Source organism: Pseudomonas sp. IPO3749, from assembly GCF_013386605.1.
In the GTDB taxonomy this organism is placed as follows: Bacteria; Pseudomonadota; Gammaproteobacteria; order Pseudomonadales; family Pseudomonadaceae; genus Aquipseudomonas; species Aquipseudomonas azotoformans_A.
In genome coordinates, this window is record NZ_JACARN010000008.1 from 221,150 (window position 1) to 278,820 (window position 57,671).

Annotated in this window: 48 protein-coding genes (1 of these 48 cut by a window edge); 21 read left to right on the plus strand and 27 right to left on the minus strand. The window is 61.5% G+C overall.

What is annotated here, in order from left to right:
* Positions 1-4: 4 nt before the first annotated feature.
* Together cysS and HX812_RS03320 are read right to left on the minus strand one after the other, a co-directional pair.
* On the minus strand, positions 5-1,393 hold the full coding sequence (cysS, locus tag HX812_RS03315; RefSeq protein WP_038849483.1) for a cysteine--tRNA ligase: 1,389 nt from the start codon (positions 1,391-1,393) through the stop codon (positions 5-7).
* A gap of 18 nt (positions 1,394-1,411) precedes the next feature.
* Entirely contained in the window at positions 1,412-3,112 is a 1,701-nt protein-coding gene (locus HX812_RS03320) for a glutamine--tRNA ligase/YqeY domain fusion protein (RefSeq protein ID WP_038849486.1), read from the minus strand.
* A gap of 248 nt (positions 3,113-3,360) precedes the next feature.
* On the opposite strand from HX812_RS03320, the gene HX812_RS03325 reads away from it, so the two are divergent.
* Positions 3,361-3,864, plus strand: a complete 504-nt coding sequence (locus tag HX812_RS03325) for a peptidylprolyl isomerase (RefSeq protein WP_016977438.1) — start codon at positions 3,361-3,363, stop codon at positions 3,862-3,864.
* Positions 3,861-4,610 carry a UDP-2,3-diacylglucosamine diphosphatase gene (gene lpxH, locus HX812_RS03330; protein ID WP_016977437.1) on the plus strand — a complete coding sequence of 250 codons (750 nt, stop codon included), beginning with the start codon at positions 3,861-3,863 and terminating at the stop codon, positions 4,608-4,610. The genes HX812_RS03325 and lpxH overlap by 4 nt, the downstream gene beginning before the upstream one ends.
* Positions 4,611-4,703: 93 nt before the next feature.
* On the opposite strand, the gene HX812_RS03335 is transcribed toward lpxH, so the two are convergent.
* The 7 genes from HX812_RS03335 to HX812_RS03365 form a co-directional block, all read right to left on the minus strand.
* A complete protein-coding gene (locus tag HX812_RS03335; RefSeq protein WP_038849489.1) occupies positions 4,704-6,233 on the minus strand; it encodes a DHA2 family efflux MFS transporter permease subunit in 1,530 nt (509 codons plus the stop codon).
* Positions 6,233-7,432, minus strand: coding sequence for an efflux RND transporter periplasmic adaptor subunit (locus HX812_RS03340; protein WP_038849492.1), 1,200 nt, complete (start codon positions 7,430-7,432; stop codon positions 6,233-6,235). Before HX812_RS03340 ends, HX812_RS03335 begins: the two co-directional genes overlap by 1 nt.
* A 15-nt stretch (positions 7,433-7,447) precedes the next feature.
* A complete protein-coding gene (locus HX812_RS03345; RefSeq protein ID WP_038849494.1) occupies positions 7,448-8,896 on the minus strand; it encodes an efflux transporter outer membrane subunit in 1,449 nt (482 codons plus the stop codon).
* Positions 8,893-9,366: a MarR family winged helix-turn-helix transcriptional regulator gene (locus HX812_RS03350; RefSeq protein WP_016977433.1), complete on the minus strand. Its 474-nt coding sequence runs from the start codon at positions 9,364-9,366 to the stop codon at positions 8,893-8,895. Before HX812_RS03350 ends, HX812_RS03345 begins: the two co-directional genes overlap by 4 nt.
* Before the next feature lie 236 nt (positions 9,367-9,602).
* On the minus strand, positions 9,603-13,274 hold the full coding sequence (locus HX812_RS03355) for a translocation/assembly module TamB domain-containing protein (protein ID WP_038844110.1): 3,672 nt from the start codon (positions 13,272-13,274) through the stop codon (positions 9,603-9,605).
* Positions 13,274-15,001 carry an autotransporter assembly complex family protein gene (locus tag HX812_RS03360; RefSeq protein ID WP_038844108.1) on the minus strand — a complete coding sequence of 576 codons (1,728 nt, stop codon included), beginning with the start codon at positions 14,999-15,001 and terminating at the stop codon, positions 13,274-13,276. The genes HX812_RS03355 and HX812_RS03360 overlap by 1 nt, the downstream gene beginning before the upstream one ends.
* 64 nt (positions 15,002-15,065) lie before the next feature.
* Positions 15,066-15,716, minus strand: coding sequence for an N-acetyltransferase (locus HX812_RS03365; protein ID WP_016977423.1), 651 nt, complete (start codon positions 15,714-15,716; stop codon positions 15,066-15,068).
* A 169-nt stretch (positions 15,717-15,885) separates the two neighbouring features.
* Here HX812_RS03365 and xthA point away from each other — a divergent pair, with 169 nt between their 5' ends.
* Both xthA and HX812_RS03375 read left to right on the plus strand, forming a co-directional pair.
* Positions 15,886-16,698, plus strand: coding sequence for an exodeoxyribonuclease III (gene xthA, locus HX812_RS03370; protein WP_016977422.1), 813 nt, complete (start codon positions 15,886-15,888; stop codon positions 16,696-16,698).
* A 95-nt stretch (positions 16,699-16,793) separates the two neighbouring features.
* Entirely contained in the window at positions 16,794-18,125 is a 1,332-nt protein-coding gene (locus HX812_RS03375) for a substrate-binding domain-containing protein (RefSeq protein WP_038844106.1), read from the plus strand.
* A gap of 27 nt (positions 18,126-18,152) precedes the next feature.
* Here HX812_RS03375 and HX812_RS03380 read toward each other — a convergent pair whose 3' ends face one another.
* Positions 18,153-19,382: an acyl-CoA dehydrogenase gene (locus HX812_RS03380; protein WP_033903227.1), complete on the minus strand. Its 1,230-nt coding sequence runs from the start codon at positions 19,380-19,382 to the stop codon at positions 18,153-18,155.
* A gap of 151 nt (positions 19,383-19,533) precedes the next feature.
* On the opposite strand from HX812_RS03380, the gene HX812_RS03385 reads away from it, so the two are divergent.
* Genes HX812_RS03385 through HX812_RS03395 form a run of 3 tightly spaced genes read left to right on the plus strand, consistent with a single transcriptional unit; the run spans position 19,534 to position 21,832 of the window.
* Positions 19,534-20,469: a LysR family transcriptional regulator gene (locus tag HX812_RS03385; RefSeq protein ID WP_016974062.1), complete on the plus strand. Its 936-nt coding sequence runs from the start codon at positions 19,534-19,536 to the stop codon at positions 20,467-20,469.
* A 54-nt stretch (positions 20,470-20,523) separates the two neighbouring features.
* On the plus strand, positions 20,524-20,916 hold the full coding sequence (locus HX812_RS03390; protein ID WP_038844104.1) for a MerR family DNA-binding transcriptional regulator: 393 nt from the start codon (positions 20,524-20,526) through the stop codon (positions 20,914-20,916).
* 16 nt (positions 20,917-20,932) lie between these two features.
* The gene (locus HX812_RS03395; RefSeq protein WP_038844102.1) at positions 20,933-21,832 is read left to right on the plus strand and encodes a hydroxymethylglutaryl-CoA lyase; all 900 of its coding nucleotides are present in this window, start codon (positions 20,933-20,935) and stop codon (positions 21,830-21,832) included.
* Positions 21,833-22,380: 548 nt separating this feature from the next.
* On the opposite strand, the gene HX812_RS03400 is transcribed toward HX812_RS03395, so the two are convergent.
* Positions 22,381-27,477 (minus strand): NEL-type E3 ubiquitin ligase domain-containing protein, encoded by a 5,097-nt coding sequence (locus HX812_RS03400; protein ID WP_161630230.1) that lies wholly within the window; start codon positions 27,475-27,477, stop codon positions 22,381-22,383.
* A gap of 147 nt (positions 27,478-27,624) precedes the next feature.
* Complete coding sequence (locus HX812_RS03405) at positions 27,625-29,259, minus strand: AMP-binding protein (RefSeq protein ID WP_038844100.1); 1,635 nt, start codon at positions 29,257-29,259, stop codon at positions 27,625-27,627.
* A 150-nt stretch (positions 29,260-29,409) separates the two neighbouring features.
* On the opposite strand from HX812_RS03405, the gene HX812_RS03410 reads away from it, so the two are divergent.
* The 4 genes from HX812_RS03410 to HX812_RS03425 are packed head-to-tail and all read left to right on the plus strand — an operon-like array spanning position 29,410 to position 34,936.
* Positions 29,410-30,573, plus strand: a complete 1,164-nt coding sequence (locus HX812_RS03410; RefSeq protein ID WP_038844098.1) for an isovaleryl-CoA dehydrogenase — start codon at positions 29,410-29,412, stop codon at positions 30,571-30,573.
* An 11-nt stretch (positions 30,574-30,584) separates the two neighbouring features.
* Complete coding sequence (locus HX812_RS03415) at positions 30,585-32,192, plus strand: carboxyl transferase domain-containing protein (RefSeq protein WP_038844095.1); 1,608 nt, start codon at positions 30,585-30,587, stop codon at positions 32,190-32,192.
* 15 nt (positions 32,193-32,207) lie between these two features.
* A complete protein-coding gene (locus HX812_RS03420) occupies positions 32,208-33,014 on the plus strand; it encodes a gamma-carboxygeranoyl-CoA hydratase (protein ID WP_038844094.1) in 807 nt (268 codons plus the stop codon).
* Positions 33,011-34,936, plus strand: a complete 1,926-nt coding sequence (locus HX812_RS03425) for an acetyl/propionyl/methylcrotonyl-CoA carboxylase subunit alpha (protein ID WP_038844093.1) — start codon at positions 33,011-33,013, stop codon at positions 34,934-34,936. Before HX812_RS03420 ends, HX812_RS03425 begins: the two co-directional genes overlap by 4 nt.
* On the opposite strand, the gene HX812_RS03430 is transcribed toward HX812_RS03425, so the two are convergent.
* Positions 34,933-35,565 (minus strand): LexA family transcriptional regulator, encoded by a 633-nt coding sequence (locus HX812_RS03430; RefSeq protein ID WP_038844091.1) that lies wholly within the window; start codon positions 35,563-35,565, stop codon positions 34,933-34,935. The two genes, HX812_RS03425 and HX812_RS03430, sit on opposite strands and share 4 nt — an antisense overlap.
* A gap of 132 nt (positions 35,566-35,697) precedes the next feature.
* Here HX812_RS03430 and HX812_RS03435 point away from each other — a divergent pair, with 132 nt between their 5' ends.
* Complete coding sequence (locus tag HX812_RS03435) at positions 35,698-36,048, plus strand: DUF6124 family protein (RefSeq protein WP_038844090.1); 351 nt, start codon at positions 35,698-35,700, stop codon at positions 36,046-36,048.
* Between the two features lie 466 nt (positions 36,049-36,514).
* Positions 36,515-37,666 carry a M14-type cytosolic carboxypeptidase gene (locus HX812_RS03440; RefSeq protein ID WP_038844089.1) on the plus strand — a complete coding sequence of 384 codons (1,152 nt, stop codon included), beginning with the start codon at positions 36,515-36,517 and terminating at the stop codon, positions 37,664-37,666.
* Here the strand turns inward: HX812_RS03440 and HX812_RS03445 are convergent.
* Positions 37,663-38,115: a helix-turn-helix domain-containing protein gene (locus HX812_RS03445; protein WP_038844087.1), complete on the minus strand. Its 453-nt coding sequence runs from the start codon at positions 38,113-38,115 to the stop codon at positions 37,663-37,665. The genes HX812_RS03440 and HX812_RS03445 overlap by 4 nt on opposite strands.
* A 98-nt stretch (positions 38,116-38,213) precedes the next feature.
* Between HX812_RS03445 and HX812_RS03450 the strand changes: the two genes are divergently transcribed.
* On the plus strand, positions 38,214-39,485 hold the full coding sequence (locus tag HX812_RS03450; protein WP_038844086.1) for an MFS transporter: 1,272 nt from the start codon (positions 38,214-38,216) through the stop codon (positions 39,483-39,485).
* Here HX812_RS03450 and HX812_RS03455 read toward each other — a convergent pair.
* Both HX812_RS03455 and HX812_RS03460 read right to left on the minus strand, forming a co-directional pair.
* On the minus strand, positions 39,387-39,926 hold the full coding sequence (locus tag HX812_RS03455; protein ID WP_038844085.1) for a cytochrome b: 540 nt from the start codon (positions 39,924-39,926) through the stop codon (positions 39,387-39,389). The two genes, HX812_RS03450 and HX812_RS03455, sit on opposite strands and share 99 nt — an antisense overlap.
* Positions 39,923-41,005, minus strand: coding sequence for a catalase family peroxidase (locus HX812_RS03460; protein WP_038844084.1), 1,083 nt, complete (start codon positions 41,003-41,005; stop codon positions 39,923-39,925). Before HX812_RS03460 ends, HX812_RS03455 begins: the two co-directional genes overlap by 4 nt.
* A 168-nt stretch (positions 41,006-41,173) precedes the next feature.
* Here HX812_RS03460 and HX812_RS03465 point away from each other — a divergent pair, with 168 nt between their 5' ends.
* The gene (locus HX812_RS03465; RefSeq protein ID WP_038844083.1) at positions 41,174-41,680 is read left to right on the plus strand and encodes a sigma-70 family RNA polymerase sigma factor; all 507 of its coding nucleotides are present in this window, start codon (positions 41,174-41,176) and stop codon (positions 41,678-41,680) included.
* Positions 41,677-42,414: an anti-sigma factor gene (locus HX812_RS03470; RefSeq protein WP_038844081.1), complete on the plus strand. Its 738-nt coding sequence runs from the start codon at positions 41,677-41,679 to the stop codon at positions 42,412-42,414. The genes HX812_RS03465 and HX812_RS03470 overlap by 4 nt, the downstream gene beginning before the upstream one ends.
* On the opposite strand, the gene HX812_RS03475 is transcribed toward HX812_RS03470, so the two are convergent.
* From HX812_RS03475 to HX812_RS03505, 7 genes are all read right to left on the minus strand, one after another.
* Positions 42,411-43,388 (minus strand): spore coat U domain-containing protein, encoded by a 978-nt coding sequence (locus tag HX812_RS03475; RefSeq protein ID WP_038844079.1) that lies wholly within the window; start codon positions 43,386-43,388, stop codon positions 42,411-42,413. The two genes, HX812_RS03470 and HX812_RS03475, sit on opposite strands and share 4 nt — an antisense overlap.
* Positions 43,385-45,679: a fimbria/pilus outer membrane usher protein gene (locus HX812_RS03480; RefSeq protein WP_152514698.1), complete on the minus strand. Its 2,295-nt coding sequence runs from the start codon at positions 45,677-45,679 to the stop codon at positions 43,385-43,387. The genes HX812_RS03475 and HX812_RS03480 overlap by 4 nt, the downstream gene beginning before the upstream one ends.
* 139 nt (positions 45,680-45,818) lie before the next feature.
* Complete coding sequence (locus HX812_RS03485; protein WP_038844075.1) at positions 45,819-46,607, minus strand: molecular chaperone; 789 nt, start codon at positions 46,605-46,607, stop codon at positions 45,819-45,821.
* Positions 46,608-46,632: 25 nt separating this feature from the next.
* Positions 46,633-47,121, minus strand: coding sequence for a spore coat U domain-containing protein (locus tag HX812_RS03490; RefSeq protein WP_038844073.1), 489 nt, complete (start codon positions 47,119-47,121; stop codon positions 46,633-46,635).
* Between the two features lie 2 nt (positions 47,122-47,123).
* Entirely contained in the window at positions 47,124-47,666 is a 543-nt protein-coding gene (locus tag HX812_RS03495) for a spore coat protein U domain-containing protein (protein WP_025999725.1), read from the minus strand.
* 18 nt (positions 47,667-47,684) lie between these two features.
* Positions 47,685-48,227 (minus strand): spore coat protein U domain-containing protein, encoded by a 543-nt coding sequence (locus HX812_RS03500; protein WP_038844070.1) that lies wholly within the window; start codon positions 48,225-48,227, stop codon positions 47,685-47,687.
* The gene (locus HX812_RS03505; RefSeq protein WP_177128219.1) at positions 48,221-48,709 is read right to left on the minus strand and encodes a spore coat U domain-containing protein; all 489 of its coding nucleotides are present in this window, start codon (positions 48,707-48,709) and stop codon (positions 48,221-48,223) included. Before HX812_RS03505 ends, HX812_RS03500 begins: the two co-directional genes overlap by 7 nt.
* A gap of 224 nt (positions 48,710-48,933) precedes the next feature.
* Here HX812_RS03505 and zapE point away from each other — a divergent pair, with 224 nt between their 5' ends.
* Together zapE and HX812_RS03515 are read left to right on the plus strand one after the other, a co-directional pair.
* Positions 48,934-50,028 carry a cell division protein ZapE gene (zapE, locus tag HX812_RS03510; protein WP_038844066.1) on the plus strand — a complete coding sequence of 365 codons (1,095 nt, stop codon included), beginning with the start codon at positions 48,934-48,936 and terminating at the stop codon, positions 50,026-50,028.
* 39 nt (positions 50,029-50,067) lie between these two features.
* Entirely contained in the window at positions 50,068-51,351 is a 1,284-nt protein-coding gene (locus HX812_RS03515) for a protein kinase (RefSeq protein ID WP_038844112.1), read from the plus strand.
* A gap of 33 nt (positions 51,352-51,384) precedes the next feature.
* On the opposite strand, the gene HX812_RS03520 is transcribed toward HX812_RS03515, so the two are convergent.
* Entirely contained in the window at positions 51,385-52,092 is a 708-nt protein-coding gene (locus HX812_RS03520) for a YebC/PmpR family DNA-binding transcriptional regulator (RefSeq protein ID WP_038844064.1), read from the minus strand.
* 99 nt (positions 52,093-52,191) lie between these two features.
* On the minus strand, positions 52,192-53,049 hold the full coding sequence (locus tag HX812_RS03525) for a LysR substrate-binding domain-containing protein (RefSeq protein ID WP_038844063.1): 858 nt from the start codon (positions 53,047-53,049) through the stop codon (positions 52,192-52,194).
* A gap of 110 nt (positions 53,050-53,159) precedes the next feature.
* On the opposite strand from HX812_RS03525, the gene HX812_RS03530 reads away from it, so the two are divergent.
* The 3 genes from HX812_RS03530 (at position 53,160) to HX812_RS03540 (ending at position 55,777) form a co-directional block, all read left to right on the plus strand.
* Positions 53,160-54,281, plus strand: coding sequence for a 2-aminoethylphosphonate--pyruvate transaminase (locus HX812_RS03530; protein WP_038844061.1), 1,122 nt, complete (start codon positions 53,160-53,162; stop codon positions 54,279-54,281).
* Entirely contained in the window at positions 54,278-55,105 is an 828-nt protein-coding gene (gene phnX, locus HX812_RS03535) for a phosphonoacetaldehyde hydrolase (protein WP_038844059.1), read from the plus strand. The genes HX812_RS03530 and phnX overlap by 4 nt, the downstream gene beginning before the upstream one ends.
* A gap of 114 nt (positions 55,106-55,219) precedes the next feature.
* Entirely contained in the window at positions 55,220-55,777 is a 558-nt protein-coding gene (locus HX812_RS03540; protein ID WP_016976132.1) for a cytochrome b, read from the plus strand.
* Here the strand turns inward: HX812_RS03540 and HX812_RS03545 are convergent.
* Together HX812_RS03545 and HX812_RS03550 are read right to left on the minus strand one after the other, a co-directional pair.
* Positions 55,767-56,651 (minus strand): 1-aminocyclopropane-1-carboxylate deaminase/D-cysteine desulfhydrase, encoded by an 885-nt coding sequence (locus HX812_RS03545; protein WP_038844057.1) that lies wholly within the window; start codon positions 56,649-56,651, stop codon positions 55,767-55,769. The genes HX812_RS03540 and HX812_RS03545 overlap by 11 nt on opposite strands.
* Before the next feature lie 57 nt (positions 56,652-56,708).
* Positions 56,709-57,671: the 3' portion of an NADPH-dependent 2,4-dienoyl-CoA reductase gene (locus HX812_RS03550; RefSeq protein WP_038844056.1), read on the minus strand. 1,077 nt of this gene lie beyond the right edge of the window; 963 of the gene's 2,040 nt are visible here — the last part of the coding sequence; the start codon falls outside the window, past its right edge — the gene reads right to left on this strand; its stop codon occupies positions 56,709-56,711.

Genomic DNA, 57,671 nt, shown 5'->3' on the forward strand with positions numbered 1-57,671 from the left:
CCGATCAAGCCTGATCGGCCAACCGCCACGTCGTCCCACCCTTCCCGTCTTCCAACACCACACCCATGGCGGTCAGTTGGTCACGGATACGGTCGGATTCCGCCCAGTCTTTGTTAGCGCGAGCAGCCAGACGCGCCTGAATCAACGCATCCACTTCAGCCGCATCCACACGCCCTTCAGCGCCGGCTTGCAGGAAGTCCTCAGGCTTCATTTGCAGAACCCCAAGCACGCTAGCCAGCTCTTTCAAGCGCGCTGCCAGACCCGCCGCCGCATCAAGATCACTCTCACGCAAACGGTTGATCTCACGCACCATCTCGAACAGCACCGCGCAGGCTTCCGGCGTACCAAAGTCGTCGTTCATGACTTCGGTAAACCGTGCGACGAAGGCTTCACCGCCGGTCGGCGCCACGGCTGGCAGGCCTTTCAACGCGTGGTAAAAGCGCTCCAGGGCGCCCTTGGCGTCCTTGAGGTTGTCTTCCGAGTAGTTGATGGCGCTGCGGTAGTGGCTCGACACCAGCAGGTAACGCACAACCTCTGGATGATACTTTTCCAGCACGTCGCGAATGGTGAAGAAGTTGTTCAAGGACTTGGACATCTTCTCGCCATTGATGCGGATCATGCCGCAGTGCATCCAGGCGTTGGCGTAGGTCTTGCCGGTGGCGGCTTCGCTCTGGGCGATTTCGTTTTCGTGGTGCGGGAACTCGAGGTCGCTGCCGCCTCCATGAATGTCGAAGGTCTCGCCCAGGCAGCAGGTGGACATCACCGAGCATTCGATGTGCCAGCCCGGACGCCCGGCGCCCCATGGCGATTCCCAGCTCGGCTCGCCCGGCTTGGTGGCTTTCCACAGCACGAAGTCGAGCGGATCCTGCTTGGCTTCGTCGACTTCGATGCGGGCACCGATACGCAGGTCTTCGATTTTCTTGCGCGACAGCTTGCCGTAGCCCATGAACTTGGCGACGCGGTAGTACACGTCGCCATTGCCTGGGGCGTAGGCGTAACCCTTGTCGATCAGGATCTGGATCATCGCGTGCATGCCAGGGATGTGGTCCGTGGCACGCGGCTCCATGTCCGGCTTGAGGATGTTGAGGCGGGCCTCGTCCTCGTGCATCGCGGCGATCATGCGCTCGGTCAGCGCGTCGAACGACTCGCCGTTTTCGTTGGCGCGGTTGATGATCTTGTCGTCGATGTCGGTGATGTTGCGCACGTAGGTCAAGTCATAGCCGCTGAAACGCAACCAGCGGGTCACCAGGTCGAAGGCCACCATGCTGCGGCCGTGGCCGATGTGGCAGTAGTCGTACACGGTCATGCCGCACACGTACATGCGCACCTTGTTGCCATCCAGCGGCTTGAAGACTTCTTTGGTCTTGCTGAGTGTGTTGTAGATCGTTAGCACAACGGCTTCCTTAGAGAATCACTGGCCCCACGAATCACGCAAGGTCACGGTACGGTTGAATACCGGAGCACCAGGTTTCGAGTCCTTGATATCCGCGCAGAAGTAACCTTCGCGCTCGAACTGGAAACGGTCTTCCGGCTGTGCTTCGCCCAACGAGGGTTCGGCACGACAACCAGTGAGTACTTGCAGGGAGTCAGGGTTGATGTTGTCGAGGAAGCTGGCGCTGTCTTCGGCCTTTTCCGGGTTCGGCGAGCGGAACAGACGATCGTACAGGCGCACTTCGCACTCGATGCTGGCAGCCGCCGGCACCCAGTGGATCACGCCCTTGACCTTGCGGCCTTCAGGGTTCTTGCCCAGGGTGTCCGGATCGTAGGAGCAACGCAGTTCGACGATGTTGCCATCGGCGTCCTTGATCGCTTCGTCGGCACGGATCACGTAGCTGCCGCGCAGGCGCACTTCGCCGTTCGGCTCCAGGCGCTTGTAGCCTTTTGGCGGCTCCTCCATGAAGTCATCGCGGTCGATGTAGATTTCACGGGCGAACGGCAGCTTGCGCACGCCGAGTTCTTCTTTCTGCGGATGACGCGGCAACTCAAGGTTGTCGACCTTGTCTTCCGGGTAGTTGGTGATCACGACTTTCAACGGACGCAGCACGCACATGGCGCGCGGGGCGTTGGCGTCGAGGTCCTGGCGGATGCTGAATTCGAGCATGCCGAAATCGACCACGCCGTCGGAACGGTTGGTGCCGACCATGTCGCAGAAGTTGCGGATCGACGCCGGTGTGTAGCCACGGCGGCGGAAGCCCGACAGGGTGGACATGCGTGGGTCATCCCAACCGTGGACGTGCTTCTCGTCCACCAGTTGCTTGAGCTTGCGCTTGCTGGTGATGGTGTAGTTCAGGTTCAGGCGGCTGAACTCATACTGGCGCGGGTGCGCTGGCACCGGCAGGCTGTCCAGGAACCATTCGTACAGCGGACGATGGCTCTCGAACTCCAGGGTGCAGATAGAGTGGGTGATGCCTTCGATGGCGTCCGACTGACCGTGGGTGAAGTCGTAGTTCGGGTAGATGCACCACTTGTCACCGGTCTGGTGGTGATGGGCATGGCGGATGCGGTACATGATCGGGTCGCGCAGGTTCATGTTCGGCGAGGCCATGTCGATCTTGGCCCGCAGCACGCGGGCGCCGTCCGGGAACTCACCGGCGCGCATGCGGGCGAACCAGTCCAGGTTCTCTTCCACCGAACGGTCGCGGAACGGGCTGTTCTTGCCCGGTTCGGTCAGGGTACCACGGTATTCCTTGGCCTGTTCCGGGCTCAGGTCGTCGACATAGGCCTTGCCGGCCTTGATCAGTTCGACGGCCCAGTCGAACAGCTGGTCGAAGTATTTGGAGGCATAGCGCACTTCACCGGACCATTCGAAGCCCAGCCACTTGATGTCGCTTTCGATGGCGTCGATGTATTCCTGGTCTTCCTTGGCCGGGTTGGTGTCGTCGAAACGCAGGTGCGTGACGCCACCGAATTCCTGGGCCAGGCCGAAGTTCACACAGATCGACTTGGCGTGACCGATGTGCAGGTAGCCGTTGGGCTCTGGCGGGAAGCGGGTGACGATCTGCGTGTGCTTGCCCGAATCCAGGTCCGCCTGGATGATCGGGCGCAGGAAATTGACCGGGACGGCAGGTCCGGCCTTGGAATTCGAGGTAGGGTCGACAGTGGGCTTGCTCATAGGATCCTTGAACAGACAAGTACGTGGCCGGGCTAGGCCGACAAAACAAAGGCGATATCATAGCCGATGCTGTCAAGTACCTGACAGAGCGCGGCCAAAAACTGCTGCATTTATTGCACCGGCGGTAAAAAACCACCTCGAAATTCCTGCAGGGCACGCTAAACTGCGCGCCTTGGCCGCAGTTTCGCCATACCGGTCGTGGTGCCCAGGCACCCAAACCCACGAATTCCCTGAAAAGAGTAGTGAACATGACTCAAGTCAAACTGACCACCAACCACGGTGACATCGTCATCGAGCTGAACGCCGAGAAAGCGCCGATCACCGTCGCCAACTTCATCGAGTACGTGAACGCCGGCCACTACGAAAACACTGTTTTCCACCGTGTCATCGGCAACTTCATGGTCCAGGGCGGCGGTTTCGAGCCTGGCATGAAAGAAAAGAAAGACAAGCGCCCAAGCATCCAGAACGAAGCGGACAACGGCCTTTCCAACGACAAGTACACTGTCGCCATGGCCCGTACCATGGAGCCGCATTCGGCCTCCGCGCAGTTCTTCATCAACGTCGCCGACAACGCCTTCCTGAACCACAGCGGCAAGAACGTGCAGGGTTGGGGTTACGCGGTATTCGGTAAAGTCACCGAAGGCCAGGACGTCGTTGACAAGATCAAAGGCGTGCAGACCACCGGTAAAGCCGGTCACCAGGACGTTCCGGTAGAAGACGTTATCGTCGAGAAAGCCGAGATCGTTGGGTGATATTGCTGATTTCAGATTTGCATCTGGAAGAGGAGCGCCCGGATATCACCCGGGCGTTTCTGGATCTGCTCCACACCCGCGCCCGTGGCGCCCAGGCGTTGTACATTCTGGGGGACTTCTTTGAAGCCTGGATTGGCGACGATGGGATGACGCCCTTCCAGCGCTCCATCTGCGAGGCTCTGCGCGAGCTGAGCGACAGCGGCACCCCGATTTTCATCATGCACGGCAACCGTGACTTCCTGATCGGCAAGGCGTTCTGCAAAGCAGCAGGTGCCACCTTGCTCAAGGACCCGAGTGTCGTGCAGCTCCATGGCGAGCCCGTGCTGTTGATGCACGGCGACAGCCTCTGTACCCGCGACGTCGGCTATATGAAGCTGCGGCGCATCCTGCGCAATCCGATTGTGCTGTTTATCCTGCGCCACCTTCCTTTGAGCACCCGCCACAAGTTGGCGCGCAAGCTGCGCAGCGAAAGCCGGGCGCAAACGCGCATGAAGGCTAACGACATTGTTGATGTCACCCCCGAGGAAGTGCCACGGGTGATGCAGCAGTTCGGCGTGCGCACCCTGGTCCACGGCCACACCCACCGCCCCGCCATTCATAAGTTGCAGATTGGTGACCAGGCGGCCAAGCGCATTGTGCTGGGGGATTGGGACAAGCAGGGCTGGGCGTTGCAGGTGGATGAGCAAGGGTTTCAGTTGGCGGCGTTTGATTTTGTGAACCCGCAGTTGGCGCTACCCGGCGCCTGATACACCGCGTGCCGGTTCGCTCTTTTGTGGTGAGCGAGCTTGCCTCGCGCGGGCAAGCCCGCTCACCACAAAAAAGCAGGGTTAACCTCCCAGTTAGTGGCCGGAAGCTGCTGGCCCCGCTTTCGCGGTAAACGGCGGCTTCGCCAACCACACCAGCAACATCAACCCCATGAACATCCACCCCAGCAACGTGAAGTAGTCCACGGTGGACATCATGTACGCCTGGCTGGTGAGAATCTGATCCAACTGCGTGTAGGCCTTCTGCCCTGCCCCGCCCAGTGCCTGCAAGGCATCGCGGGTGGCGGAGTCGTAGGTGGTCATGTTTTCGCTCATGTACGCATGGTGCTGGTCCGCCCGGCGGATCCAGATCCAGGTGGTCAGCGACGCCGCAAAACTGCCGCCCAATGTCCGCAGGAAGGTGGCCAGGCCAGCGCCATCGGCAATCTGGTGCGGCGGCAGGTCGGACATCAGGATGCTCAGGGTCGGCATGAAGAACAGCGCCACGCCAATGCCCATGAACAGCTGCACCAGGGCGATGTGCTGGAAGTCCACTTCATTGGTGAAGCCGGCGCGCATGAAGCAGCTCAGGCCAATCGCCAGGAACGCCAGGCCCGCCAGCAGGCGCAGGTCGAACTTGTGCGCGTACTTGCCCACGAACGGCGACATCAACACCGGCAGAATCCCGATCGGCGCTACCGCCAAGCCAGCCCAAGTGGCGGTGTAGCCCATCTGGGTCTGCAGCCATTGCGGCAGGATCAGGTTGATACCGAAGAAGCCCGCATACCCCAGGATCAACACAATGGTGCCGATGCGGAAGTTACGGTAGGCGAACAGCTTCAGGTTGACCACCGGGTGTTTGTCAGTGAGTTCCCAGATGATGAACACCGCCAGGGCAATCACCGAAATCGCTGCACCGATGATGATGAAGTTGGATTCGAACCAGTCCAGGTCATTGCCTTTGTCGAGGATGATCTGCAAGGCGCCGACGCCGACGATGAGGCTCAACAGCCCCACGTAGTCCATCGGCTGATGGCTGGTGACCACGGGGCGCTTCTTCAGTTGGGAACGCACCACCATCACCGCAAAAATGCCGATCGGTACGTTGATGAAGAAGATCCACGGCCAGCTGTAGCTGTCCGTAATCCAGCCGCCGAGGATCGGCCCGGCAATCGGCGCCACCACCGTAACCATCGCAAGCAACGCCAGGGCCATGCCGCGCCTCGCTGGGGGATAGACCGCGATCAGCAGGGTTTGGGTCATCGGGTACAACGGCCCGGCGACTAAGCCTTGCAGCACCCGAAAGCCGATCAGCTCGGGCATCGAGGTGGAAATACCGCAGAGGAACGACGCCAGCACAAACAGGATGGTCGCCCACAGGAACAGCTTCACCTCGCCAAAGCGGCGGCTCAGCCAGCCGGTCAGCGGCAAGGCAATCGCGTTGCTCACCGCAAACGAGGTGATGACCCAGGTGCCCTGCTCCGAACTCACGCCAAGGTTGCCGGAAATGGTCGGCAACGCCACGTTGGCGATGGTGGTGTCGAGCACCTGCATAAAGGTCGCCAGCGACAGGCCAATAGTGGCCATCAACAGGCTGGGTGGCGTGAAGGAGGCGTTATTGCTCATCAGCGTTGCACAGCCTTGGGCGCGGCGAGGCTGTTGTCATGGATCAACTGGGTGATCATGGCGTCGGCTTCAGCGAGTTGGCGGTCATACACGTTGGTGGTGAACGACGCTTTCTGCGGCGCCTGTTGCGCCAGGACCGGGCCGCTCTGGTCGTGCAGGTCCACGTTGACCAGGGTGCTCAAGCCCACGCGCAGCGGGTGCTTGGCCAGCTCATCGGCGTTGATATGGATGCGCACCGGCACCCGTTGCACGATCTTGATCCAGTTACCGGTGGCGTTCTGTGCCGGCAGCAGGGCAAATGCGCTGCCCGTGCCCGCACCGAGGCTGTCGATGGTGCCGCTGAATTTCACGTCGCTGCCGTAGATGTCCGACTCAATGTCCACCGGCTGGCCGATACGCATGTCGCGCAGCTGGGTTTCCTTGAAGTTGGCGTCGATCCACAGCTGGTTCAGCGGGATCACCGCCATCAACGCGGTGCCCGGTTGCACACGCTGGCCCAGTTGCACGGTGCGCTTGGCCACGTACCCGGTGACCGGTGCAATCAAGGTGCTGCGCGCATTGGTCAGGTAGGCCTGGCGCAATTGCGCGGCGGCGGCCTGCACGTCCGGATGGGACGAGATCACGGTGTCATCCACCAATGCGTTGGTGGTTTTCAGTTGCTGCTCAAGGTTGGTCAGCGCGTTTTTCGCCGCGGTCAGGCTGTCACGGGCGTGGGACAGTTCTTCCTGGGAAATCGCCCCGCCCTGGGCCAGGGTTTTACGACGGTTGAAGTTGTCCTGGGCGGTTTGCACATCGGCTTTCTGTGCGTTGACCTGGGCTTTCATACCGTCGACGTTGCTGTACAGGCCGCGTACCTGGCGCACGGTGCGGGCCAGGTTGGCCTGGGCACTTTGCAGGCCGACGGCGGCGTCGTTCGGGTCGAAGTTGACCAGCACCTGGCCTTCGTGGACCAAGTCACCATCGTCGGCGCCGATGCTGACCACGGTGCCGGTGACCAGCGGGGTGATTTCCACCACGTTGCCATTCACATAGGCATCGTCGGTGCTCTCGTTGAAGCGGCCGTAGAGTTCGTACCAGCCCCACACGCCCACCACCGCCAGGATGACGATCAGCGCCAGGCCGATCAGCATCACTTTGCGTTTGCGTGGGTTGTTGTCCTGGGGTTGTTCAGTTGCGTGGGTGTTTTCGGCAGTGGCCATGACAAATACCTCAAATTATTCCGAGCGGACGGGGGTGGTCGCGGCCATGTTCCTGGCGTCGTATCCGCCACCCAGGGCCTGCATCAATTGAATCGACAGATCGATCTGCGCGGCATTCAGCGTCGCCAGCTGACGCTGGGCCTGCAGCAATTGCTGCTCAATGCTGAGCACATCCAGGTAGTTGCCGATGCCGGAGCTGTAGCGCTGCAAACCGGTGTCGTAGGACTGCTGGGCAATGTTCGCGGCATGTTGCTGGGCTTGGATCTGCCGGCCGGTGTCGCGCAGTTGTGAAAGGGTGTTGCCGATATCGCCCAGGGCTTGCACCAGGGTCTTGTTGTACTGCGCCACCGCCAGGTCGTAGTCGGCGTCACGGGCATCGAGGTCGGCGCGCAGGCGACCGCCGTCAAAGATCGGCAGCGAGATCGTCGGCGCAATATTGAAGAAGCGGCTGGCCGAACCGAACATCGCATCCCCCAGCAACGACTCGGCCCCGGCGCTCGCGCTCAGGTTGAGGTTGGGGTAGAAGCGGGTCTTGCTCGCATCGATATTCTTGCCGGCTGCTTCGACGCGCCAGCGCGCGGCGATCAGGTCTGGGCGACGGCCCAGCAGCTCGGCGGGCAGCACCGAGGGCACGGCGACAGCGCTGGGTTTCAGCACATTGGGCCGAGCCAGTTCACTGCCACGGTCCGGGCCTTTGCCGAGCAACACTGCCAGGGCGATCTTGGCGCTTTGCAGCTGTTTTTCCGCGTCGATCAGTTGCGACTGCGAGCTGGCTTCCAGGCTTTCGGTCTGCTGGTACTGATAGTGGCTGTCGATGCCCGAGTTCAGGCGGCGCTGGCCCAGGTCGAGCATCTGCCGGGTGCGCTTGAGGTCGTCGTTGGCCAAGTCCCGCACGATATGGGCCTGGCCCAGATCGCTGTAGGCCTTGGCCACGTTGGCGGCCAGGGTCAGGCGCGCGGCCTGTTGATCGACCTGGGCGGCACGCGCTTCGCCCAACGCCGCTTCCCAGGCGGCCCGCTGGCCACCCCAGAGGTCGAAGTTGTAGTTGAAGCTGGCGCCGATGTTGCGCACGGTGGAATAGGCATCGCCTTCGCCCCGTGGGTCCTGGTCTTTGGCCAGGCGCGAGCGTGTCACACCGGCGCTGGCATCCAGGGTCGGCATGCGCTCGGCGTTGGCGGCATAGGCAGCGGCTTCAGCCTGATGGGCACGCGCGCTGGCGACTTGCATGTCAGGGCTGTTTTGCAGGGCTTCCTGGATCAGGCCGTCGAGCTGTGGGTCGCCCAGGCTTTTCCACCAATCGGCGCTGGGCCAGGCCGCGCTCGACAGGGTCACGCCGCTCAACGTCTTGCCGGTTTGCAGGGTGCCAGCGTCGAGCCGTTTGCCTTGGGTATCGAGGCCGCTGTAGTTGGCGCAACCGGCCATGCTCATGGCCACCAGCACCAGGCTAAGTGCGCGTCTGTTCATTCATTACCTACCCGCTGGATGACGATGGCGTCACCGGCAGCTACCAGAATTTTCTTGAGGATCCGTTCCAGGGTCTGCAACTCGCCGGGCTCCAGGGCGCCGGCCAGTTCGTTCATCGACTGCGCGCCGATATGTGGCAGCATGTCCGCCAGGCGCTGGCCGTCTTCGGTGAGCACCAGCCGCACCTGGCGCCGGTCCTGCTCGGAACGCTGGCGCGCCAGCAGACCCTTCTGTTCCAGGCGGTCGAGCATGCGGGTCATGGAGCCGCTGTCCAGGGACAGGTTGCGGCACAGCTCCGCCGGGGTATCGACGTCGAACTGGGCAATGATGATCAACACCTTGAACTGCGCGGCGGTTACACCGTGCGGCTCCATATGGGTGTCGATAATGCGGTCCTTGAGCAGCGCCGCCCGGCCCAGAAGCAAGCCAAGATGGCAGTTGCGAAAACTGTCAGGAGTGAAGTGAGACATCGGAAGTCACCTTATTACTGCCTAGGCAGTGAATGTATGACAAGATGTTACTGCTTAGGCAGCGAATGTCAAATGGAATTATTAGCTTGCTTGGTAATTGCGCGATGAGCGGTTTTGAATCCAAGCAAATGTGGGAGCGGGCTTGCTCGCAAATGCGGTGTGTCAGTCAAGGAATTTATGACTGATGTACCGCATTCGCGAGCAAGCCCGCTCCTACATTTTTTACCGAGTAAGGTTTAGAAATCGCGTTTGTAGAAGATATCCAGGGAACTGGCCACCCCACTGGCCACTTCCAGATACACCTTCTTGCTCAACAAATAGCGCAAGGCGATCGTACTGGCCGGTTCGAACACCCCTACCCCATACCGCAGGCTGAGTTTCTCGGTGATCTTGCCGCTGGCCACCACGGCGGTGTTATTCCCGCTGCCTTGCGTATCGAGCTCAAAATCCTGGATACCCAGGTTCTTCGCCAGGTCCGACGTCACCCCGGCGCTGCCCATCAAACCCAAGCCCAACGCGGCCTGGGCCAACATGTTGTTATCTTCACCGGTGGTGCTCAGCGGACGCCCCAGCACCAGGTACGACAGCGCCTGCTCCTGGCTCATGGCCGGCTCCGAGAAGATCTGCGTAGTGGGCTGTTCGGCGCTGCCGCTCAGGCGGATACCGGCGATCACATCGTCGGTCTTGCGGATCGCTTCAATGTCCAGGTACGGCTGGTCCAACGGCCCGGCAAACAGCAACCGCGCACGGCGCACATCCAGCTTCTGGCCGTAGGCGCGGTAACGCCCATCGTTGAGCCACAGCTCGCCACGGGTGTCCATGTTGTCACCGACATGCACCTGGCCCTGCACCTTGGCGGTGAGGCCGAAGCCTGAGAAGTTGAGCTTGTCTTCACCCACCACCACGTCGATGTCCATGGCCATCGCCATCGGCGGCTTGCCCTCTTCGGTCTGGCTGCCGATGATCACGGTGTCATCCGAGACCTTGACGGTGGACGGCGGCAGTTCACGTACGGTGATATCGCCGCGCGGAATGTGCACTTTGCCGGCGATGGCCAGCTTGTCGTTCTTCAGGCTGATTTTCAGGTCGGGCGCCACTTCCAGCACGGCGTAGGGTTCCACCGTGACCGGCAGTTGCGAGCCTTGCAGGCTGAGGTCCACCACCAGCGCCTGGCCCCAGTCGATCTGGCCCTTAAGGCTGCCCTGCCCGGCCTTGCCACTGCGCCAGCCACCGTTGAGTTGCACGCTTTCACCGGCGATCAGCGCCTGCACGTTCAAACCTTCCAGGCTGATGGGCAGTTCCGGACCGGAAATCTCGCCGCCCACCAGGTTCACGTTGCCGTTGACCTGGGGTGCCAACAGGCCACCGGAGATGCGCCCGTTGCCATTGAGCTTGCCGCTGAGGGTTTCCACCATCGGCACAAACGGCCGCGCCACGGCGAGATCGAGGCCGACCAGGCTGAAGTTGCCGGTGATCGGCTTGTTCTTCGGCAGCGGGTTGATCTGCGCCTGCACCATCAATTCGCCAAGCTTGCCGCCACGGAAATTCAGCTGCGTGTCGATACGCTTGGGATTGAGGGTGGTTTCCAACTTGAGCGTGTCGTAGGGGAAGTCCAGCCATTGGTCCTTGTCCTTCACGCGCAAAGTGCCACCACTGGCATCCACCGCGACCACGCCTTTAGGGCCGCTGTCGGGCAGGTCCAATTGCAAGTCGGCGTTGAGCTTGCCCTGCCAGGCGAAATCCTTGGGCAAAAACGCCGCCAGGCTGTCGATGGGGAATTGCTTGAGGTGGTAACGCAGCTTTGGCTCAGGCATCAGGCGCTGGTCTTCGCCGCACAGGCTGGCCGGGCCGGACACCCAGCAGTGCGCAGCAAATGTCAGCTTGCCATCGGCCATGCGTTCGATCTTCGCCGGGGCTTGCAGCTTCCAGTCCTGGCCACCGGCTTGGACATCGCCACTGGCCAGGCGCCCGCGCCAGTTACCTTTGTCGAGGTTGCCGTCCAACGCCAGGGCGAGCTTGACCAGCGGCCCGGCCAGGTCCAGTTGGACCTTCTGGTTCTTGATATCGCCCTGGGCGCTGGCGGTCAGGGTACCGACCTGGGTGTCGCCGGATTGGATGCCGCTGCCTTTCAGGTCGATCTTGGCGCGCTGGGCACTGTCCAGGCTGGCGTCGAGGGTAAGGTTTTGCAGGCGGTTATCGGCAAATGCCAGTTGTTGGCCCTTGAGAGCGAGCTTGCCCTGGGGGGCGTTGAGGCTGCCGGCCACGTCGAGTCGACCGTTGACCTGCCCGCGCAATTGCGGCCAGAGCTGGGCCAGGCGTGCCAGCTTGATATCAATCTGCCCGGCCAGGCGCTGTTGCAGGCTGCCGCTGCCGTTGATGCGGTTGTCACCCAGGCGGATATCCAGGTTGGCCAGCGTCCACTGCTCGCCCGCGCCTTCCGCCTTGACCGCCAACACAGCGGTTTGCCCACGCAGGCGGCCCTTGAGGTCGAGGTCGGCGTTCAGCTTGAGTTGCTCGTGCTTGAACTCGCCCTTGCTACGTAGTGGCCCGGCCAGGGTGCCCGGCAGTTCTGCGACCCAATACGCCGGGTTCAGTGCCGACAGGTCCAGCGCGGTGTCCCAGGCAATGCCGTCGGCGAATTGCAGGTTCAGGTGGCCTTCGGCCTTGCCTTGGCCGGCAGTGAGTTTGAGTTCTGGCAGGAAGATTTGCTTGAGGTCGCCACTGAAGGGCGTGACCACATTGAACTTGCCCGCCGGGCCGTCGAGGTCGGCCTTGAGGTTGCCCAAGTAGTTGCCGTCCTTGTAGGAAATCTCACCATTGAAAGTACGCAGCGCGACTTGCGGCTCGTCGATCACTGGGTAGAGGCGATGCCAAGGGAAGTCCAGCCAGTCGATCTTGGCGTCGGCGCTGAAGCCCTGTTGCCAATCCAATTGGGCCGTCAGCTTGAGGCTCTGTTTGTCACCGGCATTCAGGTCCAGACCGGCGATCTGCGCGCCCTTGGCGTCGACCCGACCTTGCAGCAGCAAGTCCACCGGACTTTTTTCCGCAGGCAGCACGGCCTTGCCCAGCAGTTGGTAGCCGCGGCTCAGGTCGCCTTTGGCGGTGAGGTCGAGTTGATTGAGTTGCAGGGTGTCGGGCAGGTCGGCGCTGGGTTTGAATCCGTCTGCGGTGATGTGCACCTGGGCTGGAAGGTTTTCCGCAAGGGGTTGCAGTTCGCCGGTGAGCTTGGCTGGTAGGTAGCCCGTACTGTCGGCGTCGAGTTTGAGGGTTTTGAGCAGGTCGCCATCAACCTTGAGTGCCACCTTCCACGCTGCGCCGCCCGGTGCGTAAGGCAGGCTCAGGTTACCGGTGACGCTCAATGGCCAGTCGCCGGTGGGTTGCAGCAGGCCGGAGAGGTCCAGCACCAGGTCATCCCGTTGCAGGTGTACCGAGTCGATCTGCATGCCGGCCGCCGTCCAATGCGCCGCGAGTTGAAGCCCCTTGAGTTCTTCGCTGCCATTAAACAGAAGGCTGCCAACGCGAACGTCGCCCAGCTGGATGGCTAGCGGCAGTTTCAAATCCGGCAGTTGGATCGGACCGCTGCTTTCTTCGGTGCTCGGTGGAAATTGCAGGCTGACCTGTTCCACATCCAGTTGATTGATGCACAGTGTCATGCGCAACAGGCATGCTGGCGACCAATCAAAGGTGGGGGACTTGAGTTCGACGCGGCTGCTGTCCTGCTGCCACAGCAAATGGTCGGCGCTCCATTGGCCACCCAGATGCCCCTGGAAATTTTCTACCGTCAAACCCGGTACACGGCTCAACGCCCAGCGGCTGCCCGCCTGGGTGCCGAGCACCGTCCACGGTGCCAACAACAGCACGGCAAGGATGGCCACCACGGCCAGCCCCGCTATTTTCACACCACGCATCACAGCTCAGGCCCCATGGAAAAGTGCAATCGAATGCCGCCCGGATCTTCGAGGGCATGGGCCAGGTCGAGGCGGATCGGGCCGACCGGCGAAACCCAGCGGATACCCACACCGACGCCGGTTTTGAGGCTGGGCATTTCCAGGGTATTGAATGAGTTGCCCTGGTCGATAAAGGTTGCGATCCGCCATTTCTCGGCGATGGAGTATTGATACTCAGCGCTCAGGGCCACCATGTAACGGCCACCAATGCGATCACCGCGGTCGTTCTCGGGCGACAGCGTCTGGTACTCGTAGCCCCGCACACTCTGATCACCACCGGCAAAGAAGCGCAGCGACGGCGGCACCGATTTGTAACCGTTGGTGGCACTGCCGCCCACCTGGGCGCGGGCCAGGAAACGGTGGTTGTCCCACAAGGTGGTCAGGCCTTTGACCATGGCCGTGCCATAAAGCAGGTTGGTATCGGAACCCAGGCCTTCTTTGGCGACCTTGGTGTCGAATTGCAGGCGGTAGCCGTTGTGGGGGTCGATGCGGTTATCACTGCGCAGGTAGGAATAGCTGACGCCCGGCATCACCAGGTTACTCAGGCCGGAGTCATTGCCCAGACGGTATTCTTCGCGCTGGTACTTGAGCGAAATCACCCGGGTCCAGCCGCTGGGCAACTTGCTGTGCCATTCAGGGCCGAGAGTCAGCAATTTACTGACCGTATCAGTGTTGGCGATTTCTTCGTTCTGGTAGCCACCCGCAAAACGTAGCTTATCGGTGAGCGGCGGATCGAGCGGGATGTCGTACCACAGGCCGACGTTCTGTCGGGGCGCCGACAGCTCGGCTTCCCAGCCATAACTGTGGCCCTGGGGGTTGACCCAGTGACGGGTCCAGTTGGCTTTGCCGCGCGGGCCGACGTCGGTTGAAAACCCCAGGCCCAGGCCCATGGTGCGCGGCTTGCGGGTCTCCAGGCGCACGGCCACGGGAATGATGTCATTGGTCGAAGCGGCCGGTGCTGCGTCCACGCGCACACCTTCGAAAAAACCACTGCCTTGCAGGTTCTGGTTGAGTTCGGCGATCAGTTCGGAGTCGTAGGGCGTGCCGCTTTTGAACGGCACCATGCGTTGCAGCAGGTCTTCGTCAAATGGCGTATCGCCAGCAAAGCTGACTTTGCCAAGGGTGTAGCGCGGGCCGCTGTCGTAGATGAGTTCGATATCGGCGACGCCAGCTTGCGGGTCGACCGCGAGTTTCTGGCTGGTGAAGCGCCCGCTGAAAAAGCCGTAGCGTGAGGCCTGGTTCTGGATCAGACGCTTGGCGTCTTCGTAATGGCCGTGATTGAGCACGGCGCCGGATTTGAGGTCGTTGCTGACGGGCACGCGAAAGGCCTTGAGGTCGGCGGCCTGGCCGTCGACCCGAATGGTCACGTTACGCAAATGCACCGGCTCGCCGGGGTCGATGGTGAGGATCAGGCGCGGGTTCTTGCCGCCCTTCACGTCACTCTCGATCTGTGGTTGATAGAAGCCTAGGGCCTGGGCAGCTTTGCGCGCCTGCTCCTCGGCGCCACGGCTGAACCGCAGCAAGGCCTCTTCATCACGATCGCCCACCCCGCCGATATAGCCTTCGATGTTGGCTTTCAACGCGTCGTTTGAGGGTTTGATCCGCACGTCCAGTTCGCTTTGCGCCAAGGCGCCGCAGCTTGTGAACAGCAGAATCAAGCCGCTGGTAAATCTTCCTGGAAACTTCATAGGCGCGGATGCTACACGACCTGGGGAGCCTCTTTGAACTCGGAAATGTCTGAATAATTCTGTACTAAGCCGTTGCAGCATGTAACGACTGGGGATTGGGGTGAAAAAACACATGCTCCAGGACAGGTCCTACAGCGACTTCACCGATTTCCTCATAGCCCTGACGCTTATAGAACTCCAGATAGCGTGAGTTGCCCGTGTCCAGCACCACGCCAGACGAATGCGGGTCTTCGGCGCACCAGTTGTGCACGGCCTCCAGCAACTGCTCGCCGTAGTGTTTGCCCTGGAATTGCGGATGAATGCCCAGCAACGGCAGCACATGCACCGACTCACTGGGCAGGCACGCCAGCACGGCGTGATGGTAGTCGAGGTAACGTCGCGTACCGCGCACGCCCGTGCTCAACCACATGCGCAGTTGCCAGGCCCAGCTTTCGGTAATCCCCAGGCGCCGCTGCGGTGGTGCGATCAGGGCGATGCCGATCAGCCGGTCGTTGACGAACAGACCAATGGCCGGCAGTTTCTGAAAGAAGTGCTGCTTGACCAGCTCACGTACGGTGGCGCGTACCCGCTGTTCATAACCAGGACGCTCGGCTTCGAAGATGTAGGCGAACGTCGGCTCATGCCGATAAGCCTGGTACAGCAAGGAACGGGCTTCGCGGGAATAGCCGCTGTTGAGCAGGCGAATTTCAGCAGTTGCAGTTGAAGTGTCCGGCATACCGTCAATCTCCCTGGGCGCGGCTCAAAAGGCCGCGTTCTTATGGGTACGAACCTGTGCAGCATCAGTCGTTCCCAGACATTAGCAGTGCAACTGCCCTACCGCCACGCTGGCCCCCGTCCGACTTGTCCGCTAGCATCGCCCTTTTGCCAGGACTGGACTGCCGACCATGAAAATCGTCTCCTTCAATATCAACGGGCTGCGCGCCCGCCCTCATCAGCTGGCGGCGCTGATTGAAAAGCACCAGCCCGACGTGATCGGCCTGCAAGAAACCAAGGTCCACGATGACCAGTTCCCACTGGCCGAAGTACAGGCCCTTGGCTATCACGTGTACTACCACGGCCAAAAAGGTCACTACGGTGTGGCCCTGCTCTCGCGCCAGCCGGCGTTGAGCCTGCACAAAGGCTTCGCCAGCGACGAAGAAGACGCCCAGCGCCGGTTTATCTGGGGCACCTTCGCCGATGAGAACGGCCAACCGGTCACCATCATGAACGGTTACTTCCCCCAGGGCGAAAGCCGCGACCACCCCACCAAGTTTCCGGCCAAACAGCGCTTCTACGAAGACCTGCAACAGTTGCTGGAAAGCCAGTTCAGCAATGACCAGGCGCTGGTGGTGATGGGCGACATCAACATTTCCCCGGAAGACATCGATATCGGCATCGGTGCCGACAACGCCAAGCGCTGGCTCAAGACCGGCAAATGCAGCTTCCTGCCGGAAGAACGCGAGTGGATGGCCCGCCTGAAGAACTGGGGTCTGGTGGACAGCTTCCGTCACCTCAACCCAGAGGTTGCAGACCGCTTCAGCTGGTTCGACTACCGCAGCCGTGGCTTTGAGGACGAACCCAAGCGCGGCCTGCGCATCGACGTGATCCTGGCCTCCAACGGCCTGCTGTCGCGGGTCAAGGATGCCGGGGTGGACTACGAATTGCGCGGCCTGGAAAAGCCGTCGGACCATGCGCCGATCTGGCTGGAACTGAGCTGATCCCCTGACGGGGCCGAACCCTCGGCCCCGTCATATTTATGCAACCTGCCTGACTTATTCTCGCGGCACTCCCTTTGGCTTGAGAAGGTGCCGGCATGAGGCTGCGCGTTCTGTTCCTGCTGGTGCTTTTTCCCCTCGTCGCTGTGTCCGCTTCCCTCCCGGTTCCTGATCAAGGTCCTGCCTTGCGCATCCAAGGCTCCAATACCATTGGCGCAGCGCTTGGCCCGGCATTGGTCAAGGGCTTGATGGAGCATCAGGGGTTGCAGGCGGTGCACAGCGAACCGGCGGAAGGTGCCAATGAACAGCGTGTGATCGGCAAGACGCGTCAGGGCAAGACGGTGATCATCGAAGTCGCCGCGCATGGCTCCAGCACGGGGTTCAGTGCACTGAAAAAAACCACAGCCGACCTGGCGGCCTCGTCACGTCCGATCAAGGACAGCGAACTGGTCGACCTCGAACCCCTTGGCGACCTGAAAAGCCCCGAAGCCGAACAGGTGATCGCCATCGATGGCCTGGCCATCATCCTCCACCCGCAAAATCCGCTGAACACCCTGAATACCGAGCAACTGGCGCAGATCTTCAATGGCGAAGTCAGCACCTGGGAGGCGCTGGGTGGCGTCGGCGGGCCGATTCATCTGTATGCGCGAGATGACCAATCCGGCACCTACGACACCTTCAAGGAACTGGTACTGCGCCTGCGTGGCAAGCCGCTCGCGCCGGGCGCCAAGCGTTTCGAGTCCAGCGAGCAATTGTCCGACGCGGTGAGCCAGGATCCCCAGGGCATTGGCTTTATCGGCCTGCCCTACGTCCGCCAGGCCAAGGCGGTGGCAATTGTGGATGGCGACTCGCAACCCATGTTGCCGTTGAACAGCCTGATTGCGACCGAGGATTATCCACTGTCACGTCGGCTGTTCTTTTACTGGCCGCCATCGAGTCGCAATCCCTGGGCCAAGGCGTTGGTGGACTTCAGCCAGAGCAGCAAAGGCCAGGCAATCGTGGCCGCCAATGGCTTTATCGCCCAGCAGGTGCAGGCGATGGCCGTGGAGCCACGTACGTCGATGCCTGCGGACTATCAAGCGATTGCGCGGGATGCCCAGCGCCTGACGGTGAATTTTCGTTTCGAGGAAGGCAGCGCGAGCCTGGACAACAAGGCCCGCCAGGATTTGCAGCGGGTGGTGGTGTACCTCAAAAGCCACAACAAGCTGGACAAGCAGGTGACGCTGGTGGGCTTTGGTGATGCCAAGAACGATCCGCAGCGGGCAGCGTTGCTGTCAAAGTTGCGGGCAATGGCGGTGCGCCGGGAATTGGTCAAGAACGGCGTGGTGCTGCGCGATATCCGCGGGTTTGGCGCGCAGATGCCGGTGGCGGCGAATACGGCGGATGAAGGGCGGATCAAGAATCGGCGAGTGGAGGTTTGGGTATATTGAATACCCAACCTCCCCACCTATTGCTGTTTATTGCCCGCTGCGCATCAGTTCTTTAGGCACATATTTGCCAATCTCGAACTTGCCGATCGCCGCCCGGTGCACTTCATCCGGCCCATCGGCCAGGCGCAAGGTACGTTGCATGGCGTACATATAGGCCAGCGGGAAGTCATTGGAAACACCCGCACCGCCATGGATCTGGATCGCACGGTCGATCACCTTCAAGGCCACATTCGGCGCGACCACCTTGATCTGGGCGATTTCGCTTTTCGCGACTTTGTTACCCACGGTGTCCATCATGTACGCCGCCTTCAAGGTCAGCAGGCGCGCCATGTCGATTTCCATGCGCGAGTCAGCGATCTTGTCGATATTGCCGCCCAGCCGCGCCAACGGCTTGCCGAATGCAGTCCGGCTGACGGAACGTTTGCACATCAATTCCAGCGCGCGCTCGGCCATGCCGACAGAGCGCATGCAGTGGTGGATACGGCCAGGGCCAAGGCGCCCTTGGGCGATTTCAAAGCCACGACCCTCACCCAGCAGCACGTTTTCATACGGTACGCGCACATTGTCGAATAGCACTTCGGCATGGCCGTGGGGCGCATCGTCATAGCCGAACACCGGCAGTGGGCGCACGATCTTCACGCCGGGGGTGTCCACCGGCACCAGGATCATCGAGTGCTGCTGGTGGCGCGGTGCGTCCGGGTTGCTCAGGCCCATGAAGATCAAGATCTTGCAGCGCGGGTCGCAGGCGCCGGAGGTCCACCACTTCTTGCCATTGATCACCCACTCGTCACCCTGGCGCTCGGCGCGGGCGGCCATGTTGGTAGCGTCCGAAGACGCCACATCCGGCTCGGTCATGGCGAACGCGGAGCGGATCTCGCCGCGCAGCAGCGGCTGCAACCAGCGTTGTTTCTGTTCTTCGTTGGCGTAGCGCACCAGCACTTCCATGTTGCCGGTGTCGGGGGCGGAGCAGTTGAACGGCTCCGGGCCCAACAGCGAACGGCCCATGATTTCAGCCAGCGGCGCGTATTCAAGGTTGGTCAGGCCGGCGCCCAGCTCGGATTCCGGCAGGAACAGGTTCCACAGGCCTTCGGCTTTAGCCTTGGCCTTCAGCTCTTCCATGATTGCGGTGGGCTGCCAGCGGTCGCCTTCGCTGACCTGGCGTTCGAACACCGGCTCGGCCGGGTAAACGTAAGCGTCCATGAACGCAGTGACGCGTTCACGCAGTTCCTGAACCTTGGGCGAATAGGCGAAATCCATGAGCAGCTCCCTTCTCTGAGAGGTTGTTTAGGTCATGCAATCGATGCTAGAACAGCGTTGATAATTTACCTAGCCTATTCTCGGCGTGTATTAACATTCATCACCGATATATGATCGACGTATGGCCACCTAACAATAAGAGCGCTACGAAATGAATCTGAGCAAGGTCGACCTCAACCTGTTTATCGTCTTTGACGCGATCTACACCGAAGCCAACCTGACCCGCGCCGGGCAGATTGTCGGCATCACCCAGCCGGCGGTGTCCAACGCTCTGGCACGTCTTCGGGAAACCTTCAACGACCCGCTGTTCGTGCGCACCGCCCAAGGCATGGTGCCCACGCCGATGGCGCAGAACATCATCGGGCCGGTGCGCAATGCGTTGTCGTTGCTGCGGGTGTCGGTGCAAGAGAGCCGCATCTTCAACCCGCAGCAGGCGGCCAAGACCTACCGCATCAGCATGACCGACCTCACCGAAGCGGTGATCCTGCCGCTGCTGTTCCAGCGCCTGCGCCGCTTGGCGCCCACGGTGGTGATCGAGAGTTTCCTGTCCAAACGCCGCGAAACCACCAAGGAGCTGGCCGCCGGGCGCCTGGACTTTGCCGTGGATGCACCACTTAACACCGACCCGCAGGTGCGCCACGTCAAGCTGATGGAAGACCGCTACGTGTGCGCCATGCGCAAGGGCCACCCGCTGGCAGGCAAGGACAAGCTGACTCTGGATGATTACCTGGGGCTGACCCACATCCATATCTCCAGCCGCCGTAACGGCCTGGGCCATGTGGACCTGGCGCTGGGCAAGATGGGCCTGCAGCGCAAGATCGCCCTGCGTTCCCAGCATTATTTGATGGCGTCGCAGGTTTTGCAGCAGACCGACATGGTCATGACCGTGCCCGAGCGCTTCGCCCGCCGCCACGAATTGCATTGGTTCAACCTGCCGGTCAACGACGTGCCGCCGGTGGAAACCCACCTGTACTGGCACGAAAGCACCGACCAGGACCCGGCGAACCGCTGGATGCGCGAGCAGATGATCGAGTTGTGCCAGCAGGTGACGGCTCATGAGAAGAAACTGGATGGCAAGCAGGCTTGACGTTAACGTCAACCTGCCATTAGCTTAACGCCAAGACTTTCTTGAGCGCCATCCATGAGCACCACCTACAGCATCTCCGACCTCGCCCGCGAGCTCGACATCACCACCCGCGCCATTCGCTTCTACGAAGAACAAGGCCTGCTGGCCCCGGAACGTCGGGGCCAGGAGCGCATCTACTCGGCGCGGGACAAGGTCAGCCTCAAGCTGATCCTGCGGGGCAAGCGCATCGGTTTCTCCCTGGCCGAATGCCGTGAACTCATCGAACTCTACGACCCCACCAGCGGCAACCACGTGCAACTCAATAGCATGCTGGCAAAAATCGCCGAGCGCCGTGAGCAGCTGGAACAGCAACTGCTGGATATCGAACAGATGAAGCTGGAACTGGACACCGCCGAAGAGCGCTGCACCCAGGCCCTGGCCCACACCCTGCGCCAGGCTGGCCATTGATCAGAAGGTAACCGCCATGTCCCTCCCCACACACGTGCGCCTGGTGGAAGTCGGCCCGCGCGACGGTTTGCAGAATGAAGCCCAACCCATCAGCGTGGCCGACAAGGTCCGGTTGGTGGACGCCCTCAGCGCGGCGGGCTTGAGCTATATCGAAGTCGGCAGTTTTGTATCGCCCAAGTGGGTGCCGCAGATGGCCGGCTCCGCCGAGGTGTTTGCGCAGATCCAGCGCACACCCGGCGTCACCTATGGCGCGCTGGCGCCGAACCTGCGTGGTTTTGAGGACGCGCTGGCGGCGGGCGTAAAGGAAGTGGCGGTGTTTGCGGCGTCTTCCGAGGCGTTTTCCCAGCGCAACATAAACTGCTCCATCAGCGAAAGCCTGGAGCGATTCGCACCGATCATGGCGGCGGCCAAGCAACATGGGATCAGCGTGCGAGGTTATGTGTCGTGCGTGTTGGGTTGCCCGTACGAAGGCCAGATCGCACCGGAACAAGTGGCAACAGTCGCGCGGGAGTTGTACGCCATGGGCTGCTACGAGGTGTCCCTGGGTGACACCATCGGCACCGGTACGGCGGGCGCCACGCGGCGGCTGTTCGAGGTGGTCGGCGCGCAGGTGCCTCGGGAGAAATTGGCCGGGCACTTCCATGACACCTATGGCCAGGCCATCGCAAACATCTACGCCAGCCTGCTGGAAGGAATCACGGTGTTCGACAGCTCTATCGCGGGCCTCGGCGGCTGCCCTTACGCCAAGGGCGCCAGCGGTAACGTCGCCACAGAAGATGTGCTGTACCTGCTCAACGGCCTGGGTATCGAGACGGGTATCGACCTGGAGGCATTGATTGGCGCGGGCCAGCAAATCAGCAAGGTGCTGGGCCGGCCGACAGGGTCACGCGTAGCCAAGGCGCGTAACGCCGGTTGAGTCGCTTAGCCGTGACAATGTGTTACCGCACGCCTACACATCGAGTAACACGGGAACATATTTTGTCGTATTTTCTGCAGGCCGAATCCTACACAAAAATCAAACCATTGATTTTAAAGGATTTTTAAAAGTTGGCACGGCTTCTGCTATCTCTATGGCATAACAAGAATAAAAAGCGCCAAACCTAATAAAAATAAGACGAAACGACTCTGACATAACAAAAACAACACGGCAGAGACGCAGCTAACAGATTTTTTTGGAGAAGATGTGCTTCGCAGGGTACGGCGTGCCGAAACCCGCAACCGGTTAGAGAAAAATAAAACTACCTCAGGTAGCTACCCACTGGTTGGATCGTTAACGAAGAAGCAGATCAGCGCTCAAAAAAATACGTTTGCTCTTGACCCCGGATGGGGGTCGCCAAAAACAGCGGTAAAGGGTAACGGTTGCCAAAAACAACAATAGACCGCCCCTCAATAATAAAAAAAGAGCACGCAACGACAAATTAAAGGGGACCCTCGGGTCCCCTTTGTGCTGTCTGCACTAACCGTTTAGAGCGATGTTCCGTCTGTTGCCGCGAAGTTGTTCAGTACCCTTCGCGTCAACACTTTCAGGGATCTTTGCTCCAGCGCATACCGTTCGGCCACCCCCTGATCGAGCTCTCGCCGGTAGAACGCACTTTGCATCGAGCCATTCACCAGGATTTCATCCCTGCGCTTGCCCAACAGGCCCGCCAGGCGGTCGGCCGCCTCGTCGTGGGTGGTCTGCCACTCAGGGCTTGCGTCCTGCTGACGTTCCAGCTCTGAGAGTTCGAACAATGCATCAACTTTCTCATTGATCGGCTCAAGCTCCGGCCCCATCAGCGCGTTGAGCGCCTGAAGGTAGCGTGCACGAAGGTGTTTCTCCCAGAATGGGCGTCCGACAAAAAAGGCTTCCTCATCAGCGGGGTTGCGTTCGTCCCTGAGCACCTGTTCGTAAGCCGCATTGAGCGTTGTCTCGGCCACATCAGCCTGCTGGGGAAACAACATCTCGCGGGATTTGACCGGTAACGCCAGTCGGTCTGCAAGTCGCGTCCGATAGGCCAGTACGACTTCAACCTGCTCGGTGAACCCTGGCCCTCTCGCCGCAACATCCCGTAGCGCAATGGCGTCTAACAGCATTAAACGAAACAATTTCCTAGCCGTGCCAATCAATGCCCCCTCGGCATTTTCCGTGCCTGCCAGCGCAAGTGCCCTTGCTCCCATCAACTCACTCTCAAGGTTCATGAACTCGACCGACGTGCCGTCCCCACAGGTCACCCGATCATCGGCGGCTGTAAACAACGCCTCACGAATGTCCTGGCTTTCGCTCGCGGCCTCCAGCATGTCCCACACCCGCTCGGCCAATACCGGACGGGCCACTTGGCTGGCGTACTCGGCACTGCGGGTGATATCGGCCACGACAGTAAAAAACGCCGCAGACTCAGGGCTGCCTTTCAGTTCATCCCAGACATCTCCACGCCGCGCCAACTCCTCGGGTGGCATTCCCTCCAGCCACAAGCCACGTGCCTCGTCCACAGTGATGTGCTCACCCCACTGCACCGGATTGAAAGGCTCACCCAGTCGGGCAACCGTAGCGGCCGACAAGGGATTGTCATGCACATTGATGCGCTCAAGATGCTGGTAGGCGTACTCGGGTAAGCTAGTGATCCGGTTTGAATGCAGATCGATGCGGGCCAGGTTGGGCAGTTGCTCGGCGCCGACGGGAAAGGTGGTGGTGTCGGTGCCCGCCAGATAAAGCTGGTTCAAATGGCGCAGGCGGCGCAGGTCGGCCTGCCAACCCAGGCGACGATTGTCTGCCAGGTTGAGAATCTTCAAACTCTGCATACCTTCAAGGCGCAGACGGCTCGGTTCGGTCAGCTGGATATCATTTCTACTCAAGTTGAGCTTCGTCAGCCCTGCCCCGCCATTGGCGAATTCCGGTAGTTGCGTGAGGTGGTTGTCGCTCATGTTCAGCCAGCGCAAACCACCGAATGCCTTCAGAAACGGCAGTGAACTGTCCGACAGTGCCATTCGTCGTAACACCAGGCTGCCCACGTGATCCATATTTGCGGTAATCGCTGGCAGCTCACCGATCGCCTCATCCGACAGGTCAAGTGCATAGCCGATTGGCGTACCGTCCCCCGCCAACGCCTGAGCCCCCGTTCGGCGCCAGGCGGCTTTGAGGGTGCCCGACACTCTGCGCCTGGCGCTTGCGTAGCCCACCCCACCTTCCCGCTGCCAAGTGATCAGCGCCTTGTCCAGTTCGACAAACTCCGCTTCAAGCTGGGTCAGTTTCTCCAGCAGTACAGCATCGCTTGCGTCCCCCAACCCCAGCATTGCCTCGACTTCTTCCATGGATTTGGAGGGATAGGCTGACATCGCCGCCCGCTTACAGGCCAATGGTCGCTCAGCCGCGCCACCCAACGGGCTTAGCGGATACCCGACTCGCCCGTCAGCCAAACGCATGGGTGACTTGAAGCCAGGCTTGATCGCTTGCAAGCCCAGTGCACGCCGGCTCGCCGGCTCACTCAACGGCTGTTGCGCTAGCCGCACCTTTAAATGTTGCGCAGCCCTATTGAACTCAGCCCACCGTGTGAACTTGCCACTGCTCGCCATCCAGAGCGCATTAAAGAAAGCATCCTTGTCACTGCGCCAATACTCTGTTTTTTCCGGACCGTTGTAGAGTCTCCACTCCTTCAGGTCAGAGTGGACAAGACGCAGTTGCCGGGGGGCGTCCAAATCGCCTACGCGGTCCAGTAATGGGCCGTCGTAAGTCCCGCTGCGCAGCTCCAGGGCGACCCCCTCCATAAGTTCGGGCAGGGAAGCCATCTTGTGCAGGGCCAGGCGTACGCCGTCCACCGTGAGTGGGGTGTCGAATAAAAGATCGGCATGTGCCCGCATGACACGTGCTTTCTGCACGTAAACACGCGCCTCCTCGGCCAGGCGCAACGGCAAACGTGAGTGGGACTGCAGGCTGGCCAACTCCTGACTGTTGGCATGGCTGACTATTTCTTCGGCGACCAGTTTGGGCAGACTGGGAAAGTCACGCTGAATCAATTGAACATTGGCGTCACTGGATACATCACCGGCGGCTATCTCGCGATTGAACAGCTCGCCTTTGGTGCTGTACGCCGCTTCCAGCAAGCAGTCCCGGTAGCGCATCACCCTAGCGAAGGGAGTACGCAAATAATGCATCAGCGAATCAGCCTCTTCATCGTCACCTTCAAGTGTTTCGCCAGAAGATGCAGGTGGGTCGGACGAAACGTCTCGTGTCCTTACGAACAGGTTTGATATTGCCTCTTGTGTCATCGCCTTCTCGCCCAACAGGTGGCGAATCTCAGGTTCCGTCAACTGCTCCCTGAATGATGGAAAAAGGCGACCATTGGCCAGCTCTTCATGTCCGAGCGTGACCGTCGAGGTTGAATCACTCGGGTCGGCTGAACACCACACTTGATTACCCTCTTCATCGAGCGCCACCAACACACGCGACTCGGGCCACATCCCACACTCGACCAACAACTGTACTTGTGTGTACCAATCGACCTGGCTGAAAACCTCAGGATTAGGGTGCGTTAATTGGTCGATAAATGCTTGATACCTGTTCGCGCATTCGAACCGCCGGAGCATGTCCTTGAACAGCGGCGCAGGCGCTCGATGCTCGATAAATACCCGACGCAACTCATCATCTGTCACACCACTGATCGCCCTGGCTTGCTCAAGCTGGCTATCGCTCAGGCGATCGACGGTATGCCCCATGCGGCGCAACAGGGTCTTGCGATCCCACCTCAAAGGGTCTTCGAACTCATGCACCCAGGCGCCCTCGCCGTTGTGGCGCAGGCGTGGCGCATATCGGGAATCGCCTTCAGGGTGCAGCAGCCTGAACTCATTATCAGTGCCGCTGGCCTGGACCTTGTAGTGACCACCGTCCTGCGTCGGCAGGTACAGGCCAGTTTCATGGGCGTACAGGCCTTGCGCGTTCGGCCGCTGCCCTTCGGGCAACGCGATTCGGTGCACATAGCGGCTTGGGTTGAAATCATACAAACGCGGGTGCCCGCCGAGTTCTATATGCGCCAGGCGCTTGATGAACGCCGTGTCTTTGGCGGCCACCAGCACTTTGGGCACCGCCAGACCTGCCAGATTCAAGCCCACTGCTGAAAAGTGTGCCCAGACCGCTTGGGCGTCGTCGTGGGACCAGGCATCAATGCCTTCGCCTATTTCATACACCACCTGCACAGCGGCGACGACCAGCATCACCTCGCCCAGGAACGGCACCACAAAAGCGGCAAGGTTGAGAATATCCAGGGCTGCACTGCCAAACGACCAGAGCCAGGCGTTGAACACACGATCGTCGACATCCTGGGTTGCCACCACGCTGGTGCTGGCATTGCTCATGATCAATTTTATCCGCTGCATCGCGCAGTCCATCCAGGCATCGTGCCACGGTGGCGCGTAGGTGCCCTGGCGGTGGATGCGGCTTTTCTGTGCCGGGGCAAAATCCTGGTCGTGGGCATACAGCGCGCCGGGGTCCAGCAACGCCTTCAGTTGCGTGAAGAATGCATCCTGATCGGCAAGCGGCACGAACTGGCTGAAGAACTTGCGGTATTCGAGCCGACACAGTCGCGTCGTCAGGTGGTCGGTAAAGGCCGCGATATGGTCATAGACCTTGAGCGGATGAAGTGGATCGCCAGGGATATAGATCAAGCACGGCAAGGGCACGAGCTCTGCATTCCTCACATTTGCCCGCCACACAACCGGACCGATGATCAGGATGTTCTCGATCACAACGTTGAGTAATCGCAACGGCGAACACTTGACCGCCTCTCCTTGCCACTTGCTCTTCACCTGGTCAATCAGCAGATCATTGATCACCTGATGGTGATCAGTTCCGATGTCGCCCTTCATCAAGGCGATCTCGGCGGCCAGTTTCAACTGGTTCCGATGGCTGGTGATCAGGGTACTGTAGAGCTTGCCAATTCCCGCCGGTGTGGTGGTTATGCGAATCTGGTTGTTGATAAAGGTGCGCACGTACTCGTAGTAGGAACTCCCGAGGTCCAGATCCCGACACAGTTTTGCAAACTCGTGCGCCTTGATACGCAGCGGAAGTGACTGGACGTTGCCGGGGGCGTGCAGCTTGGTAGCGGGATACTGATAAAAATTGTAATAAGTAATCAGGTGGCAATCCGCGCAAACCGGCTCGCTGGCTTCGTCCGAGGTAAAGTTGTTCAGCGCCGCTTCCAGCAGGCTGATACCTCGGTAGAAGTAGAATTGCGGGGCCAAGGTGCTGGCGTGGGTGGTCGGGAGTTCCCTGGGGCCAGGTTCACACTCTTTCTGTTCCATCTTGCGGGCATAGAATACGGTTCTGGTGTCCAGCCGCTGCCCGAACTGTTTTTCGATCGCTGCCGTCAGCAACGGCTCGGCGTATTCTGCCGGCCCCTTGAGGTCACTGAACATCTGATCGAGTTGGTTCAATGACGTCCGGCTGCGCAGGTGGACCGCCCTCATGCGGTCGCGCGCAGTGGTCGACGCCTTTTTGTACCAATCGGGGATGCGCAGGGCCAACGCCCCCAGTTCGGTTTTGCGCGAGTCCAGCGCATCGGTGTACCAGTCCGGTGTGTTGTCGCTGATCACCCGCGCATGGGGGCTCTGCTCAGCCTGAACAGGCCGCGTCGCAACATCTATCGTGGGACTTGTCATCGGTATAGCCTTCAAGTGGCGAAATAATCCGCCACTTTAGGCATCGCGTTTCAGCATGGAGCCGTAGACATGCACCGCGTGTCAGGCGTCGTCGCGCAGCTCCTCGATACTGATCTCACGCATGCGGAATTTCTGGATCTTGCCGGTGACCGTCATCGGAAACTCTTCCACGAACTTGAAGTGCTTGGGCGTCTTGAAGTGCGCGATGCGGCCCTTGCACCAGGTTTGCAGTTCAAGCTCATTGGCCACATGGCCGGGGTGGAACTTGACCCAGGCGACAATGGCTTCACCGTAGCGCTCATCCGGAATGCCGATCACCTGCACATCCGCCACTGCCGGGTGGGTGAAGAAAAATTCTTCCAGCTCACGCGGGTACACGTTCTCACCGCCACGGATGATCATGTCTTTGTTGCGCCCGGCAATGCACACGTAACCATGGGCGTCCATGCTCGCCAGGTCGCCGGTGTGCATCCAGCCCGCGGCGTCGATGGCCTCGCGGGTGGCGTCGGGGTTGTTCCAGTAGCCGAGCATCACGCTGTAGCCACGGGTGCAGAGTTCACCGATCTCGCCGCGTGCAACGGTGTTGCCGTCGGTGTCGATGATCTTGCTTTCCAACTGTGGCTGAGTCCGACCCACCGTGGTCACGCGGCGTTCCAGGTCGTCATCCGCGCCGGTCTGCAAGGACACCGGGCTGGTTTCCGTCATGCCATAGGCAATCTGCACCTCGCTCATGTGCATCTCGTTGATGACCCGGCGCATCACCTCGATCGGGCACGTGGCGCCGGCCATGATGCCGGTGCGCAGGGTGGACAGGTCGAACTCGCCGAGGCGCGGGTGATCGAGCATGGCGATGAACATGGTGGGTACGCCATACAGGCCAGTGGCGCGTTCTTCGGCGACGGCGCTGAGGGTCAGCAGCGGGTCAAAACCGTCATTGGGATAGATCATGGTGGTGCCATGGGTGATGCAACCCAGGTTGCCCATGACCATGCCGAAGCAGTGATACAGCGGCACCGGGATCACCAGGCGGTCTTGCGCCGTGAGGCCCAGGCTCTCACCGACCATGTAGCCGTTATTGAGAATGTTGTGATGACTGAGGGTGGCGCCCTTGGGGAAGCCGGTGGTGCCGGAGGTGTACTGAATGTTCACGGGCTGGTCGAAATGCAGGCTGGCCTGACGGGTGTGCAGCTGTTCGGGCGGTATGCCTGCGCCGAGGGCCGATAGCTGCGACCAGGGCATGAATCCTGTGGGTGGGCTGGGGTCGAGGCTGATCATGCCGCGCAGGTCGGGCTTCAATTCCAGCAGCATCGCATGGTAATCGGAGGTCTTGAACGACCCGGCGCACACCAGCCACTGACAGCCGGATTGCTTGAGCACGTAGTCCAATTCACTGCTGCGGTAGGCCGGGTTGATGTTCACCAGGATCACGCCGAGCTTGGCGCTGGCGATCTGGCTGATGCACCACTCGGCGCAATTGGGTGCCCAGATGCCCAGGCGATCGCCGGCCTGCATGCCCAGGGCAAGAAACGCACGGGCGTGCAAATCCACCGTTTCGGCCAGTTGCCGCCAGGTGTAGCGGCGCTGTTGATGGCGCACCACCAAGGCCTCGCCCTCCGGGAATTGCGCGACGGTTCGGTCAAAGGCTTGGCCAATGGTCATGGCCAGCAAGGTCTTGTCCTGGGAGCCACGGCTGTAGCTCTGGTTCGGTTGATCCATAACGACCCCTGTTGTCTTTTTTGTAGGTTGACGTAAACGTAAACTACGATTGACAGCGCCGCAACGCAAGCTTACGTTAACGTAAAGGTGAGCGCCCTCCCCTGGCGCGTCCTCCACACAAAAACAACGCTCACATTAAGGTGCCTGTCCATGAGTTACCCGTCCCTGAACTTCGCCCTCGGTGAAACCATCGACATGCTGCGCGACCAGGTGCAGTCCTTCGTGAGCAAGGAAATCGCGCCGCGCGCGGCGCAGATCGACAGCGACAACCTGTTCCCCGCCGACCTGTGGCAGAAATTCGGCGACATGGGCCTGCTGGGCATCACCGTCCCGGAGGAATACGGCGGCGCCGGCCTGGGTTACCTGGCCCATGTGGTGGCGATGGAAGAGATCAGCCGCGGCTCGGCCTCGGTGGCGTTGTCCTACGGCGCGCACTCCAACCTGTGCGTGAACCAGATCAACCGCAACGGCAACCACGCACAGAAACTCAAGTACCTGCCCAAACTCCTCAGCGGCGAACACGTCGGCGCCCTGGCCATGAGCGAGCCGAACGCCGGTTCCGATGTGGTCTCGATGAAGTTGCGTGCCGACAAACGCGGCGATCATTACGTGCTCAACGGCAGCAAGACATGGATCACCAACGGTCCCGACGCCAGCACTTATGTGATCTACGCCAAGACCGACCTGGAGAAAGGCCCCCACGGCATCACTGCCTTCATCGTCGAGCGTGACTGGAAAGGCTTCAGCCGCAGCAACAAGTTCGACAAGCTGGGCATGCGCGGCTCCAACACCTGCGAGCTGTTCTTCGATGACGTGGAAGTGCCCGAAGAAAACATCCTCGGCGTGCTCAACGGCGGCGTGAAAGTACTGATGAGCGGCCTGGACTACGAACGCGTGGTGCTGTCCGGCGGCCCCACCGGGATCATGCAGGCCTGCATGGACCTGATCGTGCCCTACATCCACGACCGCAAGCAGTTCGGCCAGAGCATCGGCGAATTCCAGCTGATCCAGGGCAAAGTTGCGGACATGTACACCCAGCTCAATGCCAGCCGCGCCTATCTGTACGCGGTGGCCCAGGCCTGTGAGCGTGGCGAAACCACGCGCAAGGATGCGGCTGGGGTGATCCTTTACAGCGCCGAGCGCGCCACGCAGATGGCACTCGACGCGATCCAGATCCTGGGCGGTAACGGCTATATCAATGAATTCCCCGCCGGTCGGCTGCTGCGCGACGCCAAGCTGTATGAAATCGGCGCCGGCACCAGTGAGATCCGCCGGATGTTGATCGGTCGCGAACTCTTCAACGAAACCCGCTGAAGGAGCGCACCATGGCCACCCTGCACACCCAACTCAATCCGCGTTCGGCAGAGTTTGCCACCAACAGCGCGGCGATGCGCCAACAGGTCGACGCCCTGCACAGCCTGCTCGCCCACGTGCAGCAAGGCGGCGGCGCCAAGGCCCAGGAGCGGCACACCTCACGAGGCAAACTGTTGCCCCGCGAGCGTATCAACCGTTTGCTCGACCCCGGTTCGCCGTTCCTCGAACTCAGCCAATTGGCCGCCCATCAGGTGTACGGCGAAGACGTGCCTGCCGCTGGCGTGATTGCCGGGATCGGCCGGGTGGAAGGCGTCGAATGCATGATCGTCGCCAACGATGCCACGGTGAAAGGCGGCTCCTACTACCCGCTCACCGTGAAAAAACACCTGCGCGCGCAGACCATCGCCGAGCAGAACCGCTTGCCGTGCATCTACCTGGTGGATTCGGGCGGCGCCAACCTGCCGCGTCAGGACGAAGTGTTCCCCGACCGCGAGCACTTCGGGCGGATCTTTTTCAACCAGGCCAACATGAGCGCCCAGGGCATCCCGCAGATCGCGGTGGTGATGGGCTCGTGCACCGCCGGTGGCGCCTATGTGCCGGCCATGGCCGACGAAGCGATCATGGTGCGCAACCAGGCCACCATCTTCCTCGCCGGCCCGCCGCTGGTGAAGGCCGCGACCGGTGAAGTGGTGAGTGCCGAAGACCTCGGCGGTGCCGATGTGCACTGCAAGATCTCTGGCGTGGCCGACCACTATGCCGACAACGATGAACATGCGCTGGCGCTGGCTCGGCGCAGCGTGGCCAACCTTAACTGGCGCAAACAGGGCGAGTTGTTGCAACGCACGCCGGTCGCGCCGCTGTACAGCAGTGAAGAGTTGTATGGCGTGATCCCGGCCGATGCCAAGCAGCCCTTTGATGTGCGTGAAGTGATCGCACGGCTGGTGGACGGTTCAGTGTTCGATGAGTTCAAGGCGCTGTTCGGGACCACGCTGGTGTGCGGCTTTGCACACCTGCATGGCTACCCGATTGCGATCCTGGCCAACAACGGCATCCTGTTTGCCGAGGCCGCGCAAAAAGGCGCGCACTTTATCGAACTGGCCTGCCAGCGCGGCATTCCGCTGTTGTTCCTGCAGAACATCACCGGGTTCATGGTCGGCCAGAAATACGAAGCCGGTGGCATCGCCAAGCACGGTGCCAAGCTGGTCACCGCAGTGGCCTGCGCCAAGGTGCCGAAGTTCACGGTGATCATTGGCGGCAGCTTTGGCGCCGGCAACTACGGCATGTGTGGCCGCGCCTATGATCCGCGCTTCCTGTGGATGTGGCCAAACGCGCGCATTGGCGTGATGGGTGCCGAGCAGGCGGCCGGCGTGCTGGTGCAGGTCAAGCGCGAGCAGGCTGAGCGCGCAGGCACAGGGTTCAGCGCCGAAGAAGAGGCTGCCATCAAGCAGCCGATCCTCGACCAATACGAAACCCAGGGCCACCCCTACTACTCCAGCGCGCGCCTGTGGGACGACGGTGTGATTGATCCGTTGCAGACCCGAGACGTGCTGGCGCTGGCCTTGTCCGCTTCGCTGAATGCCCCCATCGAGCCGAGCCGCTTCGGCGTGTTCCGCATGTAAATGGAGCTGTATCCCATGAGCGATTTCAACACCCTCGAACTGATCACCGACAGCCGTGGTTTTGCCACGCTGTGGCTCAGTCGTGAAGCCAAGAACAACGCGTTCAACGCCGAGATGATCCGCGAACTGATCATCGCCCTCGACCACGTACAGGGCGATCCGTCCCTGCGTTTTCTGGTGCTGCGTGGGCGCGGCAAGCATTTCAGCGCCGGGGCCGACCTGGCCTGGATGCAGCAATCGGCCGAGCTGGATTACCACACCAACCTGGACGATGCCCGCGAACTGGCAGAGTTGATGTACAACCTGGCCAAGCTGAAAATCCCGACCCTGGCGGTGGTGCAGGGCGCGGCCTACGGCGGAGCGCTGGGGTTGATCAGTTGCTGTGACATGGCGATTGGCGCGGACGATGCGCAGTTCTGTCTGTCGGAAGTACGTATTGGCCTGGCGCCGGCGGTGATCAGTCCGTTCGTGGTGCAAGCCATCGGCGAGCGTGCGGCACGGCGCTATGCGCTGACCGCCGAGCGCTTTGGTGGCCAGCGTGCGCGGGAGATAGGCCTGTTGGCGGAAAGCTATCCGATCAGCGAGTTGGATCAGCAGGTCGAACAGTGGATCGCCAACCTGCTGCAAAACAGCCCGGCGGCCATGCGCGCCAGCAAGGACTTGCTGCGCGAAGTGGGCCACGGCGCCCTCACCCCGGCCCTGCGCCGCTATTGCGAAAATGCCATCGCGCGCATTCGTGTCAGCGCCGAAGGCCAGGAAGGCCTGCGCGCCTTCCTCCAAAAACGTCCACCCAGCTGGCAATCGCAGGAGCCGCGTTCATGAGTACGTTGACGACCCTGCTGGTGGCCAACCGTGGCGAAATTGCTTGCCGGGTGATGCGCACCGCCAAGGCCATGGGCCTGACCACCGTGGCGGTGCACAGCGCCACTGACCGCGATGCACGCCACAGCCGTGAGGCGGATATCCGCGTCGACCTGGGCGGCAGCAAGGCCACGGACAGCTACCTGCAAATTGACAAACTGATCGCGGCGGCCCAGGCCAGCGGCGCCCAGGCGATTCATCCGGGTTACGGTTTTTTGTCGGAGAACGCCGGTTTTGCCCGTGCGATTGAAGCAGCAGGTTTAATCTTCCTCGGCCCGCCCGCCTCGGCCATCGATGCCATGGGTAGCAAATCGGCCGCCAAGGCCTTGATGGAAACCGCCGGAGTCCCCTTGGTGCCGGGTTATCACGGCGAAGCCCAGGACCTGGAAACCTTCCGCGCCGCCTGCGAGCGCATCGGCTATCCCGTGCTGCTCAAGGCTACGGCGGGTGGTGGCGGCAAGGGCATGAAGGTAGTCGAGGATGTCAGCCAGTTGGCCGAAGCCCTGGCCTCGGCACAGCGCGAGGCGCTGTCGTCCTTCGGCAACGGGCAGATGCTGGTGGAAAAGTACCTGCTCAAGCCACGTCACGTGGAGATCCAGGTGTTTGCCGACCAGCACGGGCATTGCCTGTACCTCAATGAACGTGACTGCTCGATCCAGCGTCGCCACCAGAAGGTCGTCGAAGAAGCGCCAGCACCAGGCCTGAGTGTTGAACAACGCAAGGCCATGGGCGAAGCCGCCGTGCGGGCGGCCCAGGCCATCGGCTATGTCGGCGCAGGCACCGTGGAATTCTTGCTGGACGCCCGTGGCGAGTTCTTCTTCATGGAGATGAACACGCGGCTGCAAGTGGAACACCCGGTGACCGAAGCGATCACCGGCCTGGACCTGGTGGCCTGGCAGATCCGTGTCGCCCAAGGCGAAGCGCTGCCGATCACCCAGGAGCAGGTGCCGCTGATCGGCCATGCCATCGAAGTGCGGCTGTATGCCGAAGACCCCGCCAATGACTTCCTGCCCGCCACCGGGCACCTGGCGCTGTACCGTGAGTCCGCACCGGGTCCTGGGCGCCGCGTGGACAGCGGTGTGGAGCAAGGCGACAGTGTGTCGCCGTTCTACGACCCCATGCTCGGCAAGCTGATTGCCTGGGGTGAAGACCGTGAACAGGCGCGATTGCGGTTGCTGACCATGCTGGACGAGTTTGCCATCGGCGGGCTGAAGACCAACCTGGGATTTTTGCGGCGCATCATCGGGCACCCGGCGTTTGCAGCGGCTGAGTTGGATACCGGGTTTATTCCGCGCTATCAGGAGCAGCTGCTGCCAGCACCTGGGGAATTGTGTAATGAATTTTGGCAAGCGGCAGGCGCGGCCTTCATTCAGAGCGTGCCGAAGAGTGATGGGCCTTGGGCGGATACGCGAGGGTTTCGCGCCGGGTTGCCTGCCGAAGTTTCGCTGCATTTGAGCTGCAATGGCCAGGATCGGTTGGTGACGCTGGCGGCTGAGGCGCCACAGCTGCGTGGCGAACATCTGCTGATCGAGCAACACGGCGTGCGTCACAGCCATCTGGCGATCCGCAGCGACGGCAGTCTGTTTTTGCGCTGGGACGGCGAGATGCAGGCCGTCACATTGTTCGACCCGATTGCGGCGGTTGAGGCCAACCAGTCTCACCAAGGCGGCCTCATGGCGCCGATGAACGGCAGCATCGTGCGGGTGCTGGTGGAGGTCGGGCAGCCTGTCGAAGCCGGCACGCAACTGGTAGTGCTGGAGGCCATGAAGATGGAGCACAGCATCCGTGCGCCTCACGCCGGGGTGGTCAAGGCGCTGTTCTGCCAGGAAGGTGAAATGGTTGCAGAAGGCTGCGCGTTGGTGGCGCTCGAAACGGTCGACTAGAACTTCGCCGTGGCTTGAACAACAACTCCCAGGATCTGGCAATCGTCGGTGAATGGCTGCTTGGGGTAGGTGGGATTGAGCGGTACCAGGTAAAGCTGGCCGCTTTCTTCCAGCAACTGGCGGAAGGTCGCCTGAGGGCTCCCGGCTCGTTGGGCGACCACCAGCTTGCCAGGCTCGGCCTTGATGGCCGGGTCGACCAGGATCATCATGCCCGCACTGACGCTCAAGCCGCTAGGCGCGGTCATGGCGTCGCCTGTGACTGGCAGCCAGAACGCGTCCCCCTGAGCAGGGTAATCCGTGAGTTCGAAGCGCACAGCGCCATAGGTCGCACGCTCTTCGCGAACCTCGCACAACCCTTTCCAATCGCTGACCGGGTAGCGGAAATACGGGTTGTAGTTCTTCTGCGCAGGCGCCTCATCGGGCCGTTCGCGAATGTCCAGCGCGACTTCCAGGTACCCCAACCCCAGCGCCGCCAACACCCGGTTCATGTCCACCACGCTGGGTGCACGGCGTTTGTTTAGCCAGTGGCCAACGCCGCCTTGGGACATGCCCAGGCGCTCAGCCAATTCACCCTGCGTGACCTTGCGGTCTTCCATGTTGGTCTTGACCAACGCAATCCAGTTATCCATGGGAGCTGACAATACGTCACGTAGTTTTCAGGGCAATAAACAGTTTGTAGTAATCCATAAAACGACATAAATACGATACGTACTATCATCGAACATAAGGTTTTCGACACCCACAACAGAGTACCGCCCCTTATGACGACCAACCCGTATCTCCTGCCTGAACTCCCTGAAGACACCGAAATGCACGACCTGCGCAGCAGCGGTGCCGCCCAGCGCGCGTTGGACTTTTACTTGAAAGAAGAAATGTCGGCAGCAGCCCCTGACGGCGCGCTGTTCGCCATCAAGCCGGGCATCAGCCAGGAGGAAGCCCTCGTACACGCCTCAGACCTGTTGCGAAGTGCCGCAGCCACGGCCTATGAATCCGCGAGCAGCCATCAAGGCAATCATCGCGACCTGGCGTTTTCGGTGGTGTATTTGATTGATATGGCGAAGGCGATGGTAGAGCGGTCGTTGCAGGCGCCAGCGGCTCAAGCGAACGGATAACAGACGCAGAAGAAAAATATTTCTATCTGACGGATAAAAACATTTGACTTGCAAATGATAATGATTATTATTGGACCCAGCTGATCGCGAGATCAGTCGATAGACCAAGGGACCTTAGGTCGGACTCTTGGAATATCTCCTCATCAGGCTAATCACGGTTTTTGACCCGGCTCTTTGGCCGGGTCTTTTTTTTGCCAGTTTCCCTGGCATGGCTTCAGGCTAATGAAGACTGTGTGTTGCTCGATGGCGCGCATGGTAGCAAAAGACCATCGCCAAAAGAAAGCCAGTCGAACGCTCTAGTCCAAACCTTTGCGAAATAGCGCTTGAGAATCAATCTCATAGATTCTAAGCTGGTGCGGCGTCAAGGATGACGCCCCCTCCCCCATGCAACAATTTTTGCATCCAGTCTTTACCAGACTCCTGTGTACTATAGCCGCCACAACACTCATATTCAGGCAAACAGACTATGACCGTGGCCTTGACCTCCATCAGGATCAGCACCGACTTCGACAGTGGCAATATCCAGGTTCTGGATGCCCACGATTCCCATCAGTTGTTGCTCGCTATCAAACCCGACACCCGTAGCCAACACTTCCAGTGGTTCCACTTCAAGGCCGAAGGCATGCACGTGGGCCACACCCATGTCTTTCGCCTGAGCAACGCGAGCAAATCGTCCTACCCACACGCGTGGAGCGGCTACAACGCCGTGGCGTCCTACGACCATATCAACTGGTTCCGTGTGCCTTCGCGCTTTGATGGTGAAATCCTGCATATCAGCCTTGAGACCCGCGAGAAGCACGCCTGGATTGCCTACTTCGAACCCTACAGCCGTGAGCGCCACGACTGGCTGATCGAGCAAGCCTTGACCCGCGCCGGGACTCAACTGCTGGCCACCGGTAAAAGTGTCGAAGGACGTGATATCCAACTGCTGCGTCGCGGCAAAGGTGGCGAAGGCCGCCGCAAGGTCTGGATCATCGCCCAACAGCATCCCGGCGAGCACATGGCCGAATGGTTTATGGAAGGCATCATTGAACGCCTGCAACAGGACGGTGACGCCGAGCTGAAAAAACTGCTGAAAGCCGCCGATTTGTACCTGGTGCCCAACATGAACCCGGACGGCGCGTTCCACGGCCACCTGCGCACCAACGCCGCGGGCCAGGACCTCAACCGCGCCTGGCAGAGCGCCAGCCAGGCGATCAGCCCGGAAGTGTTGTTCGTGCAGCAACAGATGGAACAATACGGCGTCGACCTGTTCCTCGATATCCACGGCGACGAGGAAATCCCCTACGTCTTCACCGCCGGCTGCGAAGGCAACCCCGGCTACACGCCGCGCATCGAGGCCCTGGAAAAACACTTCCGCAGCCACTTGAGCGGCCTGACCCGCGATTTCCAGACCACCTATGGCTACACCCGCGACCTGCCGGGCGAAGCCAACATGACCCTGGCGTGCAATGCCGTCGGCCAGCAGTTCGACTGCCTGTCCCTGACCCTGGAAATGCCCTTCAAGGACAACGACGACGCCCCCAACCCGCTCACCGGTTGGTCAGGTAAACGCTCGATGCAACTGGGCAAGGATGTGTTGAGCAGCGTGGCCGATATCGTCGACGTCTTGCGCTAAACCGAGTCGGTGGGCACCCGCCGACAATCCTCAGGCCCCAGCAACCGCCCATCCGCCGAGCGCAACTCCAGCGCTCGCAGCGGCTCGCCGTTGGCGCTGTCCACCATCACCGAGTGCGCCTCGCCTGCCCCATAGAAAAACCCCTCGCCCCACTGCCGCAATCCGATGATCACGTTGAACAGGCCCAGCCCCTTTTCCGTCAGTACGTACTCCTGGTACGCACTGCCATCCGACGCCGGCACGATTTCCAATACCCCATGGGCCACCAAACTGCGCAAGCGCGTGGACAAGATGTTCTTGGCCATTCCCAGGCTGCGCTGAAACTCACCAAAACGGCGAATCCCATCAAACGCATCGCGAATGATCAGCAGCGACCAGCCATCGCCAATCGCATCCAGTGAGCGCGCCACCGGGCATTCGGCGCTTTCAAAGCGGGTGAGCTTGACCATCGGGGCTGCCTGTCGTCGAACAAAAAAGTAGTTGCAATATAAAACCGGAATCCTTACGGTACAACTGGTTTCATTTTAAAACCACAAAGGTTATCCCCATGCCTTCCTCCCCCTTGAGTAACAAAGTGGTGATGCTGTTCGCCATCGCCTGTGGCCTGTCAGTGGCCAATGTCTACTACGCCCAGCCGTTGCTCGACGCCATGGCGCAAACCTTTGCCATGGACCACGCCACTGTCGGCATCATCATCGCCCTCACCCAGGTCGGTTATGGCGTGGGCCTGTTATTGCTGGTGCCGCTCGGGGACTTGCTCAACTGGCGCAAGCTGATCGTCAGCCAACTGCTGCTCTCCACGCTGGCCGTGCTGATGGTGGGATTGTCCTCAAACAGTTTCTGGCTGTTGGCCGGCATGGCACTGACCGGCCTGTTGGCGGTGGTCGCCCAAGTGCTAGTGGCTCTGGCCGCACATCTGGCGTCGCCCGAACAGCGCGGGCAGGTGGTGGGGTTGGTCACCAGCGGTATCGTGGTCGGTTTGCTACTGGCTCGCTCGGTGTCCGGCGTGATGGCCGACCTGGCGGGATGGCGCTCGGTTTACCTGCTGTCAGCGGGCATGACGCTATTGATGGCCGTCTTGCTGTGGCGCGTATTGCCAAGCACCGAACAACCGCGCGCCGCCGGCACTTATGGCGCGTTGATCCGCTCGGTCTTCAGCCTGTTCAAGGAGGAAAAGGTCCTGCGTGACCGCGCTGTGCTGGCGATGTTGATTTTCGCCGCCGGCACCGTCTTGTGGACGCCACTGGTACTGCCCTTGAGCGCCCCGCCGCTGTCGCTTTCCCACACAGAAATCGGCCTGTTCGGACTTGCTGGCGCCGCCGGAGCGCTCGGTGCTGCACGCGCCGGTCGCTTGGCCGACAAAGGCTTTGCCCAGTGGACCAGCGGCACGGCATTGCTGCTGATGCTGCTGTCCTGGGTTGCCATCGGCTTTACCCAATCGTCGCTGTGGGCATTGGTGCTCGGCGTGATTGTGTTCGACTTGGGCCTGCAAGCCGTGCATGTCACCAGCCAAAGCCTGATCTACGCCGTGCGCCCTGATGCCCAGAGTCGATTGGTGGCCGGCTACATGCTGTTTTACTCGGTGGGCAGTGCGCTGGGCTCCATCAGCGCAACCGCACTGTATGCCTGGGGCGGTTGGATCGGTGTGTGTGGCCTCGGCGCCGCCATCAACCTGCTGGCACTGATCTACTGGCTGGCCACACTGCCCGCCAAACCTGTTTCAGTCCTTGCTGCCGGTCATGCTTTGCAGCACGCCGTCGCGGCGGATCAAGCCATGGAACAACGCCGCCGCCAGGTGCAACAGCACTGTCAGGAATAGCAGATAGGCCAGAAACCCGTGTGCCCTGCGCAGCACCGCGAACAACGGCGCGTTCGCCCCCACCAGTGCCGGCAACTGTACCGAACTGCTGAGCATCACCGGGTCGCCCGCCGCCGAAATCATCGCCCAGCCCAGCAGTGGCAATACCAGCATCAACGCATACAACACCAGATGGGACGCCTTGGCCGCCAGCGCTTGCCACAGCGGCAAGTCAGCAGGCAACGGCGGTTGGCGCGTAGAGAAGCGCACGACCAAACGCACGATCACCAAGGCCAGGATCGCGATACCCAACGGCTTGTGCAGGTGGATCAACCACTCATGCCGCTCCGAAACCGAGGCCGCCAGACCCGCGCCGATAAACAGCATAGCGATGACCATCAGCGCCATCAGCCAGTGCAGCAGGCGCGCCAGGGGCGCAAAAAACCGGGGTTGGGCATTCATGGCTTCGACTCCTGAGGGGCGCTGTGCAACGGGCTGACTTCACCAGCACGACGCAGGTACGAGCTGGCGTACGCCGCCGAACGGGCTGCCAGCAACGGGTCATTGGAGGCTTCGATGCCGCTGGGCAGAATCAGTGGATCAAAGTTGATATCGCGGCAATCGCCATCCGCCTGCGGCTGGCTGCTTTGCAGCACCAGGGTGCCGGCGTTGATGACTTTATGCTCGCCGGTCCAGGCCTTGCTTGCATCGTCCACGGGGTCGCCGGGGTTGGCCAGGGTCATGTTCAACTGCCAGCGCAGCGGCCCGCTCGACAGGCGCTGGACCAGGTCCTTTTCCAGGAAATCACCGCCCGCAGGCGCGGTATCGCCCGCCGCATCCTGGCTCTGCGGCACCACGCCCCAACGCACGGCCTGGCGCTTGCCATCGGCCCCTACCAGGAAGAACGCGTTAATGCCGTTGTAGGTTTCGGTCGCATAACTGGCCGAAGGCTTGGCGGTCTTGACCCACGCCAGGAACGGCGCCGTCTCGGGATGAGCAGCAAAAAATGCCGGCATGCTCGCCGGGTCAGGCTTGCCGGTGGCAGGCTGCGGCGCACCGGCCTTGAGCATTTGGTAGAACGCCTCGGGCGTGCCCACCGGGAACACCGGCATGCTGTTCATGCCGGTGCGCCATTGCTGGCCGTTGGCCTGGCTGAACTGCACGGCAAAACTGCGGATCGGCACACTGCTGTCCGGCGCGTAGGGGTTACCGCTCGGCAAGGCGAACCGTCCGATCAACGGCGTCTTGGACTCGCTGAACACCTGGGCGCTGGAGTAGGCGCGGGCTTCTGCACTGCTCTCGAAATACCCGGCCACGCACACGCCCTTGGCGTGGTTACGCCGAAAGCCTGGGTGCACGCCGTTGTTGGTTTCCAGGGCATTGACCAGGGTTTTCGGGCGCAAGCGCTGTGGGTCGAGGGTGCCGTTGACGTAGGCAAAAGCCCCCGCCATAACCGCAACCACGGCACCGATACCTGCCAGGCGCGCGATCAGGCTCGCAGTGCTCAGCGGAGGACGGGGCGGTGATGAGTGATCTACCATGAAGGAACTCCAGGGCCAAAGGCCTTAGGGGGTAAACATAAGGTCGGAGCATTAAGACGAACGCCGATCGGCTCTATTCCCTGGCCTTTGATTTATTTCCCTGGATTGGGAATAACCTTCAACGCCGCACGTCTCTCTAGTCCCAGCGTAGTGACCAGCCAGATTCCCATGCATGAACTCGACGAACAGTTACGTGAACTCATCCCAAGGCTACGGCGCTTTGCCGTGTCCCTGACCCGTAACGCCAGCAGCGCCGACGATCTGGTGCAGTCGACCCTGGAACGGGCGATCATCAGTTGGGCCGACAAACGCGTCGAAGGCGACTTGCGCGCCTGGCTGTTTTCGATCCTCTACCGGCAGTTCCTCGACGCCCACCGCCGCACCCGCCGCTATGCGCGCATGCTGGAGTTCTTCACCGGGCGTGACGATGCACAGCCGTCGGTGGAACGCACGGTGATCGCCCAGTCGACCCTGCAAGCCTTCGATCAACTCAACACCGAGCAGCGTGCGCTGCTGCTGTGGGTTTCGGTCGAAGGCCTGAGCTACAAGGAAATAGCCGACATCCTTGATGTGCCCATCGGCACCGTGATGTCGCGCCTGTCCCGGGCACGCCAAGCCCTGCGTCAACTCAGTGATGGCGAAATTGCCAGCCCTTCCCTGCGGATACTCAAATGATCAGCCTGCCCCCCAGCGAACGCGATTTGCATGCCTACGTCGATCACCAACTGCTGGAGAGTGATCGCCGCGTGCTTGAAACCTACTTGGCGGCCCACCCGGACGTCGCCGCCCAGGTCCACGCCTGGCAACACGACGCGCAGTTACTGCGCGCTGCGCTGGGCGGTGCCCTGCAACAGCCGGCCAACCCGGACCTGGACCCGGCACTGATCCGCCAGCGCATCAAGCGCCAATCACGACGCCACTTGGCTACGGCCGCCGTGCTGCTGATCGCCGTCAGCCTCGGGGGAGTCGGTGGCTGGCACGTCCGTGAGGCCACCCAGCCTGCCCAACTGCCCATGGCCGATGCGATGCAGGCGTTCCGCCTGTTTGCCCAGGACGGCATCATGCCCGCCGACTATAAGGTGCAGGGCGGCGGCACGATGCAAGCCTGGCTCGACCGCTATTTCAACCAAGCGCATCGCCTGCCCGACTTGAGCGCCTCAGGATTCACGCCGGTCAGCGGGCGCCTGCTCACCACCGAACAAGGCGCCGCCGCCATGGTGCTGTATGAAGACCCGCAAGGCCGGCGCATCAGTTTCTACATCCGCCCACCGGGACCGGAAAACGGTTTCCTGCCAAGGGGCAGCCGCAGTGCCGATGGCTTACAGGCGCAATACTGGTCGGGTGCTGGCTACAACTATGCGGTGGTCAGTCCGGTGGATCAGCCTGGCCCGCCGCAGCTGAAGTTCTAGAAACCGACGTCGAGCACCACGTTGTCCACGTAGGTGCCGCCGGGAGGCGTGGTCTGGTCGGTGTAGATCCGGGCGTTGTAGTTGAACACCTGGCTGCCGGTGCCCAGACCATTGCCGGGGTTGATCTCGGCTGTACTGCTGGCCCGACGAGCTGAACCGACACTGCCCCACCGGGTCGTGCCGGCGCTTTTGAAGATGTCATAGGCCAGGTAGTTGCTGCCCGAGATCATTCGCCGCCGACCGCCCACGCTGGCGGCGTTTTGGCCGTCGCTCAAGCCTACGGTGTAGGCACTGCCCTTGGTGCAGGCGATATTGATGGTCTGCCCGGTTACGGCGGTAAATCCGCTGATGACCGGGGCGCTGCCAAAGCTGATATTCGGCGCGGTGATCTGGCAGTCGTTGGTGACCGTCATGCTCACTGTCAGGCTCGCCACCGGCGGGTTGGAACTCTTGTCGCGCGCCAGGCACGCATTGCCCAGGCTCAGGAGTGAGCAGTAATCCCAACTCCAGACAATGTTCAAGGTCTCCGTATAGACCCCCGCCGCCACGTTGCTGCCGGTAATACTGCCGACATATAACGGCAGGGTTTTGGCACCGGGCCCGGCGACCAAGCCAAAGGACGAGGCAATGCCATTGGTACCAAAATCGAAAGCCACCCCGCGATTGATAGGGAAACTGGCGCTGTTATTGCCATAGATCGTGTAACCGATCACGTCTCCGGTCGGTCCCACCATACCTGACGTGGCAGAGGTAATAGTGGCAACGAAGTGGTCGCTGCCCGGCACCAGCGCGATCAGGGTCGGTGTGCAGCGCAGCCCGGCATTGGCAGTGGAACTGCCTTGCACCGTCGTGTTCACCGCCATTGAGCTGACGGAGCCAAAACTGACCGGCGCGGTCGCCACCACCGAGCAAGCGGCCGACGCACTACCGCAGAGCAGCAAACTGCCTATCAACGCAATGCGGCGCCCTCTCATTGGCACACCAACGGCCCAATCAACGGCACGCCCTGTTGTTGCTCGTCCATCTCGAACCGCGCCTGGCACGTACGCCCTTCACCCAACGTGACCTGCAACGTGTTATGGGCCGAGAGGTTTTCCAGGTACACCAGGCCATCCCAGCCCACCACCGCCTGCTGGCCGCTTTGCTCATGCACCACCAGGCTGCCCAGGGGCAACTCCTGATGCTGGGTGTCCACCAGCGTGACACTGGCCGCGAGCACTCGACGCAATGGAAACTCCAGCAAGTAGCCGCTGCCACGGCGCACCGACACACGCTGCTCCACATTCGGGCTCTGCACGTTGAGCGGGAGGTTCAGCGGATCGATTTCATATTTGCCGCGGTAATACGCACTGCTCCAGGGCACCAGCAAGTGGCCGTTGCGATCGGTCTCGCCGACCAACTGGTTTTCATAGCGCACCGGAATCCCAGCGAAACCCTGGGTACTCACCACCACAAAGGCGTCGTTGATACGGTTGGCGGCAAACATATCGCCGCCCATCCACACCAGCGAGCCACTGGCATCCGCCCAGCGCGTCTCGGCGTCGCTGCTGCCATATACGCCGGCCTGCAACTGCACCGACTGCAAGCGCCAGGTCAGGTCGGCCTGCCGGTAGGTCGGGCCATCGCCCTGGGCATAACCGAGGTTGTAGCCCACCCCACCTTCGCTCGGCACCGCACGGCTGTAATTGAGGCGCTGGCGGCTGGCGCCATCTTTGCTGCGCTCGGTACTCACGGCCAGGCTGCCGTTGAGGTCGAACGGGATAACCAGCTGCGCCTGCATCGCCCAGTTGCTGTCACCGATCTCACGGTTGGCCGACAGGTAGAAACTGGTGTTGTGCCACAGCGGCTTGCTCCAACTCAGGTTGAGCAAGCGCGTGCGCGAATCGTCCGCTGCCTGCACGTCGAAGTAACCTACGCCCAGACTGCCGAAACGCTCAAGGTTGAGGCTCAAGGTCACCTGCTCACTGCGCTTGCTGAGACTGGCGTAAGGGGTGTCGACCAGGGTCAGGTCGGCGTACTCATCGCGCCGCTCGACCCGCTGGTACGACAGGCTGTAGCGCGTGCTGTTGTATGAATACCCCAGGCTCAGTTGCTGGCCGCTGCGCCCTTCGAACTGGCTTTGGCTGACGGCGGTGTTGAGCACGCCGAAGTTGCCCAGCCGCAAGTTGCCACCCAGGCCGCCGAGGGTCAGGTCACTGGACGCCTCGGCATGGCTTTCCAGGGTCAGGTTGTCGGAATAACCATAACGAAAGGTGCCGCTGGCGACGCCAGGCCCGTAGGCAAAATCTTTCAAGGTGTATTCCCGGCGCAAGGAACCGGCGGCCACCGAGAAATCCGTCAGGCCTTTTTGCAGCAGCGAACTCGTCACATAAAACGGCACCGTGGTTGACACCTGGCGACCCAACGCGTCGGTGGTCACCACCACTGCCTCACCCGCACCATTGATAAACGGCACGTTGGTCAGGGTGTAAGGCCCTGGTTGCAGCAGTGCACTGTCGGATTTGTAGCCGTTGATAAACAGGTCCACCGAGGACGGCACGGCAGCTTCACCGGCAAATTGCGGCAAGGGGTAGGTCACCAGGTCCGGGCGCACGGCGAAGTCCCGTGAAAACTGCACACCGCCCAGGCGTACCGAGCTGCTCCAGGGCAAAGCACCGCTGATCACGTCACCGGCCTCGTAGGTCAGTAGCCGCTCATCATCGGAGAAACGCCAGGTTGTGTCATAACGCCGGTAGCCATTGTTGAAGGTACTGCTGCTGACACCCTCGGCCAGGGTCTGGCGATACTGGCCGGTATTGGACAAGGTACCCCAGTTGTCGAACAGTCGCACTTCGTTCCAGGCGGCGAGGTAGCTGCCGCCTTCGTCAGTGTCGTTGAAGTACAGGTCATAGTTGAGCAAGGCGCCGAAACTGCTCATCGCCTGGGTACGGGGATAGGTGTTGCGGTTGCCGATGAATTGCTCCTTCAACCACGCCGGCGGCACATCCAGCAGCAGCCGCTGGCCGTTGCTGTCGTAATCACTGTGCAGGCCGGGGATCCGGTCCAGCGCCACGCTGCCGCTCAGTTCACCGGGCAGCGTCATGCCCACATCCTGCAACGCACTGGCGGGCACATAGAGCTGACCGGCGCGTTGATCGACCGCGATGACGCGGCCGGTGTCCATCTGATTGACCACCAGCTCCAGAAACAACTGTGCATCGGCGACAGCCTCCATACTGCTCGGCGGCGGTGGCAGGTCGCCAGCCACGCCCTGGGGCGCAACCATTGCGGCCCATAGCCCGCTTACCACTGCTACCGACGGCCATAGACGACGAGCCCGACCACGACTCACACATGGCGTTGTGTCCTTCAATGGACATCTCCATCCGCTTAAATCCCGGCGCTTCCCGCCCCGCTACACCCGGCTACCGCTTTGGCGCGAGGTTCTCCAGCTGTTGCGCACCGTTGATCCTGACCTGCAGGGGCTGGTCTGCCGACAGCCCATCCGGCACCGGCCAGCGCATGGTTGCGCCTGGCAAGACATAGCCGAGCAGGCCGTCCACCAAGGGCCGTGTCTGCCCGCCCTGCTTGAATGAAGCATCGGTGAGGCGCGCATGCACGGCGCCCTGGTTGCGTACTTCGAGATAGTTGCGCCCCGCCACCGTCACTTTCTGCCAACTCAAGTCCGGCTTGCCGGCGCCCTTGGGATCACGTTGGCGTGTGCTGTCCTCTTTGCTCCACAGCCCCGCGCCATAGGCGAACAGCGGCACCGAATAACGCATCTGAAAGCGAATGGCTGCTGCGGTGTTCTTGCCCTCAGGCGGCGTGGGCACCTGCAACGGCGAAGGGATTTCATCGATGATGATGCGGTAGGCCAACTCTTGCCCCGGTGGCACTTCACGGGTGCGGGTCAGGCGTACCAGTTGTTTTTGCCCCGGCTCGATGCGTGCCACGGGCGGGCTGCCGATCACATCGCGCTGGTTCTGGTATTGCTCGTCGTAGCCGCTCTGGCTCCACGCAAATACACGAATCTGCAGGCTCGCGGTTTCGCTCCCACGGTTTTCCAACCACAGTGCGCTGGCCTGTTGATCAGCCTCCAGCACCGGGTCAATGGGCCAGATCAACACCGAGCTGGCCGCCTGCACAAACCCCGCCGTGCACGCGGCACTCAAGGCAATACCCGCGGCCCACAACCGCCGGGAAGGTGAACGCATAACCCCACTCCTTATACCGATAGCCTTACCACGTCAGCTGCACCTGCAGCGTGTCGCTGTATGTCCCCCCAGGCTGATTGCCCGGCAATTGCACCCGCCCGTAAATGGGCAGGTTGATGTTATTGGCATCGCTGTAGGCCACGTTGACGCTCTGGCCGATCCCCAGGCTTTGGCTGAACGCCGCGTCCCGAAACAGCTGGTAAGCCACCCGCGCGCTGCCGCTGTTGAGCTGCAAATTGCGCCCGGTGCTGCTGTGCAGGCCGCCGTCGACGCTCATGCTCAGCGTCACCCCCGGCGTGCATTGCAAGGTGACGCCCCCGGTCAGCGCCGCCGTGACTGTGCTGGTGGCCAGGGCCGAATAACTGCCGTAGGTCAGCGCGCCGTAATTGGAGCCCCCGCCCACAATCAGGCAACCCGGTGTGATGGTCGCGCTCACCTGAAAGCTCTGGCTGGTCACCGCCGACAACGGCAGCGGCACCGCCAGCGCACAGGCCAGCAACGCTCTGAGCCACATCGCTAGAACGTCAGTTCCACAGCCACGGTGTCGGTGTAGGTGCCGGCTGGCAGCCCCGCCTTGCCCACCGCCCGACCGTAGAGGTTGACGGTCTGCGCCACGCCGGTACTGGTGGCGAGGGTGATCACGCCGTCAATCGCGAGCAGCGCGGAGTGGCCGCTGTCGGTGTAGAAGTCGTAGGGCACGAAGTTGCCCGCACCGTCGGCCAATGCACGGCTGCCACCGGGAGAGGCACCGTCATGCGCACCCGCGCGCACCTTGACCGCTGGCGTGGTGCCGCTCGAACACAGGATCGACAGCGCCCCGCCGGTGCCGGTGCCGCCAAGCAATTGGGCATCGGCGTTGGTGAACAGGCTGTTGGTGGTGCCGAAGTTCAAGCTACCGAAGTTCAGCCCGGTCGCCGCCCCGGAACCGTTGACCTGGCAACTCGCGATCAATATCAGGCTGGAGGTGATCTGCCCGGTGACCGTGGTTGCCGCATTGAGGTTGGAGGCCATCGCCAGCCCCAGCGCGCAAGCGCCTAATCGCGAAACAAGTACATGCATGGTGTTCATCCTCTTGAGTTACCAGTCCAGTGTCACCGTCAACGTGTCGGTGTAGATCCCTGCCGGTAAGGCACTGGTATTTGCCACCACGGAGCCAAACACCGGGATCGGTATCTGGGTGCCCTTGGCCACGACAAAATTGCGTTGCTGGCCGATGCTGTAGGTGCTGCGGCCCTGTGGATCGGCGGACAGCCGATACGGAATCATCTGACGCCCATTGCTCAGGCGCCGCGTGGTGCCATCGCCGTTGGTGCCGCCGTCGATGGTCACGGTAAAGCTCGAGACGGACGGGTTGCACGACACCGCCAACGGCGCTTTTTCGCCATCGGTGACGCCTGCGCCCAGCGTGTTGTTCCAGGTCGGGCCCTGGCTGCCGAAGTCGAGCATCGCCGTACCGCCCGTGGGGTTGACCGGCGCGCTCTCGACGCCTTTGCTCACTTCGCAACTGGCGGTGATCACCAGCCGCGCCTGGATAAACCCGGTCGCGACAGCCGCCTGCGCGTCATCCGCCAGCACCAGCAGGCCGCCCATGGCCACAACGGCCAGATAGCGGCTCACCATGTGACCGTGACCTTGAGCAGGTCGGTGTAGCGGCCGACGGCGGGGATGTCCTTGAGCGGCTCGATGCGGCCATACAGCGGCAGGTCAACGAAGCCTGCGTCCGGCACGCGACCACTGATCGGCACATCCACCGGCAACGGCACGCGCCGCGCGGCGTCGGCATAAATACGATAGGGAATGGGTTTTATCGAAGGGGTGGCGCTGAGGTAACGCACTTCACCGGTGCCGCCGTGCAGGCCGCCATCTACGCGCACCTGATACGGCGTGTCGGGGTTGCACTCCAGGCGCGGCTGGCGCTGGCTGATCAGTGCCGCACTCAGGGGCCCGGCCGGGTCATCCAGACGCGCGCCGCTGCCGAAATCCAATACGCCAAGTTGCTCGATGCCAGCGCTGCGGGTGGTGCCCACCAGCTGGCAGCCCCGCTGCACGTCGATACGCACCTCCACCTGGAGTTGTGCACCTGAAGCCGTGCTGCAGAGCATCGCGCCCATGACTGCCAATACTGCTCGTCCCTTCACTGCCCCAAATCCTTGTACAGGGGTGACTGCTGTGTAGGAGGTTAGTCACTCAGCGAGAAACTGCCAGTCTGGGCAGGTTTACAACCGTGACATGCCTTTTCGAGATGGCATGCAGCGCCCTTCTCTATTGGTCAAAACGCAGCCGTCGCCCTAAAGTGGGCGACCACCGAAACACAGAGTGATTTGCATTGGCCGCGTTTTCCCTGATCCGTCGCCTGCTCGGTAAGAAAACCGACGCCCTCGACGCCTCGCCCATCCCTGCGTTCTTCCAGCAAAAAGCCGAGCAACAGGGGTATACCCTCAGCGCCGGGCAAACCCGAGCCATCGCTGCCCTGGCCCGAGAAACCCGCCTCCTGCTCGCCGGCCAGCCCACCCGGAGCCTGTACCTGCACGGGCCGGTGGGACGCGGCAAAAGCTGGTTGCTGGACGGGTTCTTCCAGGCGTTACCAATGGCCGAGAAGCAGCGCGTGCACTTCCATGATTTTTTCGCCCAACTGCATCGCGGCATGTTCACGCATCGTGAGCAGAACGATGCGCTGGCCGTGACCCTCGATGAACTGCTGACGGATTGCCGAGTGCTGTGTTTTGACGAGTTTCACGTCCACGACATCGGCGACGCCATGCTGATCACGCGGCTGTTCAAAGCCTTGTTCCAACGCGGCGTGCTGGTGCTGGTAACGTCCAACTATGCGCCACAGGGGCTTCTGCCCAACCCGCTGTACCACGAGCGCTTCAAACCGGTGATCGACCTGATCGATGCACGCATGGAGGTGCTGGAAGTCAGTTCGCCCCAGGATTTTCGCAGCCTGCCCCAGGCCCAGAGCGCACAACGCTTCACCAGCGGTCAGTACGTTTGGCCAGGCAAGGCGAGCCAGCGCGAAGCCTTGGGTCTTCCCGCTGCCGACTGCCCGCCGCAGCCCCTGGCCGTCGGCAACCGGACCTTGATCTGCCGCCGCCACGCAGGCCGCTCCATCGCGTTCACCTTCAGCGATCTTTGCGAGCAATTGACCGCAGTCATGGACTACCTGCTGCTGTGCCAGGACTACGATCACTGGATGATCGACGGCCTGCCGCAACTGGCGGACTGCCCGATCGCCGTGCAGCAACGCTTTATCAACCTGGTGGATGTGCTCTACGACCGCGACAAGCACCTGATATTGATCGGCGAGCAGCCCCTCACGATTGCCCTGGGCGGCCAGGCTATCGACCTCGCCCGCACTGCCAGCCGTCTGGGACAATTGCAACAGGCTGACCCGCAACCCGCGCACGAACCGGTATCATGAGCGTCATTTACGCCTTCTAGCCGAGTGACCGCGCCGTTCATGCATACCCTCGCCCAACTCAAGGCCGGCCAATTGGCCGGTATCACCCGCCTGGATCTGTCCTGCGGGCTGACTGAATTCCCTCGGGAAATCTTCGAACTGGCCGACTCCCTGGAGATCCTCAACCTCAGCGGTAACGCCCTGAGCCAACTGCCCGACGACTTGCACCGCCTGCCCCACCTGCGCGTGCTGTTCTGCTCGGACAACCGGTTCACCGAGTTGCCGGCAAGCCTTGGCCAATGCGCCAAGCTGAGCATGATCGGCTTCAAGGCCAACCAGATCAGCTACGTGCCCCCCGCCGCGTTGCCGCCGTTGTTGCGCTGGTTGATCCTGACCGACAACCATATCAGCGAACTTCCCGAAGAACTGGGCAAGCGACCGCTCCTGCAAAAACTGATGCTGGCCGGCAACCAACTGGCGCACCTGCCGGCAAGTCTGGCCAACTGCCACAATCTTGAATTGCTGCGCATCGCCTCCAACCGCTTCACCCAATTGCCGGATTGGCTGCTGGCACTGCCGAGCCTGACCTGGCTGGCCTATGCCGGTAACCCCGTGGAAATGGCCGTGGACGTAACGACCGATGACGCCACGCCGAATATTCCCTGGTCCGAACTGGAACTGGCCGAAGTCCTCGGCGAAGGCGCTTCCGGCGTTATCCGCAAAGCCCTGTGGAAACCGTCAGGCCAGCCCGTTGCGGTCAAACTCTATAAAGGCAGCATCACCAGCGACGGCTCGCCGCTGCATGAAATGCAGGCCTGCATCGCCGCCGGGCTGCACCCCAACCTGATCAGGGTAGAGGGCCGCGTGGTCGGCCACCCGGATGAACAGGCCGCACTGGTCATGGACCTGATCGACCCGAGCTACCGCAACCTCGCGGCCCTGCCGAGCCTGGCGTCGTGCACCCGCGACATCTATGAACCGGCTACGCGCTTCAGCCTGGAAGTGGCACTGCGCATAGCGCGAGGTATCGCGTCGGTTGCCGCGCACTTGCACCGGCACGGCATCACCCATGGCGACCTGTATGGCCACAACATTCTGTGGAATGCAGCCGGCGACTGTTTGCTGGGGGATTTTGGCGCGGCGTCGTTCCATGCCACGGCGGATAGCGTGCAAACCAGGGCGTTGCAGCGGATTGAAGTGCGGGCGTTTGGGATTTTGCTGGGGGAGTTGTTGGAGCGGGTTGAGGATCAGGTAAGTGATGGGCTGGTCGCGCTGCAAATACGCTGCTGTCAGCCCGATGTGTTGGCGCGGCCGGGGTTCGACGAAATAACGCAGACCCTGTAGGAGCCCGGCGGGCCGGACTCCCGAGAGGTTTTTTTAGCCCGCCAACCCGACAAACATATCCTGCACGTCATCATGGTTGTCCAAGCCTTCGAGGAAGGCTTCAACCTCGGCCATCTGCTCATCGCTCAAACCGCTCACCGGGTTTTTCGAGAGGTAGCCCAGCTTGGCCGACAGCACGGTGAAACCCTGCTCCGGCAAGGCTTTTTGTACGGCATCGAGGTCGGTGGTCTCGGTGATGAACAGGGTAGTGCCTTCTTCTTCACCCTCTTCGAAATCCTGGGCACCGGCTTCGATGGCGGCTATTTCCGGATCGGCGTCCGGGCTGTCCGGCGAGGCTTCGATCAGGCCGACGTGGTTGAAGTCCCAGGCCACGGAGCCGGAAGCGCCCAGTTGGCCCTTGCGGAAGGCCACGCGGATTTCCGCCACGGTGCGGTTGATGTTGTCGGTCACGCACTCGACGATCAGCGGCACCTGGTGCGGCGCGAAGCCTTCATAGGTGACGCGGTGGTATTGCACGGTTTCGCCGAGCAGACCGGCGCCTTTCTTGATGGCGCGGTCCAGGGTTTCCTTGGGCATCGAGGCCTTTTTGGCCTGTTCCACCACCAGACGCAGGTGGGCGTTGGTGGAGGTGTCGGCGCCGTTGCGGGCGGCGATGGTGATTTCTTTCACCAGCTTGCCGAAGATCTTGCCCTTGGCATTGGCTGCCGCTTCTTTATGTTTGACTTTCCACTGTGCGCCCATGACTCACTCTCTTTTGTCCATCGCGCCCAAACGTCTACTGGCCGGCGCTTTGGGGGCAGAGTTTATAGCGCAAAAACGCAACGTTCCACCAAAAAACCGTCAGGGCGCCAACTCGAAAAACGCCTGAATCAGGCGCAACGACCGACGTCGCTCCATGCAGCCGAGCATGTGCCGGTTCACCAGCCCATCGCCCTGGACCGGCACCGCACGCACGCGCGGGTCCGGACTGACCTCCATGGACGACACCACGCCTACGCCCAACTCAGCGGCGACGGCTTCGGTCACCGCTTCACGGCTGTCCAACTCCAGTAGCACCTTAGGCTGTACGCCGGTTGCGGCACAGGCGTCATCGAACGTACGCCGGGTGATGGAACTGGGCTCGCGCAGCACCATGATCACCTCATTGAGCTGCTCCAGGCGGATCCCCTTGGGCAGCGCCGCCCACGGGTGACTGGCCGGCACCAGCGCGCAAATCCGTGATTCACTCAGAGGCTGCAGGTGCAGGCCATTGCGTGGTTCCACCTCGGTAAGCACCGCCACATCCGCATGCTCGGACAACAGCGCCGCCAAGGTTTCCTGGGCATTGCCCAAGCGCAGGTTCACGGTGATGCCGGGGTAGCGCGCGCGCAAGCTGGCGATCATCGGCATGACCAGATGCGGGCCATCCGCTGCAACTTCGAGACGCCCGGTGAGCAATTGGCGATTGGCCTCCAGCATCGTTTGCGCTTCGTCCACCAGGCCGAAGATGGCCCGGGTGATCGCCGCCAACCGCGCGCCCTCCTCCGTCAACTCCACGCGCCTGGCGGTGCGGCGCAGCAACGGAATCTGGTAGTGCTCTTCCAGCGCCTTGATATGCCCGGTCACCGCCGGCTGGCTGATGAACAGCCGCGCCGCCGCACGGGTAAAACTGCCCTCGCGGGCCACGGCATCGAACGCACGCAATTGAAACAGGTTCATAGCTATCGGCCTCACTGATAGCTCGCATAACAACAAACAATTTGATTGATGACAAGCCAAACTGCAATTTAGGCGCCGTAGATTCATCCGATGCTTCGCGAGGACTTGTAATGACGACGCCCATCCTGCTCACGCCCGGCCCGCTGACCACCTCCGCCCGCACCCGCCAGGCCATGATGGTGGATTGGGGCTCCTGGGACGACCGCTTCAACCAGCTCACCGCCAGCGTCTGCGAGCAGTTGCTGGCAATCATCGACGGCGCGGCCAGCCACTACTGCGTACCGTTGCAAGGCAGCGGCACCTTCGCCGTTGAAGCCGCCGTCGGCACCCTGGTGCCGCGCAACGGTAAGGTGCTGGTGCTGATCAACGGCGCCTACGGCAAACGCCTGGCGAAAATCTGCGAAGTGCTCGGCCGCGAGTTCAGCACCTTTGAAACCGCCGAAGACCAACCCACCACCGCTGCCGATGTGGACCGCCTGCTGCAAGCCGACCCGACCATCACACACGTCGCGCTGATCCATTGCGAGACCAGCACCGGCATCCTCAATCCGCTGGCCGAGATCGCCCAGGTCGTGAAGCACCACGGCAAGCGCCTGATCATCGACGCCATGAGTTCATTCGGCGCGCTGCCCATCGATGCCCGCGAAGTACCGTTCGATGCGCTGATCGCCGCGTCAGGCAAGTGCCTGGAAGGTGTACCGGGGATGGGTTTTGTCTTCACCGATAAACAGGCACTGGCTGCGGCCCAAGGCAATTGCCACTCCCTGGCGATGGACCTGTTCGACCAGCACGCCTACATGGCCAAGACCGGCCAATGGCGCTTCACCCCGCCAACCCACGTGGTGGCGGCCCTGCACGCAGCGCTGCTGCAATACGCCGAGGAAGGCGGCTTGCCCGCCCGCCATCAACGCTATGCACGCAACTGCCAGGCACTGCTCGACGGCATGGCCGAACTGGGCCTGCGCAGCTTCCTGCCGGCGCAAATCCAGGCGCCGATCATCGTCACCTTCCACGCCCCGCACGACCCGCGCTACCAGTTCAAGGACTTCTACGAACGGGTCAAGGCCAAGGGTTTCATCCTGTATCCGGGCAAGTTGACCCAGGTGGACACCTTCCGCGTGGGCTGCATCGGGCATGTGGATGCAGCCGACATGCACGCCGCCGTCACCGCCATCGCCGACGTACTGCACGCCATGGGCATCACCCTTTCTTCTTCCGGAGCACACGCATGAACTATCAGAACCCCAACACCCTGCAAGCGGTGATCCTCGACTGGGCCGGCACCGTGGTCGATTTCGGCTCTTTCGCTCCCACGCAGATCTTCGTCGAGGCCTTTGCCGAGTTCGACGTGCAAGTCTCCATCGAAGAAGCCCGTGGCCCGATGGGCATGGGCAAGTGGGACCACATCCGCACCCTTTGCGACCAACCGCAGGTTGCCGAACGCTACCGCAAGGCGTTCGGCCGCATGCCAACCGATGACGACGTTACCGCCATCTACCAGCGCTTCATGCCGTTGCAGATCGAGAAGATCGCCGAACACTCGGCGCTGATCCCCGGCGCCCTCGACACCATTGCCCGGCTGCGTGTGCAAGGCATCAAGATCGGTTCCTGCTCCGGCTACCCCAAGCAAGTCATGGATAAAGTCGTCGCCCTGGCCGCCACCAACGGCTACATCGCCGACCACGTGGTTGCCACCGATGAAGTGCCCAACGGTCGCCCCTGGCCGGCCCAGGCCCTGGCCAACGTGATCGCGCTGGGTATCGATGATGTGGCGGCGTGCGTGAAGGTCGACGACACCGTGCCAGGCATCCTCGAAGGCCGTCGCGCCGGCATGTGGACCGTGGCCCTGACCTGCTCCGGCAATGCGCTGGGCCTGAGCTACGAACAGTTCCGCAGTTTGGACGCCGCGACCCTGGCCAGCGAGCGCCAACGCATCGAGGCAATGTTCGAAGGCTCGCGCCCGCACTACCTGATCGACACCCTCAATGACCTGCCTGCGGTCATCAGCGACATCAACGCACGGCTGGCCCGTGGGGAAATGCCGCAGAGCCACTGACCGAGGTCAAAACCACGGCATTTACGCCAGGCAAACCGCTCAAAACCGGCATACAGTTAAAGGACTCCATCACCAAAGAATGGACGTTTGCCCTGATGAGTGAGGAAACCAGCGATGCCGTGGAAAAACTCCGATACACGTTACAGCACCATGTCGATCGCGTTGCACTGGTTGATGGTGGTGCTGCTGGCGGTGGTCTACGCCTGCATTGAACTACGCGGCCAGTTTCCCAAAGGCAGCGGTGCGCGGACGTTGATCGTCGAGATGCACTTTATGTTCGGCCTCACGGTGTTTGTGCTGGTGTGGTTGCGGTTGTTCGCACGCAGCCTTGGCGTGGCGCCGAAGATCGTACCGGCACCGCCGCAATGGCAGAGCCTGTTGGCGACCCTGATGCACGTCGCGCTCTACGCATTGATGATCGGCATGCCGATTGCCGGTTGGCTGATCGTCAGTGCCGAGGGGCATTCGGTGATGTTCTACGGGATGGAATTGCCGCCGTTGATTGGTGAGAACAAGGCACTGGCCAAGGAGATCGAAGGCTGGCATGTGTGGTTCGGCAAGGTCGGTTATTGGCTGATCGGGCTGCATGCGCTGGCGGGGATTGCCCACCACTACATCCTGCGGGACAACACGGCGTTACGCATGATGCCAGGCAAGCGCGCTAACCCATGAAGCCCCGGTTGCCCTGAAGGCCGCCGGTGTGGACGAAGATCAGGCGAGTGCCGGGGGTGAAGCGCCCGGCCTCGATCTGTTGCTTCAATGCGAGTAAGGCCTTGCCGGTGTAGAGCGGCTCCAAGGGCAAGCCGCAGGCTTGTTGCGTGGCGTCGATGAAGTCGAGCAGTACCGGGTCGACGTTGGCGAAGCCACCTCGGCTGGCGTCCAGCAGCTCATAGCCGCCCTGCACAAGGGCGTCGACGTTCTGTGCCACGCCGTGGTCATCCGGCACCGCCATGGCGCCATACACCGGGTGCGCGCCCGCTTCCGCCAGCACCAAACCGGCCAAGGTCGTCCCCGTACCCGCCGCCAACCACCACGCGTCGTAATCCGCCCAGCCCAGCGTGGGTAACTGCGCGCGAGCCTGCTCGACCAGCACACCACAGCCTATGGCACCGGCAAGCCCGCCACCGCCTTCGGGCACGGGATGGAGATCGGGATATTGCTCGCGCCAAGGTTGCCAAAAGCCCGGCTCATGCCGCGCACGATAGCCGCCATACCCCAGCCAATGCAGCTGCATGCCGAAGGCTTCCAGGTCTTGGATTGTGGGAGTGTCTTGAGGATGCCCGCGCAGCAGGCCAACCGTGGGGAAACCAAAGCGTTTGCCCGCCGCCGCCAGCGCATGCAAATGGTTGGAGTAGGCACCGCCCAGGCTGATGATGCCGCGAGCGTTTTGCGCCTGCGCCAAGTGCCCAGTGAGCTTGAACCACTTGTTGCCGCTGATCAGCGGGTCGATGCGGTCCAGGCGCAACACGGCCAGCTCGACACCTCCCAGCCAATCCAGGCGCAAAGGTTCAAGCGGTGCGTGGGGCAGCCAATCGAAGGGACCCATTGGGAGGGACCTGCATGAAAAACGGGGCGGTAGTCTAACACCGCCCCGCTTCGGGTCTTACAGCTCGGCGGCGAGGCGCGAGCCCTGGTTGATGGCGCGCTTGGCGTCCAGCTCGGCCGCCACGTCGGCGCCGCCGATCAGGTGCACGTTCTGGCCGGCCGCGACCAGGCCGTCCTGCAATTCGCGCAGCGGGTCCTGGCCGGCGCAGATGACGATGTTGTCCACCGCCAGCACCTGGGGTTCGCCTTCGGCGCCAATGCGGATGTGCAGGCCTTCATCATCGATCTTCAGGTACTCGACACTGTTGAGCATCTGTACCTGTTTGTTCTTCAAGCCGGTGCGGTGGATCCAACCGGTGGTCTTGCCCAGGCCGTCGCCGACCTTGGAGGCCTTGCGCTGCAGCAGGAACACTTCACGCGCCGGGGCATGCACCTGGGCCTTGATCCCGGCCACGCCGCCTCGCGCTTGCAGCTGGGTGTCGATGCCCCATTCCTTCCAGAACGCTTCGCGGTCCAGGCTGGTGGACACGCCCTGGTGCACGAGGAATTCCGAGACGTCGAACCCGATACCGCCGGCACCGATCACCGCGACGCGCTTGCCCACGGGTTTGCGCTCCAGGATCACATCCAGGTAGCTCAGCACCGTGGCATTCTCAATGCCAGGAATCGCCGGGGTACGCGGTGCAATGCCGGTGGCGAGGATGATTTCGTCGTAACCGCCTGCCGTGAGTTGCGCCACATCCACACGGGTGTCGAGGCACAGTTCGACGTGGGTGGTCTGCAATTTGCGCTTGAAGTAGCGCAGGGTTTCGAAGAACTCTTCCTTGCCCGGCACACGCTTGGCGATGTTGAACTGGCCGCCGATTTCACTGGCGGAATCGAACAGGGTCACCTGATGCCCGCGCTCTGCCGCCACCGTGGCAGCCGCCAGGCCCGCAGGACCGGCACCCACCACGGCGATCTTCTTGATCTGTTTGACCGGCAGGTAATTGAGTTCAGTCTCGTAGCACGCCCGAGGGTT

Excerpts from the sequence above, each read along its gene's own strand:
- HX812_RS03320 (WP_038849486.1), bottom strand. The coding sequence starts at position 3,112 with ATGAGCAAGCCCACTGTCGACCCTACCTCGAATTCCAAGGCCGGACCT.
- HX812_RS03325 (WP_016977438.1), top strand. The coding sequence starts at position 3,361 with ATGACTCAAGTCAAACTGACCACCAACCACGGTGACATCGTCATCGAG.
- HX812_RS03335 (WP_038849489.1), bottom strand. The coding sequence starts at position 6,233 with ATGAGCAATAACGCCTCCTTCACGCCACCCAGCCTGTTGATGGCCACT.
- HX812_RS03340 (WP_038849492.1), bottom strand. The coding sequence starts at position 7,432 with ATGGCCACTGCCGAAAACACCCACGCAACTGAACAACCCCAGGACAAC.
- HX812_RS03345 (WP_038849494.1), bottom strand. The coding sequence starts at position 8,896 with ATGAACAGACGCGCACTTAGCCTGGTGCTGGTGGCCATGAGCATGGCC.
- HX812_RS03350 (WP_016977433.1), bottom strand. The coding sequence starts at position 9,366 with ATGTCTCACTTCACTCCTGACAGTTTTCGCAACTGCCATCTTGGCTTG.
- HX812_RS03355 (WP_038844110.1), bottom strand. The coding sequence starts at position 13,274 with ATGCGTGGTGTGAAAATAGCGGGGCTGGCCGTGGTGGCCATCCTTGCC.
- HX812_RS03360 (WP_038844108.1), bottom strand. The coding sequence starts at position 15,001 with ATGAAGTTTCCAGGAAGATTTACCAGCGGCTTGATTCTGCTGTTCACA.
- HX812_RS03365 (WP_016977423.1), bottom strand. The coding sequence starts at position 15,716 with ATGCCGGACACTTCAACTGCAACTGCTGAAATTCGCCTGCTCAACAGC.
- xthA (WP_016977422.1), top strand. The coding sequence starts at position 15,886 with ATGAAAATCGTCTCCTTCAATATCAACGGGCTGCGCGCCCGCCCTCAT.
- HX812_RS03375 (WP_038844106.1), top strand. The coding sequence starts at position 16,794 with ATGAGGCTGCGCGTTCTGTTCCTGCTGGTGCTTTTTCCCCTCGTCGCT.
- HX812_RS03380 (WP_033903227.1), bottom strand. The coding sequence starts at position 19,382 with ATGGATTTCGCCTATTCGCCCAAGGTTCAGGAACTGCGTGAACGCGTC.
- HX812_RS03385 (WP_016974062.1), top strand. The coding sequence starts at position 19,534 with ATGAATCTGAGCAAGGTCGACCTCAACCTGTTTATCGTCTTTGACGCG.
- HX812_RS03390 (WP_038844104.1), top strand. The coding sequence starts at position 20,524 with ATGAGCACCACCTACAGCATCTCCGACCTCGCCCGCGAGCTCGACATC.
- HX812_RS03395 (WP_038844102.1), top strand. The coding sequence starts at position 20,933 with ATGTCCCTCCCCACACACGTGCGCCTGGTGGAAGTCGGCCCGCGCGAC.
- HX812_RS03405 (WP_038844100.1), bottom strand. The coding sequence starts at position 29,259 with ATGGATCAACCGAACCAGAGCTACAGCCGTGGCTCCCAGGACAAGACC.
- HX812_RS03410 (WP_038844098.1), top strand. The coding sequence starts at position 29,410 with ATGAGTTACCCGTCCCTGAACTTCGCCCTCGGTGAAACCATCGACATG.
- HX812_RS03415 (WP_038844095.1), top strand. The coding sequence starts at position 30,585 with ATGGCCACCCTGCACACCCAACTCAATCCGCGTTCGGCAGAGTTTGCC.
- HX812_RS03420 (WP_038844094.1), top strand. The coding sequence starts at position 32,208 with ATGAGCGATTTCAACACCCTCGAACTGATCACCGACAGCCGTGGTTTT.
- HX812_RS03425 (WP_038844093.1), top strand. The coding sequence starts at position 33,011 with ATGAGTACGTTGACGACCCTGCTGGTGGCCAACCGTGGCGAAATTGCT.
- HX812_RS03430 (WP_038844091.1), bottom strand. The coding sequence starts at position 35,565 with ATGGATAACTGGATTGCGTTGGTCAAGACCAACATGGAAGACCGCAAG.
- HX812_RS03435 (WP_038844090.1), top strand. The coding sequence starts at position 35,698 with ATGACGACCAACCCGTATCTCCTGCCTGAACTCCCTGAAGACACCGAA.
- HX812_RS03440 (WP_038844089.1), top strand. The coding sequence starts at position 36,515 with ATGACCGTGGCCTTGACCTCCATCAGGATCAGCACCGACTTCGACAGT.
- HX812_RS03445 (WP_038844087.1), bottom strand. The coding sequence starts at position 38,115 with ATGGTCAAGCTCACCCGCTTTGAAAGCGCCGAATGCCCGGTGGCGCGC.
- HX812_RS03450 (WP_038844086.1), top strand. The coding sequence starts at position 38,214 with ATGCCTTCCTCCCCCTTGAGTAACAAAGTGGTGATGCTGTTCGCCATC.
- HX812_RS03455 (WP_038844085.1), bottom strand. The coding sequence starts at position 39,926 with ATGAATGCCCAACCCCGGTTTTTTGCGCCCCTGGCGCGCCTGCTGCAC.
- HX812_RS03460 (WP_038844084.1), bottom strand. The coding sequence starts at position 41,005 with ATGGTAGATCACTCATCACCGCCCCGTCCTCCGCTGAGCACTGCGAGC.
- HX812_RS03465 (WP_038844083.1), top strand. The coding sequence starts at position 41,174 with ATGCATGAACTCGACGAACAGTTACGTGAACTCATCCCAAGGCTACGG.
- HX812_RS03470 (WP_038844081.1), top strand. The coding sequence starts at position 41,677 with ATGATCAGCCTGCCCCCCAGCGAACGCGATTTGCATGCCTACGTCGAT.
- HX812_RS03475 (WP_038844079.1), bottom strand. The coding sequence starts at position 43,388 with ATGAGAGGGCGCCGCATTGCGTTGATAGGCAGTTTGCTGCTCTGCGGT.
- HX812_RS03480 (WP_152514698.1), bottom strand. The coding sequence starts at position 45,679 with ATGGTTGCGCCCCAGGGCGTGGCTGGCGACCTGCCACCGCCGCCGAGC.
- HX812_RS03485 (WP_038844075.1), bottom strand. The coding sequence starts at position 46,607 with ATGCGTTCACCTTCCCGGCGGTTGTGGGCCGCGGGTATTGCCTTGAGT.
- HX812_RS03490 (WP_038844073.1), bottom strand. The coding sequence starts at position 47,121 with ATGTGGCTCAGAGCGTTGCTGGCCTGTGCGCTGGCGGTGCCGCTGCCG.
- HX812_RS03495 (WP_025999725.1), bottom strand. The coding sequence starts at position 47,666 with ATGCATGTACTTGTTTCGCGATTAGGCGCTTGCGCGCTGGGGCTGGCG.
- HX812_RS03500 (WP_038844070.1), bottom strand. The coding sequence starts at position 48,227 with ATGGTGAGCCGCTATCTGGCCGTTGTGGCCATGGGCGGCCTGCTGGTG.
- HX812_RS03505 (WP_177128219.1), bottom strand. The coding sequence starts at position 48,709 with ATGCTCTGCAGCACGGCTTCAGGTGCACAACTCCAGGTGGAGGTGCGT.
- HX812_RS03515 (WP_038844112.1), top strand. The coding sequence starts at position 50,068 with ATGCATACCCTCGCCCAACTCAAGGCCGGCCAATTGGCCGGTATCACC.
- HX812_RS03520 (WP_038844064.1), bottom strand. The coding sequence starts at position 52,092 with ATGGGCGCACAGTGGAAAGTCAAACATAAAGAAGCGGCAGCCAATGCC.
- HX812_RS03525 (WP_038844063.1), bottom strand. The coding sequence starts at position 53,049 with ATGAACCTGTTTCAATTGCGTGCGTTCGATGCCGTGGCCCGCGAGGGC.
- HX812_RS03530 (WP_038844061.1), top strand. The coding sequence starts at position 53,160 with ATGACGACGCCCATCCTGCTCACGCCCGGCCCGCTGACCACCTCCGCC.
- phnX (WP_038844059.1), top strand. The coding sequence starts at position 54,278 with ATGAACTATCAGAACCCCAACACCCTGCAAGCGGTGATCCTCGACTGG.
- HX812_RS03540 (WP_016976132.1), top strand. The coding sequence starts at position 55,220 with ATGCCGTGGAAAAACTCCGATACACGTTACAGCACCATGTCGATCGCG.
- HX812_RS03545 (WP_038844057.1), bottom strand. The coding sequence starts at position 56,651 with ATGGGTCCCTTCGATTGGCTGCCCCACGCACCGCTTGAACCTTTGCGC.